General features: G+C 55.7%; 47 protein-coding genes and 1 other RNA gene (1 of these 48 cut by a window edge). 25 read left to right on the top strand and 23 right to left on the bottom strand.

From position 1 onward, the window contains the following. Window positions 1-63 precede the first annotated feature (63 nt). Both CLV58_RS17230 and ssrA read right to left on the bottom strand, forming a co-directional pair. Window positions 64-795, bottom strand: a complete 732-nt coding sequence (locus CLV58_RS17230; RefSeq protein WP_106139065.1) for an SMEK domain-containing protein — start codon at window positions 793-795, stop codon at window positions 64-66. 100 nt (window positions 796-895) lie between these two features. Continuing rightward, window positions 896-1,269: a transfer-messenger RNA gene (gene ssrA, locus CLV58_RS17225) on the bottom strand. Window positions 1,270-1,489: 220 nt separating this feature from the next. On the opposite strand from ssrA, the gene CLV58_RS17220 reads away from it, so the two are divergent. After that, on the top strand, window positions 1,490-2,131 hold the full coding sequence (locus tag CLV58_RS17220) for a hypothetical protein (RefSeq protein ID WP_106139064.1): 642 nt from the start codon (window positions 1,490-1,492) through the stop codon (window positions 2,129-2,131). Window positions 2,132-2,675: 544 nt separating this feature from the next. Here CLV58_RS17220 and CLV58_RS17215 read toward each other — a convergent pair. The 5 genes from CLV58_RS17215 to CLV58_RS28065 all read right to left on the bottom strand — a co-directional run bounded on the left by CLV58_RS17215 (window position 2,676) and on the right by CLV58_RS28065 (window position 11,957). Further along, entirely contained in the window at window positions 2,676-3,647 is a 972-nt protein-coding gene (locus CLV58_RS17215; protein WP_106139063.1) for an alpha/beta hydrolase, read from the bottom strand. A 166-nt stretch (window positions 3,648-3,813) separates the two neighbouring features. Further along, window positions 3,814-6,006, bottom strand: coding sequence for a TonB-dependent receptor family protein (locus CLV58_RS17210; protein WP_106139062.1), 2,193 nt, complete (start codon window positions 6,004-6,006; stop codon window positions 3,814-3,816). 188 nt (window positions 6,007-6,194) lie between these two features. Then, window positions 6,195-6,749, bottom strand: a complete 555-nt coding sequence (locus CLV58_RS17205) for a hypothetical protein (RefSeq protein WP_106139061.1) — start codon at window positions 6,747-6,749, stop codon at window positions 6,195-6,197. 55 nt (window positions 6,750-6,804) lie between these two features. Next, window positions 6,805-10,863: a glycosyl hydrolase gene (locus CLV58_RS17200; RefSeq protein WP_106139060.1), complete on the bottom strand. Its 4,059-nt coding sequence runs from the start codon at window positions 10,861-10,863 to the stop codon at window positions 6,805-6,807. A gap of 272 nt (window positions 10,864-11,135) precedes the next feature. Then, on the bottom strand, window positions 11,136-11,957 hold the full coding sequence (locus CLV58_RS28065) for a hypothetical protein (protein WP_146141459.1): 822 nt from the start codon (window positions 11,955-11,957) through the stop codon (window positions 11,136-11,138). Between the two features lie 164 nt (window positions 11,958-12,121). Here CLV58_RS28065 and CLV58_RS17190 point away from each other — a divergent pair, with 164 nt between their 5' ends. After that, window positions 12,122-12,694 (top strand): hypothetical protein, encoded by a 573-nt coding sequence (locus tag CLV58_RS17190; protein ID WP_106139058.1) that lies wholly within the window; start codon window positions 12,122-12,124, stop codon window positions 12,692-12,694. A 49-nt stretch (window positions 12,695-12,743) separates the two neighbouring features. Here the strand turns inward: CLV58_RS17190 and CLV58_RS17185 are convergent, their stop codons facing one another. Then, window positions 12,744-13,055, bottom strand: coding sequence for a hypothetical protein (locus CLV58_RS17185; RefSeq protein WP_106139057.1), 312 nt, complete (start codon window positions 13,053-13,055; stop codon window positions 12,744-12,746). A gap of 175 nt (window positions 13,056-13,230) precedes the next feature. Between CLV58_RS17185 and CLV58_RS17180 the strand changes: the two genes are divergently transcribed. Beyond that, window positions 13,231-14,025, top strand: a complete 795-nt coding sequence (locus tag CLV58_RS17180) for a hypothetical protein (RefSeq protein WP_146141458.1) — start codon at window positions 13,231-13,233, stop codon at window positions 14,023-14,025. Between the two features lie 91 nt (window positions 14,026-14,116). Here CLV58_RS17180 and CLV58_RS17175 read toward each other — a convergent pair whose 3' ends face one another. The 5 genes from CLV58_RS17175 to CLV58_RS17155 form a co-directional block, all read right to left on the bottom strand. Next, window positions 14,117-14,554: a hypothetical protein gene (locus tag CLV58_RS17175; RefSeq protein WP_106139055.1), complete on the bottom strand. Its 438-nt coding sequence runs from the start codon at window positions 14,552-14,554 to the stop codon at window positions 14,117-14,119. 142 nt (window positions 14,555-14,696) lie between these two features. Further along, window positions 14,697-15,176, bottom strand: coding sequence for an OsmC family protein (locus tag CLV58_RS17170; RefSeq protein ID WP_106139054.1), 480 nt, complete (start codon window positions 15,174-15,176; stop codon window positions 14,697-14,699). Between the two features lie 32 nt (window positions 15,177-15,208). Continuing rightward, a complete protein-coding gene (locus CLV58_RS17165) occupies window positions 15,209-15,535 on the bottom strand; it encodes a cupin domain-containing protein (RefSeq protein WP_106139053.1) in 327 nt (108 codons plus the stop codon). Continuing rightward, window positions 15,513-15,971: a GNAT family N-acetyltransferase gene (locus CLV58_RS17160; protein WP_170108727.1), complete on the bottom strand. Its 459-nt coding sequence runs from the start codon at window positions 15,969-15,971 to the stop codon at window positions 15,513-15,515. Before CLV58_RS17160 ends, CLV58_RS17165 begins: the two co-directional genes overlap by 23 nt. Window positions 15,972-16,101: 130 nt before the next feature. Continuing rightward, window positions 16,102-16,725 (bottom strand): pyridoxamine 5'-phosphate oxidase family protein, encoded by a 624-nt coding sequence (locus tag CLV58_RS17155; protein WP_106139051.1) that lies wholly within the window; start codon window positions 16,723-16,725, stop codon window positions 16,102-16,104. Between the two features lie 86 nt (window positions 16,726-16,811). Here CLV58_RS17155 and CLV58_RS17150 point away from each other — a divergent pair, with 86 nt between their 5' ends. Beyond that, complete coding sequence (locus CLV58_RS17150) at window positions 16,812-18,314, top strand: aminotransferase-like domain-containing protein (RefSeq protein ID WP_106139050.1); 1,503 nt, start codon at window positions 16,812-16,814, stop codon at window positions 18,312-18,314. Here the strand turns inward: CLV58_RS17150 and CLV58_RS17145 are convergent. Then, entirely contained in the window at window positions 18,299-20,446 is a 2,148-nt protein-coding gene (locus tag CLV58_RS17145) for an ATP-binding protein (protein ID WP_106139049.1), read from the bottom strand. The two genes, CLV58_RS17150 and CLV58_RS17145, sit on opposite strands and share 16 nt — an antisense overlap. Window positions 20,447-21,127: 681 nt before the next feature. Between CLV58_RS17145 and CLV58_RS17140 the strand changes: the two genes are divergently transcribed. Next, window positions 21,128-21,433, top strand: coding sequence for a hypothetical protein (locus CLV58_RS17140; protein WP_106139048.1), 306 nt, complete (start codon window positions 21,128-21,130; stop codon window positions 21,431-21,433). A gap of 57 nt (window positions 21,434-21,490) precedes the next feature. Here CLV58_RS17140 and CLV58_RS17135 read toward each other — a convergent pair whose 3' ends face one another. Then, a complete protein-coding gene (locus CLV58_RS17135) occupies window positions 21,491-24,112 on the bottom strand; it encodes a M1 family aminopeptidase (RefSeq protein WP_106139047.1) in 2,622 nt (873 codons plus the stop codon). A 150-nt stretch (window positions 24,113-24,262) separates the two neighbouring features. Between CLV58_RS17135 and CLV58_RS17130 the strand changes: the two genes are divergently transcribed. Further along, window positions 24,263-24,640, top strand: a complete 378-nt coding sequence (locus tag CLV58_RS17130; protein ID WP_245882365.1) for a hypothetical protein — start codon at window positions 24,263-24,265, stop codon at window positions 24,638-24,640. A gap of 162 nt (window positions 24,641-24,802) precedes the next feature. Then, entirely contained in the window at window positions 24,803-27,169 is a 2,367-nt protein-coding gene (locus tag CLV58_RS17125) for a TonB-dependent receptor (protein WP_106139046.1), read from the top strand. A gap of 524 nt (window positions 27,170-27,693) precedes the next feature. On the opposite strand, the gene CLV58_RS17120 is transcribed toward CLV58_RS17125, so the two are convergent. The 4 genes from CLV58_RS17120 to ispG all read right to left on the bottom strand — a co-directional run bounded on the left by CLV58_RS17120 (window position 27,694) and on the right by ispG (window position 31,035). Continuing rightward, window positions 27,694-28,248 carry a tetratricopeptide repeat protein gene (locus CLV58_RS17120; protein WP_106139045.1) on the bottom strand — a complete coding sequence of 185 codons (555 nt, stop codon included), beginning with the start codon at window positions 28,246-28,248 and terminating at the stop codon, window positions 27,694-27,696. Between the two features lie 74 nt (window positions 28,249-28,322). Further along, window positions 28,323-28,679 (bottom strand): MmcQ/YjbR family DNA-binding protein, encoded by a 357-nt coding sequence (locus CLV58_RS17115; protein ID WP_106139044.1) that lies wholly within the window; start codon window positions 28,677-28,679, stop codon window positions 28,323-28,325. After that, entirely contained in the window at window positions 28,676-28,864 is a 189-nt protein-coding gene (locus tag CLV58_RS17110; protein ID WP_211300872.1) for a DUF6728 family protein, read from the bottom strand. The genes CLV58_RS17115 and CLV58_RS17110 overlap by 4 nt, the downstream gene beginning before the upstream one ends. Before the next feature lie 155 nt (window positions 28,865-29,019). Further along, entirely contained in the window at window positions 29,020-31,035 is a 2,016-nt protein-coding gene (gene ispG, locus CLV58_RS17105; protein ID WP_106139043.1) for a (E)-4-hydroxy-3-methylbut-2-enyl-diphosphate synthase, read from the bottom strand. A gap of 212 nt (window positions 31,036-31,247) precedes the next feature. On the opposite strand from ispG, the gene CLV58_RS17100 reads away from it, so the two are divergent. Next, window positions 31,248-31,616, top strand: a complete 369-nt coding sequence (locus tag CLV58_RS17100; protein WP_106139042.1) for a hypothetical protein — start codon at window positions 31,248-31,250, stop codon at window positions 31,614-31,616. A 196-nt stretch (window positions 31,617-31,812) separates the two neighbouring features. Here CLV58_RS17100 and CLV58_RS17095 read toward each other — a convergent pair whose 3' ends face one another. Next, entirely contained in the window at window positions 31,813-32,685 is an 873-nt protein-coding gene (locus tag CLV58_RS17095; protein ID WP_106139041.1) for a lysophospholipid acyltransferase family protein, read from the bottom strand. A 130-nt stretch (window positions 32,686-32,815) separates the two neighbouring features. Here CLV58_RS17095 and CLV58_RS17090 point away from each other — a divergent pair, with 130 nt between their 5' ends. From CLV58_RS17090 to CLV58_RS17070, 5 genes are all read left to right on the top strand, one after another. Beyond that, complete coding sequence (locus CLV58_RS17090; protein WP_245882364.1) at window positions 32,816-33,484, top strand: WbqC family protein; 669 nt, start codon at window positions 32,816-32,818, stop codon at window positions 33,482-33,484. A 128-nt stretch (window positions 33,485-33,612) separates the two neighbouring features. Continuing rightward, window positions 33,613-36,147: an ATP-dependent Clp protease ATP-binding subunit gene (locus CLV58_RS17085; protein ID WP_106139039.1), complete on the top strand. Its 2,535-nt coding sequence runs from the start codon at window positions 33,613-33,615 to the stop codon at window positions 36,145-36,147. A 184-nt stretch (window positions 36,148-36,331) separates the two neighbouring features. After that, complete coding sequence (locus tag CLV58_RS17080; RefSeq protein WP_106139038.1) at window positions 36,332-39,532, top strand: TonB-dependent receptor; 3,201 nt, start codon at window positions 36,332-36,334, stop codon at window positions 39,530-39,532. Window positions 39,533-39,625: 93 nt separating this feature from the next. Then, window positions 39,626-40,489, top strand: coding sequence for a glycerophosphodiester phosphodiesterase family protein (locus CLV58_RS17075; protein ID WP_106139078.1), 864 nt, complete (start codon window positions 39,626-39,628; stop codon window positions 40,487-40,489). Between the two features lie 205 nt (window positions 40,490-40,694). Continuing rightward, window positions 40,695-41,816 carry an L-dopachrome tautomerase-related protein gene (locus tag CLV58_RS17070; protein ID WP_170108726.1) on the top strand — a complete coding sequence of 374 codons (1,122 nt, stop codon included), beginning with the start codon at window positions 40,695-40,697 and terminating at the stop codon, window positions 41,814-41,816. A 169-nt stretch (window positions 41,817-41,985) separates the two neighbouring features. Here CLV58_RS17070 and CLV58_RS17065 read toward each other — a convergent pair whose 3' ends face one another. Continuing rightward, complete coding sequence (locus tag CLV58_RS17065) at window positions 41,986-42,549, bottom strand: type 1 glutamine amidotransferase domain-containing protein (RefSeq protein ID WP_106139077.1); 564 nt, start codon at window positions 42,547-42,549, stop codon at window positions 41,986-41,988. Window positions 42,550-42,700: 151 nt separating this feature from the next. On the opposite strand from CLV58_RS17065, the gene CLV58_RS17060 reads away from it, so the two are divergent. Continuing rightward, window positions 42,701-43,537 (top strand): CvfB family protein, encoded by an 837-nt coding sequence (locus CLV58_RS17060; protein ID WP_106139036.1) that lies wholly within the window; start codon window positions 42,701-42,703, stop codon window positions 43,535-43,537. Window positions 43,538-43,569: 32 nt separating this feature from the next. Further along, window positions 43,570-44,643, top strand: coding sequence for an endonuclease/exonuclease/phosphatase family protein (locus CLV58_RS17055; protein ID WP_106139035.1), 1,074 nt, complete (start codon window positions 43,570-43,572; stop codon window positions 44,641-44,643). A 123-nt stretch (window positions 44,644-44,766) separates the two neighbouring features. On the opposite strand, the gene CLV58_RS17050 is transcribed toward CLV58_RS17055, so the two are convergent. Together CLV58_RS17050 and rpiB are read right to left on the bottom strand one after the other, a co-directional pair. After that, window positions 44,767-46,905, bottom strand: coding sequence for an FUSC family protein (locus CLV58_RS17050; RefSeq protein ID WP_106139034.1), 2,139 nt, complete (start codon window positions 46,903-46,905; stop codon window positions 44,767-44,769). 47 nt (window positions 46,906-46,952) lie between these two features. Further along, the gene (rpiB, locus tag CLV58_RS17045; protein WP_106139033.1) at window positions 46,953-47,384 is read right to left on the bottom strand and encodes a ribose 5-phosphate isomerase B; all 432 of its coding nucleotides are present in this window, start codon (window positions 47,382-47,384) and stop codon (window positions 46,953-46,955) included. 116 nt (window positions 47,385-47,500) lie between these two features. Here rpiB and zwf point away from each other — a divergent pair, with 116 nt between their 5' ends. The 10 genes from zwf to CLV58_RS17000 form a co-directional block, all read left to right on the top strand. Further along, window positions 47,501-48,982: a glucose-6-phosphate dehydrogenase gene (gene zwf / locus CLV58_RS17040; protein ID WP_106139032.1), complete on the top strand. Its 1,482-nt coding sequence runs from the start codon at window positions 47,501-47,503 to the stop codon at window positions 48,980-48,982. A gap of 326 nt (window positions 48,983-49,308) precedes the next feature. Continuing rightward, window positions 49,309-49,809: a molybdopterin-dependent oxidoreductase gene (locus CLV58_RS17035; RefSeq protein ID WP_106139031.1), complete on the top strand. Its 501-nt coding sequence runs from the start codon at window positions 49,309-49,311 to the stop codon at window positions 49,807-49,809. A 124-nt stretch (window positions 49,810-49,933) separates the two neighbouring features. Continuing rightward, window positions 49,934-51,637, top strand: coding sequence for an FAD-dependent oxidoreductase (locus CLV58_RS17030; RefSeq protein ID WP_106139030.1), 1,704 nt, complete (start codon window positions 49,934-49,936; stop codon window positions 51,635-51,637). Between the two features lie 152 nt (window positions 51,638-51,789). Further along, on the top strand, window positions 51,790-52,215 hold the full coding sequence (locus tag CLV58_RS17025; protein WP_106139029.1) for an acyl-CoA thioesterase: 426 nt from the start codon (window positions 51,790-51,792) through the stop codon (window positions 52,213-52,215). Between the two features lie 79 nt (window positions 52,216-52,294). Then, window positions 52,295-52,948, top strand: coding sequence for a peptide-methionine (S)-S-oxide reductase MsrA (msrA, locus tag CLV58_RS17020; protein ID WP_106139076.1), 654 nt, complete (start codon window positions 52,295-52,297; stop codon window positions 52,946-52,948). 178 nt (window positions 52,949-53,126) lie between these two features. Beyond that, the gene (locus CLV58_RS17015) at window positions 53,127-53,420 is read left to right on the top strand and encodes a DUF6922 domain-containing protein (RefSeq protein WP_106139028.1); all 294 of its coding nucleotides are present in this window, start codon (window positions 53,127-53,129) and stop codon (window positions 53,418-53,420) included. A gap of 8 nt (window positions 53,421-53,428) precedes the next feature. Further along, on the top strand, window positions 53,429-53,989 hold the full coding sequence (locus CLV58_RS17010) for a nucleotidyl transferase AbiEii/AbiGii toxin family protein (protein ID WP_106139027.1): 561 nt from the start codon (window positions 53,429-53,431) through the stop codon (window positions 53,987-53,989). Between the two features lie 15 nt (window positions 53,990-54,004). Beyond that, window positions 54,005-54,163: a hypothetical protein gene (locus CLV58_RS28410; protein WP_170108725.1), complete on the top strand. Its 159-nt coding sequence runs from the start codon at window positions 54,005-54,007 to the stop codon at window positions 54,161-54,163. Between the two features lie 58 nt (window positions 54,164-54,221). Further along, on the top strand, window positions 54,222-54,413 hold the full coding sequence (locus CLV58_RS17005) for a hypothetical protein (protein WP_106139026.1): 192 nt from the start codon (window positions 54,222-54,224) through the stop codon (window positions 54,411-54,413). A 105-nt stretch (window positions 54,414-54,518) separates the two neighbouring features. Beyond that, on the top strand, window positions 54,519-54,669 hold the 5' portion of the coding sequence (locus CLV58_RS17000; RefSeq protein WP_106139025.1) for a hypothetical protein. 71 nt of this gene lie beyond the right edge of the window; the window shows 151 of its 222 coding nt (coding positions 1-151); the start codon lies at window positions 54,519-54,521; its stop codon lies off the right edge, out of view.

Genomic DNA, 54,669 nt, shown 5'->3' with positions numbered 1-54,669 from the left:
CAGTCAGTGGTTGCCACTGAGAGGTCATGTTTTTGTTGCTTGGTCGCTACAAAGTTGACCTGACTACCAGCTTTTTAGATTCCCCAACACACTCTTAGCAATAGCTGTCTTTCCTATTCCACTTATTCCGTGAAGTAAAACAATATTTGAACGTTGAAATTTTGCATTTATTTCTTCAATGAGTGAAGTTCTTTCAATGAAATCGTTTCCTGTATTTGAAGAAAATAAGTTTAAATCTTGTGGTAATTCTATCTTACTGTCTTTTACTGCTTTAAATTCGTTTTCAAGAAATTTATGTATACTTCCTATTTGCTTAATATTTATAAATCCGTTAATTATAGCGCCCAATCCTTTATTGTCTATAACATTGGTCTTGAAGTCGAAACTGATTTTTCCATCAAGTATTTTTTGGATTTTCTCTACTGTACTTTTATAGATCGAATCTTGCTTGTCTGTGAGTATATATATAATTAACTGGTTATAAGTATTGTATAGTTTATTTTCCATAAACTTTTCTAGTGTATAGATAAACTTATCTGTACCACTAGTAGCTGTAACTTGGATTACAACTCCGTTGTGTGCATCAACTAGATCAACTGCGGGAAAATTATTTTGGAGAATATTGTTAGCGTTTTCTAGCTTATATCCGTATATCAAGTTAAGGAGTCCAACGGCCCTATTCTCTGCTAACTTGTTTATATCATATTTACCTGCTGCATTTTGTTGCTTAATATGACCGGTAAATTCAACTAAATAGTTATCTATCTCTGATAGCATTAATTGCCTTCTATCCATTTTGATTATTTATAAATCAATGATAACTCTTACTACTTCGGGGTTACACTGCTACCTAAAAAAAACCCGAAATTGAGTCAATTTCGGGTTTTTGGTTTTTTTGTGGAGACGGAGAGATTCGAACTCTCGTCCAGTCAAGGAAACCGACGTGCTTTCTACATGCTTAGGTCTACTTGGGATTGTCGGGAATCAGCCCGGTGCAGACCAGACCTAGCATCTTCCGTAGGTATTTTTGTCTCGCTCGTTGTCAACACCATTATCCGAGCCAGCGCTGCTTGTCGACGCCCCCTGATCCAGCCGGCAGCACGTAGGCTGGGGAGACGATGGCTATTGCTTAATCCTCCGGATTAGGCAGCCATGGCGTAGTTATACTCGCCAGTTATTGTTTTGACGATTTGTTCGGGTCGGGAAATTCCGTCAACTCCCGGCATGCTTACCCGCGACCTCTGCAAGCTGTCAATTCCGGTCGTCCCCAGAAACGACACCTGTCGGTGCGTGTAGAAGAGAAACGGCGACCTTGGGCGAAAAGTTCAACCCAGGGCCCGTAAACGTGCAAAAATCACTACGCCACGCTGAGTTAGGACAACTACTCCTGCATAACTTTCTATAAAAATAAGTCAATAAATTATAAACAAAGTTGTATATACGTCGTTATAGTCAAATCAACAAACAACGTACGCCTTAACCGACGCCCATGACGATCACACCCTTTGAAATAAGACTCTATGAACAGCTGACGCCGTTCTTCGCAAAACACGGCTACTCGTTCATTTCCGACCGGAAGCAGTACCGGCGTCGGGTCGATACGGGCTTCCAGAACGTACTACTGTCGACGACGTTTTACAAGGACGAAGTCATGCTGGAGGTGAATTTCGGTTGTCGGAACGAGCAGGTCGAACAGATTGCCCAGCAGTTTCTCAACAACGCGATCGAATACCGCGCTGATGCCAACACGGTCATTCTGTCGATCGGCAAGTTCAGTGGGTTTCACTATTTCCGCTACAAAATCCATTCGTCCGACGAGTTGACGCTGGTCTGCGAACAGATCGAGTCGTTCTTTAGTCAGGCCGGGTTCGATTTTCTGAGGTCCGCCTGTTCGCTCGCGTCCCTCGATCGGTTATTGAACGAGCAGCCGAATCAGCCCTGCCTGTATGTTTACAATCAGACGCACCGCTGCTACAAAGGACTGATTGCGGCCCGGCTGAACAACAACCCGCGCTTCGATGGGTTGGTCGACAGCTACCGGCACCTGCTGGACCGGCAGACGAAAAATCCGTACGAGCAACAGCATTTCGAACGACTAGTCGCCTACCTGCGGCACTACTCTGCCAACTGAGAACCTGCTCAATTGGGTGATTACACTACTCATTGCTTTGTTGTCCCAGCCCTGTCGTCGTCGTCAGGGCCATTAAGCGCTGGCACACTGACCCCCCAGCCCCCTGAAGGGGGAGCATTTCGCAAATGAAGTTCCCCCCCTTTAGGGGGCTGGGCTGTTAAGTTCTTGATTGATACTACCAGAAGCCAAGTTTACTTCGGTCGAACCACCCCCCAGCCCCCTGAAGGCGAATCTTGTAGGGGTTTCACGTCCTGTACTTAACTGGCTTTATGGACAGGCTTTTTTACCCCTAAATCCCCTGAAGGGGACTTTTTCTAAGTGCGAGTAAAGTCCCCTTCAGGGGATTTAGGGGTAAAAAAGCTCCTTTGCGAAGTGCTCGGTTTTGAAAGCTCAAAACCCCTACAAGGTTAGCCCTGAAGGGGGAGTAGTTTCTTCGCGGAACGCTCCCCCTTTAGGGGGCTGGGGGGTAAACAGGCCAGAACTTAACAACCCTGCCCTTTAGGGGGCGGGAGGAAACGGACTAAAACTTAACCGCCCTTTGCGCTCATATGCCGACAAACTGAGCGATAACGGCCGGGAAGCCGGGTGTAACGGGTAGGCTGGGCTGGTTGTATGTCTGCCGGTTGCCGATCAGGCTGGTTCCCTCGTAGTTTTTCAACTGATGCGTCATCTGGTCGAACCGTTGAAACGATGCGTCGGGGCGGGCGGCCTGCAACTGCTGGGCGTCGACGGGCGCGAGCTGCGTATCGTTCCCCGCCTGCACAATCAACACGGGGCCGCCAAACGCTTTCAGTTCATCGACTGGCTCAAGTTGCATCCAGGCCCGGTAAGCCGCCTGAAACCGGGGGGCAAACTGTGCCTTCAGCTGAACACTCTGCGGGTGTACTGTTTGTCCCGCGCGTAGCGAGTCGAGCAGACCGAGCAACTCCTGACGTACGTCGGCGGGGCCGTTGGCTGGCATTAGTTGCTCTTTCAGTAAGTCAGCCAGGTTACGACCGGCCCCGGCTACGGAGACAAACTTGCTGGCATCGGTCAGTCGGGCGGCCCGCATGCCTACCAGGGAGCCTTCATCGTGCCCCATTACCACCACTTGTTTGAATCGGCGGTCGGCCTGCAACAGGCGGATAAAACCCACCGCGTCGCTGATGTAATCGTCGGGGAGGGGCGACTGGGGGAGTTTGGTCAGGGCATCGGCGCGGTTGGTGCCCGATAACCGTTTGTCGTAGCGCGCCACGGCCAGGCCTTGCATCACCAGACTGTCGGCCAGTAATTTGTAGGCGTTGCCCGTGAGTCCGTAGCTGCTGTTACCGTCGCGGTCGATAGGCCCGGTACCGCCGACGATCAGCACAACAGCCCGGTTTTTGGGCGACCCGGCGGGAATGGTCAGCGTGCCCGTTAGTGTCAGGTCGACGTTGGCGGGTTGTGTAATCCTGTACTGAATCGGTTCACTGGTTTGGGCATTGGCCCGACAGAGCACGAAGCTAACGAAGGTCAGAATCAGGGTGAAACGAAACATGGTCGACGGTAGTGGATGAGTTGCGAAGTAAACGTGGCCGACTAGGTGGCGCAATAAATTTGGCGCAAAAATAAGACCAGCCACCAATGTTGACGCGTCCGTTTCGTAGACGGTAGTCAGCATTGGCGGCTGGTCAGACGGCCACTGGGACAGTAGTCGTGATTAGTTACAGCCGCAGGCCGACGGTGATGGTGCCGTTACGCCCGTCCGACGGCCATACGCCGGGGCCGGGGTACATGGTCGGGCGCTTCGTGAAATACTGCGTGTTGGTCGCATTGCTCAGGCTTCCCCGAACCGTCAGGTGCCGACCGATCGACCAGGTCGCGTTGATGTCGAGCAGGCCATAGCCCGGCACCGGACCCCGTGCCCCGTTGGCGGTGGGCGTCGGCGTGTTCAGCGCGTCGGAGAAGCTACTGCTGACGTAGCTGTACTGGGTCGTCAGGCTGACGGTGCGGTAGCGAATGGTCAAGCCGTTGCGCGTTGTCCAGGTCGGGGCCGACTCGACTTTGTTCCCCACGACACTCGCGTTTTCCGATCCGTTGGCCACGCGACCGTTGATGTAGCGGGCGTCGAGGTAAGCCGTCGACGTAAAGGCGCTCAGCCGAACCCGGCCGGTTCGTAACAGGTCGGCTTCGAGCAGGGCTTCGACACCCCGGCTGCGGCTGTCGCCGATGTTGGTGCGCAGGGCGTAGGCCGTCCCGTCGGCGTCGGCTCCGACGATCATGCCCAGCCGATTCCGGTACAGCAGCTCATACACACTGACGTTCGCGTGCAGCCCCGACCAGTAGCCGTTAATGCCGGCTTCGAGGTTGTAGCCGTGCGCGTCGAGCAGGTTGTTGGCTACTCGTTCGTAAGTCGACGACGGTACGATGTCCTTGAACACCACGGGTCGGTACGCCTGCGACCAGCCACCGTACACATGCACCGTGGGCGACAGTCGATATTGCCCGGTGATACCCAGCAGGGCGAAGCGGTGGGCAATGTCGCGGGGCAGGTTGGCGGGGTCGTAATAAGCAATGGTACCGCGCATATCGGTCTGCCCGTTTTCGACGCGGATACCCGGTGATACGGTGAAGCGGGGTGTCAGGTGAAACTGACTTTCGGCAAAACCGGCGATGTTGCGGGTGTAGTAGTGCAGGTCGCGCACGAAGGGACGAACCAGTGTCATGTCGTAGTCGGTGCCGGTCGTACCCACGCCCAGCTGTTGCCGGTGCAGGTCGTTGTTCATACCCTGCACGCCCACGGCCATCGTTGCCGGAATGCCCAGCACCGTGTACTGATGCAGCAGCCGCACTTCAGCCGTGTAGCTGTTGAACTGATCCTGATCGACCTGCCGGTTGCGGTACTGTCCCGTCTGCCGGTTGACGGTATCGAGCACCGTGGCGAAGGCATCGATCAGCACACTGTTGCGCGTGCCCAGCACGGCCGAAACAGTAGCCGACAGTTTGGTCCGGTCCGACAGTTGCCAGTTCAGCCGCAGCGACGGCACGTAGATGTCGGGGCTGAAGTAGTTGCGCGCCCGCGTCGACTGCCGTGGGTCCTGCGCAAACTGCGCGTCGGTCAGTGGACCGGGTACCTGCGCCCGGTACGTCGACCGTCCCAGTTCGGCCGTCAGCTTGAGTCGGGGTGTCGCCTGGTAATCGAGGCTGACAAACTGGGCTTCCGAATCGCTGCGGTTGTTCTGCCGGTAGCCGTTCTGCCCGCGTCGGTAGTAGTAAGCGTAGTACGTCAGCTTGCCCATGCGCCCACCGATCGCATTGTAGGTGCTCAGCAGGCCAAATGAACCGGCTGCGTTGATACTTTCGAAGCCAAACCGTCGGGTGGTATCGGCCCGCTTGGTCGTGTAGTTGATCATGCCGCCAAACTGAGCGCCGTATTGCAGTGAGGCTGTACCGCGTACCAGTTCAATCCGTTCGATGCTTTCCATCGGCGGGGAGTAGTGGCTGGCGGGATAGCCGTACATATCGGAGTTGGTGATAACGCCATTCTGCCGGATGTTCAGCTCCCACGACCGGTGCGAATCCAGGCCGCGCGTGGAAATATTCAGTTGATTGCCCGTGCCGTCCATGTCGTAGACGAACAGACCGGGAATACGGGCCAGCACCTGCCGGGCTGATTTCTGCGCGATGTTCGCGTCGAGGTTGGTCACGGCGATGATCTCGCTACGCTTCCCGGCCAGCAGGTAGGTGCCTTTCACGTCGGGCAGCGATTCGGTAATGGGCATGCGCCGACCTTCGACCGATACGGCGTCGAGGGTTTGCGTACGCAAGGTGTCGGGAGTGGCTTTTCGATTGGCTGGCGACTGGGCATATGCCGTCAGCGACAGTGCCAGACCGGCACTGAGGAAGAAGTATTTCATGAATAAACATTCGTTTTGAGAAGGGAAAACAGACCCTCACGGTTAGCCTAGCTGTACAGAGTAGCCTGGACCTCCAGGTCCGGGTGGCCGTCAGGCCAACTCTCGCAGGCGGTAGCCTTTTTGGTCGCTCCGCGCCCACCCGGACCTGGTGGTCCAGGCTACATCACCAGGCTAATCGTGAGGTCAACTTACAAAACGAATGATTCTGGCGGGGGGGAATGGACGATGAGCGCCGTTGTTGCGTAGCACATAACGGGCTCCGGGATGCGGATTGCCACCAGCCGACCCAGACCCGGCGCTGGGATTGTCAGCCGGGTGCTGGGGGAGTACTCTTTCAGGAGTAGTTTCAGCAGCGAATTCGCTTTGTGCGCGCCGTTGTCGGACGCCGTGCTGATGTGTTTGTCCAGAAACGTCAGCAGATCGGCGGGCCAGAACGACTTACGACTGGCTTCAAGGCCGGCGATGAACAGCGTGTCGTTGCGGATGTCCAGACTGACAACGCCGTACTCACGACCCCGGTAGCGAAAGCCATCTTCGGTTGTACGGGCCAGCGTGCGGCCGTCGGTCGGCGTTTTCAGCACAATCTGAAATTCCAGCAAACTATCCGTCGACCGGTAGACTGTCAGCCGTTCGGACAGATCGTGTTCCGCCTGCCACCAGTCGACCACGCCGACGATGCACTGCGCCAGCGAATGGCACAGCAGCAGGGCAAACAGGCAGATGGCAATAAACCGGACGGACATTTTTTGACAAACAGCACGTCAAATCTACGAAATTAGCCGGAAAGTTACCCGGCGGCTACACGTTTAGTTGCTGCACCAGTTGCAGACGAACCGGCCCGATCAGCCCGGATTCAAGCAGGGGTGAGTCGCGGGTGTAATGCTTCCAGGTCGCAAACGTAATCCGGCCACCGGGGGGCTTTGGTTGCCCGTTTCTGTACCAGTCGGGCAGGGCTTCGATGGCACCACCGCTCAGGCTGGCAAAGCCGCTTCCCCCCGCGCCGGGCGTGTAGCGGGCTTCGTCGGGAAGCTGTTCGTCGCCGATCAGTCGATTCGGCCACAGATTCGTCACCCGCACGAGCAACTCGTTTGCGCCGGGCCGCAGGGCGTCGGTGATGTCGATGCGGTAGGGGCGACTCCAGAGCGTGCCCAGTTCATGGCCGTTGACGATCACTTCGGCGATCACCTCGCACTGCCCCAGGTCCAGCAGATACCGTTGTCCGCTGGTGTTCGCTACAGGTTGGGGAGTAAATGTGTGCTGGTAGGTGGCCGTCCCCGAAAAATGCCGGACACCGTTGTCGGCGTGCAGGTGTAGCGAGATGAGTCTGGGCAACGTAAGCTGAGCCGGTGCGCCCAGATCGGGCGGGAACGTCACCTGCCACGGTCCCGTCAGCGGAAGGGTTGGGGGCAGGGCAGCGGCTCGCAACGTAACCGCCTTCCCCGACGTGTCGACGGTGGTGTACGTACCGTTCTGACCAAGCAATAAGGCTGGTTTGCTATGCCCGGATGGAGCGATAAGCAAGTCAGTGGGTTGAGCCGGACGGGCTTGGGTCGCTAGCTGACTAACCTGCGCGTCGGTCAGCGCCGAGGGCGTGAGCAGGGGTATGGTCATGTCGCCGTTGTAGAACGACGCACCCTCGCGCAGGTAAGCCGGTCCAACGCCGGGATGCACGGCTTTACCCGCTTCCTTGCCGGTCTGTACCAGCCGGCCGTTGACATAGACTGCCGGAATACCCGCACGGTACACGACGGCCACGTGACTCCAGCCCGACAGAGCCGCCGGAGCCGCCAGCGTCAGCACGGGTTTGCCTGCGCCACGCTGCCAGATCGCCACGCCGTTTCGCCCGATGGTCAGCCCCGCCGTTTCGTGCCCGTCGCCGTACAGATCCCGACCTGACGGGGGATAGATCGCGTAATAGTCGGTCCAGGGGTCGGCAATATGGTCCATGAAGTTGCGGGTGCCCAGCATGATGTTCAGTTCAGGCTTGGCCCACAGGCTGATCGTAAAGTTGTTGACAACGGCTGGAAACAGGGTGCGGGGCTTTGCCGGAAACGGCGTCGTGCTGAGTATCGCCTGCCCGTTGTGGCGAACGGATGTAAGCGCCCGCCCGGCGGGTTGCCGAAAGACGATGAAAGCCGACCCCGCCGGATCGAGCCGCAGCGCGACGCGGGTGGTGTCCCCGGCGGTTTCGTAGACGGGGAGGGGGGACGTTTGCCCGGTGAGCGGGTTCCAGTGTTCGGGTTGCTGGTTGCGCACACGGAACGTGCAGACCAGGTCTTCGCTCGTCCGGCGCTGATTGGCCAAAAAATACACATCCGCATCGCCCACGCGCCGGTGTAGCCACGTAATCGGTGCGTCGCCCGATCGCGACGAAATCTGTATGTCTGGTGGAGTCGTCAGTTGCGCCAGTAGCGTAGCGAGCGGCATCGCCCGGACAACACGGCCATTGCCTACGGTGCGGTCGTTCGGTGCGCTGTCAGTGCTCCAGAGTTCGGCAACGAGGCTGGTAAATTCGGCTTCGTCGGCGGGCGGGCGGTTCAGGCCCGGCGTCCGGCGGGGTGGTTGCCCAACCAGACAAAGCCCCTGCCGGACCAGGTCGCGCAGCTTGCGGACCAGCGGTAGCGTCATTGCGTCGGGGTTTTGCAATACCAATAGTCGGTAGCTCATACCGTCGGGCAGCGTGAGCCGGTTTGCCCGGACGGTCGCTCTGGTCAGCAGCGTTTCGCCGTTGATAAGATCGTAGTCGTAGCCATCGGGTGGAGCTGGTGTTAGTTCGTCGGGGCTGACGCGCGTGTAAATGCCCGGATCATCACCCGCAAAGTAAGCCAGGTCCGCGACGAACAAGCCTTGTTGCAGTAGGTACTGGCAGCGGGCAATGTAGTCGAGCCACGCCCGACCCACCGGCCACCAGGTGTTGGTCCGGTCGAAGTGGATACCCCACGGCCCCATTGTCATGCCCGGCCGGGCGGTGGGGTGGGGCTGGTGCGCGTAGCGGTGGAAGACGATTCGGTTCAGGCCCTGCGCAAACATCTTGTCGCCGAGGGCTTTCATGCCGAACGGGTATTCCTGCCAGCGGGCCGATTCGGGTTCGCCCGTAAACGCTTCCGCCCCGACAATCGACTGCCCGTTGGTATGGGCGATGGAAGCCGCCAGTTTGGTGGTCCGGCGCATGGTCCAGTTGTTCTGAAAAATGGACGACAGCCCGTTCCAGAATTCACCCATGTTCGCACCGACCCGACTGCCGATCTGCATCTCCTCCATCGGTCCACGGTCGTACGGTTCGGCGTAAGCCACCATCCCGTGTTGCTGGCAGAACGTGCGAAACTGACCATAGTAGGCATCAGCCATGAGGTCGGCCTGCGCCCGGCGAAAATCCCAGAGGAACCGCTCCGTCGTATCGACGCTGTCGACGATGCGGCCCGTCAGGGCAGGCAGGTAGGTTGTCAGATCGTACCCGGCCCGCTGCCGGAATTCGTCGGCGAAGCGGGCGGTCCAGTTCTGCATCCCGACTTCGTAGCTGTCGATCAGCAGGCCCACCGTACCAGTCTTTGTCAACGGCCCCAGCGTAGGCAGCAACTGCTCCATCATCTTGTCCAGGTGAAACGCAATGGCGTCGGCGCTGTACTTGTCGCATTCCAGGCCGATACCGGTGTCCGACGCCGACCGGTTGAGCGTTCCGATGGGGGTGAAGCCAATCCGCAGCACGGTCCAGTTGCCCGCCGGTGCATTCCAACGGAGCGTGCCTTGCTTATCGACCCGGCCGGTCAGGTCAATGAGTTGATCGGGGCGGATCGTGTCCGTGACTGGTACGGCTTCGGCGGGTGGGGGTGGGGTGTTGTTGAACCGGTCGTTGGTTTTTTTACGCCAGTCGGTCAGGCGGGGGACGCTCGAAAAGCGGATTTGCGTGAGCTGCCGGGCGGCTGCCGATACCAGCCGGAAATACCGGTAACCCGTCGACGTAAATTCAAGCAGCTGCGGTTCGGGCTCCGGGGCGGTAGCAAATGCTCCCTTTGCGACGGGCTGGAACGTAACCCCGTCGACGGAGGCTTCCAGCGTGAACGGCGTACCGCCCCGGCCGAACGCCATGCTGCCTCCCGCTGCTGGTTCCGGGGCCGGTGCGCCGGCAATGGGCTGACTGATAAACGACAGCGACCGGGCGTTGTACGGTTGCTTGAAGACGATCAGGACAGAACTGGTACCCCCTTCACCCGGCTGCATCGACAGGCCGGTTGCCAGTTGATCGGGTGTTCCGTCGGCTGTACCCGTTTTGATTTTCTCGACCAGCGTAGTCAACGGTTCTTCGCCGGGTAGGGCCGGAAAGGCCAGCACCCGGATGTCCTGGTAATAAGCCAATCGTGTCAGCGGCTGGGGCAACGACGCTGTTACGACCTGAGCGCCGGTAAGGCTGGTTTCACTCCAGACCACCTGCTGCATGGCGCGGTCGGGTGTGATCCACGGCCCGCCACTCGACGACCAGCCGGGGCAGTTGTGCATCGTAAATTCCAGCCCCAGCCGCTGAGCTTCCCGAATGGTATGTTTTTTCAGCTCAAGCCACTCGGGGCTTAGGTACACCAGCGGTCCTTTGGGAATGCCCGTACCGGCGTCGAAATTCTGAAACCCGCCCAGACCGATGGCTTTCATCGCTTCCAGATCGCGGGTGATACCGTCTTTCGTCACGTTGCCGTTCATCCAGTGCCACCACGTATGGGCACGGGCCGACATGGGCGGTTGGGCAAAGGCGGTGGCTAATTCATCCGCAGAAGCAGTAGTCTGACTGGCCTGAAGAATGCCGGTAGGGGTGACCAGGGCTACCAGTCCGGTGGCCGCACTCTGTTTCAGAAACGTACGTCGTTGCATAGGGTAGAAGGCAATAGCGCAAGTAGAAGTAGAATTACTTACGCACCTACCTACAGTTGCCTATTGCTGACCCCTCTTTGTGAACCAGTGTCAAGGCTTATGCAAAAAAAATCGGCTGCGAGTCGGTGATAGTGACAGATGGACACGTGAAGGCAACTAAGCTCGCTACCGAGCATGCGATTTGTCTTGGTCGCTAGCAATCGCTACTCGTATTAGGAGTTAATTTACTGGCGTTACGTAGTTCGTGAAAGCGCCTGCTGTCCGGGATGATTTCAATAGGATTCGTAAAAATAAGTAGTACTAATTTTGCCGTTTGTATTTGTGGATTTTACGAGTAAATTATTTCTGTCATACGAATAAACTTCGTCGTTTACGAGTAGATTATTTTTGCTGAGATTGGCAATATAATCGTACGAGAAAAGGGGTACGCCTGTCAACTGATAAAACGGATTGATTTTGTTGTCGTAACGTAGTGCTCGGGTATAGGTGCTTGATTTGTAACCATTTGATCGCACTGGGTTAGCCGTTATGGCCATACTGGTAATGTTATCATTCTCGTAGGTAAATACGTAGTCTTCATAGCGATACGGGTCGAACTGGGAGCCATAGTTGAATTTCCAGGAAAGCGAAGCCGGTTTTTTGCCTTCATTGTAGGCGAGCTTATACTCCTCTTTTAAAAATCGATAACCCGTTGACTGAATGGTGTACACATTTATCGCAGTGATATTCCCCGGCTTGTCATATTCGTATGTAATTATCGTGCCTGGAGACGCATCCGGATAACTAGGGAACGTATCCTTGTCACGAAGTGATTTTACTTCGACTAATTGATTCAGGTCGTTGTAGCGAAAGGTCGATATATAGCTCGAAAGATGAACTGAGACAAAAGTATTCGTGGCGCTTATTAGTTTGCCTGCATCGTCATACTGATATGTGAATGTAGTGGTATCAAACCGGGCTGGGTCCAGATCAAGAAAATCGTATATGCGTTGCGTCTTTATAAGTCGAAACCGATTGGGTTGTGGTGGCGGGGAGTCCTGGCAGGCCCAAATGCCTATGACGAGGACAATTGATAGAGACAGGGATCGTAGCATCAGTTGCGTAGCGTTTAGTTTGTCAGTCATCGATCGGCGTTATGACCAATCAGAACGTCTATCGTTGCGCTAACGAAAAGGTAATTGATACTGCGCGAACACGCGTTCACTATGTATTCCAACGCTTCCCGTCTGATTCAGGTCTAGCCAGAAAAAACACACCGATGAAGACGAGCAACTGGTTTTCGATTCTATTGGTTGGGCTGGTAGGCTGCTCGACCCATACGCCTGATCCCCTGGTCGGCGAGGATGCAACGGCGACCCTGAACGGGCAGGCCTGGAGTGGTTTTTCGACTGCCTGGAAAAATACGAGCGATTCCTGTAGCCTGAATACCGTCAATCTGATGATTCAGAATAAGCTGGCTTATCCCAAAGCGCGCTTACTGGCACCGGCTTCTTGTGCTGGCTATTGCGGGGATCAGGTACTTACTTTCACCAGGCTGCCGCCGGCGGTTGGCGTATACACGCTGTCGATGAGTCAGCCCTGCGCCGTAAATCCCAGGCAAGCAGGGGTGAGCTTTGTGACCTTGATTGGGGGCGACGTACTCCGGGATCAGTATCAACCCGATGTAACACAGACGAGTACGATCAGGATCACCCGGTACGACGCACAAGGGGGCGATATCGAAGGCACTTTCGTGGTTACGCTGGTGCGCGACAATCGTCGGCAAGCTACGTCCGACGCGGCTGAAACCGTTTACTTCCAGAATGGCTCGTTCAAAACGAAAGTGCCCTGACTACTTATCTACGCTTTAGTGTACCTTTTCCCATAGTCTCGACCTGTCGTCAATGCCCCCCAATGCCAGCCCCGAGCACGACAAAACCAATCAGGGCAGCTCCGATAGCGATAGTCGAATAGGCTTTATTGAGTTCGCGTTGGGAGAAAGGTTGAAATGCTGACTGTACTTGCAGCAACCCGTAGGCCAGTAGGGCGACGCTCATCGTTGTTCCGACAACAATGCCTCCGAAGTCTTCGCGGCTTACCCATTTGTCGGCATTGGCCGAATGAATCACGATTCGAGTTGGCAAGTGCGGCCAAAGTGAGCCGAAGGCCAGCAGGGGCGTACTTAGGATAAACCAGCGTATAGATTGGCTCATGGTGGTAGGTCAATGAATCGTGCTGATCGCCCACGTAGGTAATCGGTAGACGCGAAAAAAAAACTTGCGGTCAGCCCGCAACGTATGGGTGTAATCAGTATCTATTGGTTAACGTATCTGTTCAACTTAATCCGTTTTCTGTATGCAGTTAGTCGCGTTTCGTGCTCTTCTCGTTTTGGTTACCGCATCCCTGCTGGTGGGCGCATGCAGCAAGGAACCCGCACTCAGTCCGCCCGATCCGCAGGACCTGGTGCTGGTAAAAAAAGTGACGGCTTCATACCTGGAAGCCGATGCAACGATGGTGCGTCCGGACCAGCCTATTTTCTACCAGGATGTCGCCTACTACTCCCAGGTACGGGGGCAGACGGTATACCGGTATGATGCCCAGCGTCGCCTGACGTACGTTGAAAACCGAAACCCAGACCGTCCCGACTATACCTACGAATGGGGCGATGTTTCGCTTGATTACGCAGACAATCAACTCATTTACACCAATCGACGTGTGTCACCCCTGTCGCCCGTCACCTACAAGCTAAATAGTCAGGGCTATACGACCACTTACAACACCTACGACCAGGATGGCTACATGACCTTCCGGCAGGATGGGCCCAATGCTACGGTGAAGCAAACAATCGTTGATGGCAATATCACGCAGCGGATCGAGCAGAATACCGTTGGTCGCAAGACGACGACCTACGCGTATGACCTGACGAAGATCGGCCTGCCCGACCCGGAAAAGGCGTTATGGGGACGACCCAGCCGAAACCTGATCGTGAACAAGACGGAGGTCGACGAGTCGTTTAGTGGCGTAGCGTCTGGCTGGCCCGACCGGCGTGTAACCACGTACAGCTACACCTTCGACGCGCTTGGCCGACCCGATAGCCAGACCGCGTTGACCGAGTCAAGTTTGTCGTCCAGTGCAATGCGTGTAGGACGCGAACTGCGCATCAGTGCATTTTCGTATCAATAAGAGCAGGTCGGGCGATACAGTGCCGCTGTTCCGGAAGTTGCCCGAGCCAGGTCATGCCTGGTAGAGTCTCCCGGAGCAGCGGCAACTGCAATTAGGCTGGTTTGGGAACGGGGACGATCAGTGTCCATTTGCGCTGATTCCAGAAGCGGTGCCAGACGCCGTCTTCATCCGCTTTGTAGAAGCCTGACATCCGCTCGGGTTTGCCCGGCTCGATCATCGTCCAGCAGTCCTGTTTCAGGAGTTTCGTCAGCTTGTGTATCGTACCCGCCTGTACATCGTGCGTCGTGCCCGGCAGGCGCTGTACCGTCGTTAAGGTGAACCGACCGTCATCCGTTGGCTGTGCGACGATTTCGACGTAACCGCCCGACAGGATGGTGCTCCGGAAGGGCCAGGGGTGGTCGTGAAACAAGGTGTCGTTGGCGGCCGTAAAATGATGAAGAACCCGGCCACCGCCCAGGTGGTATTTGGTAAAGTGCTGGTTCATTCGCTCGATACGGATGATGCTTTCCGGGGTAGTGTATGATTGCATAAAGTTTGTTTAGAGCAGGCTTTTGACCTGTAGCCGACGCGTAGTAGCCAGGACACGGAGATGCCCAACCGGTTACCCGCTGTTTTTACTACAAAATAATAGCGTCGGTAGTGCCGAATAAACCCACTAAGGCTTCGTCGACTCATTCGGTTGACGCAGATACACAGGTCGGCCGGTGATGCACCGGAAAATTGCAGGAATTCGCGATGAAGCACTTTTGATTCGCCGGCTCATGCAGGGCATTTGCTTTGTCGATCATACGGGCGTCGGCGACCGTAACGACTGGATGGAGCGTCACCTCCCGGAAGCGCCCCCCGCCGTCCGGGGTTTCGATCATCGTGCCCGTGGCCCGATCCACATAGTCCGTTACGATAACGCCCGCTTCGGCGCACAGGTGCAGATACCAGAGCATATGGCAGGTCGACAGGGAAGCTACGAGTAACTCTTCGGGATTATGGCGCGTGTGGTCGCCCCGAAACGAAGGGTCGGCCGAGCCGGCAATGTCGGGCTTGTTCGTCACCGAAATCGTGTGGCTTCGCTCGTAGCCTTTGTACGAGCAGGTGCCCTGTCCGGTGTTTCCCGTCCAGGTCGTGGTGACGGCATACTGATGTTCGTTGGCCATACTGGGTAGTGTCGTTACGATGCGAAAAGAAGTTACGTTTTTTCGCCACCCTCAGGCCCATAAAACAGCACCCAGGTGGCAAAATCGTCGGTAAATGGGCCGAAGCGGTGTTCGACGCCCGCCGGTACAAACAGCAGGTCGCCCGGTTTGACGGTCATCTGACGACCGGCCAGCGCAAACGTACCGGTGCCGCTGGTGATGACATACACTTCGTCGCGGGTGTGTGGTTGTTGCTTGTCGACCTGATCGGGTTTGTAGTATTCGACAACCAGGCTACCGTGTGTAAACAGGCTGATAAATTCGGCCGAGTGGGCTTGTAGGGTCCGGAGCCCGGCTTCAGGGGTGAGTGGTTGGTTCATTGGGTCGACTGACGAAATAAAGATCGAGACCGGGTGCCCAGAAGTCAGGTTGTGTGTACTGAAGCTGAAACCCGAATTTTTCGAAGAAACGATAAGCGACCTGCGAGGTACGACACTCGATCAGCTGAATGCCAGCGTGTTGGGCAATGAGCGACAGGTTATGGCGTAACAGTGCGCCACCGATACCTGATCCTGCGTGGTCGGGATCGCTCAATATCCAGCCGATGCGGGCGGTCGTCGTGTCGGTAATCAGGCAATGGCCGCAGCCGCCCACCACCTGCCCGGCCAGTTCGGCAATAAAATAGGGGTCGGTGTTGGTACGTAAGAAATCACTGAAATCGGCGGCTTCCTCCGGGGCGAAGGCGTGTGGTACGCTCTTGTGAAAGACAGTGAGCAACGGTTCGTAGTCGGTGGGTTGACAGGGGCGAATGGTCATTGGGAATGGCTGCGGTTCAATCAGTCGGTGGGCACGGATCGGCCTGACTGTTGCCAAAATAGGCACGAATCGGCAACGGAGCCACCAGCGACCCCGTTGCTGTCCTGAGTGCATTCGCTGAATACCGGTGCTAGGCGCTTAGATAAGCCGGTAGCGACGCTGTGTTATAGTCGGCGGGAATGGGCGGTAGCTGCACGGTCTTCAGCGGAATTACCCCCGCCCAGGTTGGCAGATCGCGGTCGGCCGCATCGTCGTTGGCGTTGCCGGTACGCACCTTGGCAGACGCTTCGGCCAGTGAAAACGCGAGCACGGTCGTTTTACGCAACTCGCTGTCTGTCGTCGGGCGAAGGTCGTCCCAGCGGTTAGGTACCATGTGGTCGGTGATCAGGGCCAGCGCCTGCATTTTCTCGGCCTCGTCAGTCACCTTCTCGGCCTGCGCAAACACCACCACCGATCGGTAGTTGACGGAATGTGAAAATGCCGATTTGGCCAGAATCAGTCCGTCGGCCAGCATGACCGTAATACAAACCGGCGCGCCGTGTTCGATGGCCCGGATAAAATGACTGCCTACCGAGCCGTGGATGTACAGCTTGTCGTTGTGGCGGGCGTGGGCGGTGGGCAGGGCAAACGGCTGCCCATCGATTACGGTACTGACGGTACAGAAGAGGGCTTCGTCCAGAATGGGATGGATCGTGTCGGCGTCGTAGTGAGCGCGTTTGGCCAGACGGCTGGGGGTCGTGCGAGCGGTTTGCATAGCGATGAATGGTTAAATCAGGACAAACCTCGATCTTTACCGGACTAGTCAGATCGTCCGCTTTTTGAAAACATACTGGTCCGGTTGTGCTACCCTACAAATCCCTGATTCACCTCGACAAGGCCCGGTCGGTGCCCGTATTCATCCAACTCGGCGATCAGTTGCTCCAGCTGATTCGGACCGGAACGCTACCGGCGGGGCAGCGGCTGCCGGGTACGCGACAACTGGCTACCCTGCTCGGCATCCATCGCCAGACCGTCGTGGCTGCCTACGACGAAGGGCTGGCACAGGGCTGGCTCGACAGTCGTCCGGGTAGTGGTACCTACGTGGCTGCGCATGTTCAGGAGGCTCGACCCCAGTCGCTGCCAGCCAGTGCGTCGGCAGAGAACGCCCTACCCGCAGCGCAGCCCGTCGGCAATCGGCAGACACCCGGCTATGCCTTTGCGACGGGGCCGCACCTGATACGACCCGTGATGACGTCGCTGACCGGACTTCGGCTCGACGATGGGTTTCCCGATATCCGGCTGGCACCGATGGATGAACTGAGCCGGTCGTACCGGTCGTATTTCCGCTGGGGTGATCCGCAACGGCACTTTGGGTATGGCGATACCAAAGGCCATCCGTTGCTGCGCGAACAGCTGACACAGCATCTCAACGAAACGCGTGGTCTGCAAATTACGCCCGACAACGTGCTGATTACGCGCGGCAGCATCATGGGGCTGCACCTGACAGCACAGGTGCTGCTACGGGCTGGCGATGTGTTCGTGATGGGCGAAAGTAGCTGGGCGGGGGCCGCTATGAATGCCCGGCAGGCGGGGGCTACCGTATACACCGTTCCTGTCGATGAGCAGGGGCTGGACGTTGACGCACTGGCCCGGCTATGCGCGGAACAGCCGGTGCGGATGGTGTACGTAACGCCCCATCACCACTACCCAACAACGGTTACGTTGCGGGCCGACCGGCGGATTCGGCTGCTGCAACTGGCCGAACGCTGGGGTTTTGCCATTGTGGAGGATGATTACGACTATGATTTTCACTACCTGAGTCGGCCCATCTTACCGCTGGCTAGCGCCGACCGGCAGGGGATGGTCGTTTACGTCGGATCGCTGACCAAGTCAATTGCCCCAGCCTTTCGGATCGGCTATGTCGTGGCTCCGACCGACCTGATCGATGAACTGGCCCGGCTCCGGCGCATCATCGACCGGCAGGGCGACCCCATGCTTGAATTTGCCATTGGGCAACTGCTGAAAAACGGCGACTTGAAGCGGCATTTCCGGAAAGCGTTACGAACGTACCACGCCCGGCGCGATCATGTCTGCGCGCTGCTAACCGATCAACTGGCCGACGAGGTCCGGTTTACCAAACCCGATGGGGGCCTGGCCGTGTGGGCTACGTTCCGGTCCGACATAGATCCGGTAGCGGTGGTCGAACGGGCGCACAAACACGGCCTGTCGCTGGCCGATGGGCTGAGTCATGACCTACCCGGTCGGCGGTTCAACAGCACCCGGCTGGGCTTTGCGTCGAGTACGGAGGCTGAACTGGACGCGTGCGTCGCCATCCTGCGAAAAGCGGTTCAGGCGGGCAGGTAGACGTAAAACGTAGCGCCCTCGCCCGGTCTGCTTTCGGCCGTGATGCCCCCACCATGATTTTCGACCACGCGCTGACAGATGGCCAGGCCGACGCCCGTACCCGGAAAGTCGTTCTTGCTGTGCAGGCGCTGGAAGACCTGAAAAATCCGGTCGAGGTATTTCTCGTCGAAGCCGATGCCCGCATCCTGAATGCAGATCTGATGAAAGAAGTGGGCGTCGCTGGTCGGCTTTACGTGGTCGGGTAATTCACGACGGGGTTTCACCATGCTGTGGATGGCAACCCGCGCCGACTGCCCCGCTGGGGTAAACTTGAGGGCATTCGACAGCAGGTTCTGGAACAACTGCCGCAACTGCATCTCGTCGCCATTGACGACGGGTAACGGCGTGACGTCGAGTTGCGCGTGGTGCTGGCTGACCGCCCAATCGAGCGTACTCAACACGTCTTTCACCACGCTATCTAGCGAAACGGACTGCAACGTTTGTTGTCGGATCGACAGACGGGAGAACGCCAGCAGGTCTTTGATAAGCGTCGACATGCGGGCGCTGGCATCGGTGATTCGCTCGATGTAGTGTCGGCCGGTGTCAGTGAGCTGATCGCTGATTTGCTGTTCCAGCAGCGAACAGAATGCCTGAATTTTGCGCAGCGGTTCCTGCAAATCGTGACTGGCTACGTAGGCAAACTGCTGAAGACTGTCGTTGGATCGCTCCAGATCCTGATTCGCCAGTTCCAGTTCCTGGGTTCGAGACCGTACCCGCTCCTCCAGTTCCTGCGACAAGGCCCGGTATTGTTCTTCGCGTTGCCGCAATGCGGCTTCGACCCGTGCCCGCTCGATCGCTTCCCAGGTTCGTTCCGCCGTTTCGTCCAGCAACGTCAGTTCATCCGGCGACCAGGCATGTGCGTCTTGGTGATGCACGAACATGACCGCCAGCAGGCGTCCGTCTTTCAGTAACGGCTTGTTCAGAGCGGCCCCTACCTGCAACGACCGATAAGCCTTTCGCTCAGTCTCACTGAGCGAAGTTGCCTGAGCGACATCAGGCTGAACGGCGGTACGGCCAGCCAGCAGATCGGCGGCCAGGGGTTGCCCAAAATCGGTGTATCGGAAGTAACCGGTTATCTGGGCTACTCCGTTTACATAATTGTTGGCCGCTATGAAGGCTATCCCGTCGCCCTGATCTTCGGCATACCCTACCCGGTTGGCCCCGACATAGTCGCCGAGCAGGCAGGCGGCCCGGTACTGCATCTGTGCCGGGTCGAGCAGTGGCCTTAGCTGATCGCTGAGCGTTAATAGAAAGGTCTGGCGTGCTTCGTTGGCGGCTAGCAGACGGCGGGCTGTTACCTGCTCGCTGATATCGACGGCCGTGTTGATGATGCCATAGATCTGGCCGTTATCATCGTACAGAGGATTATAGGAGAAGCTAAACCAGAATTCCTCCAGCTTTCCATCGACCACGATAGCCGCTTTACCTTCGGGATTGTGGTACGCTTCGCCGGTGTCGTATACGTGCTGTAGCAGTTCCAGAAAAGGCTGACCAATCAGTTCGGGCATTGCGCCGTGCAGCGATTTCCCCAACACAGCGTCGTCTTTACCCCAGATGGTTAGCATGGGTTCGTTGATCGCCTGAACAACCATGTCGCGCCCCATAAAAACAACCGTTGCCGTAGGGGAGTCGTAAACCAGGTTGCGAAAGCGCTGTTCACTGCGTTGCGTTTGTTGTCGGGCCAAAACCAGTTGTGTGATGTCCTGCGCAATGCCCGAGAAGCGATAGGGGATGCCCATCTCATCGAAAAACGCCTGCCCCCGGCAGTGGAGCCAGCGCAGTTGCCCATCTTCCGCACCAATCGTTCGAAACTGACAGTCGTAGTGTCCGGCGGACTGGGGGGTGAGTGCCCACTGAACAGCTTTGTCAAGGGTTGCTACGTCGTCGGCATGAACGTAGCGGAGCACCTGCTCATACGGTACGATGTCGTTCTGATAAAATCCGTACAGTTGCTTGCAATGGTCATCCCACCAGACCTGCTGATTTTTTATATCCAGATCCCAGGTGCCGATCGCGGCCGCCTGAAGGGCAACATGCATGCGAGCCAGTTGGTCAGGGCGTCCATCGTTGAGGAGCGTCTGTTCACCAGTCATACGTGAATTAGCAAAAGTAGGAACGGTTAAGTTACGGTATTCCCGGTATTCAACTTTCAATCGGTATACTGTTTCTATCGTATGACCCGCTTGTGCGCGTTTCAGATAAGCGTACCAGTTACGTCAGTTACGTTTGATTACCTAAAAACGACTAACCAGTAAAAAAAAACGCCGAACATAGGGCGATCGGCGTGGGTCGTACAAGTTACAGGATGGTGTTTACTGATCAAGTCAGGGGGGCAGATGCCGATCACTGACCGGCATTATCAACAGTCCGGTCGGGGCATAAACTCCTGCGCTGTCGTGCCGACTAAGCCAGCACTCGTACGCGTTGCAGGGCGTAATTTCTGCGTATATAAACGACTATAAAATGAGTGTGGCGTGTCGTCATAAAGGGGGTTGGTTGACTATGCCAAAGCTACGAGTAGGTAAACTATCGATCAAATTGATTTAATTTATAGATTGATAAATAATAGTAATATGAAAATTCGAAGATGCATTATTGTGTATACTAGTCTTCTGTAAATGAGGAATTTGTGGTTCTTTACCTCAAGTTCGATACGGCAGCTAATCGGCCGTTGTACCCGCTGGGGGAGGATATTATAGACAAAATTAAAAACCTTTATTTCCGACAGCGGTTAGGTAATGCAATCAACAAGTACGATTCAAACGAATTCGACAATGGATAAACTACAGAAGTTTGAGTTGATGAACAAAATCGTTCGTGAACTCGAAGATTTGCAGAATAGTCAGAATGCACTGATCGAAAAGATCGGTAAAATTGAGGTAGATAACATGAATGGGTTGAACGACTCGTTTCTGGAAAAAAACCTCGGCGAGATGCACGGCAAAGTAGCTGACAACGTAGACGCCGTTACAAACATATTTACGTACTTCGAGCAGAAGCGCGACGAATACGGCGATAAAAACCGGTCGGCTATCGAAGCACTGGAAGCACAGGCTGCTGCTGAAGCCGCAAACGAATAGTTTTATCAGAAGGAGTATTTTGCAAAACGCCGGACGGTATGTCCGGCGTTTTTGTGTTTATGGTCGACCCTGATACAGCAGTTTACTGGCCCGAAACGGTGTATCAGCTGCCTGGAGTAGTTTACTGCGCAGCCGGGTGTTATAGTGCGGTCGATCGGCAAGGAAACGACGAACCAATTGTGCGACATCGGGTGTCTGATAGCCCGACAGGGTCGACCGGAGCCAGGACTCCGGGAAAAAGATGTCGCCCGTCCGCTGAATCTCGTCCAGCAAATCCAGACTTTTCGGCAGATACGCTACCGACGTTGCCGTCCGCAGCGGGTGGTGTAGGTAGCCTAATGCCGCCGTTACCCAGGCTTCGTGTTCGCGGTTTTTCTCGTCGGCTAGTGAGGCAAAAAAACGGTTGCGTTCGGCAACGTCGCCCGACAGGACGGGCATCATGAACTGAAGCCGCTTTTGCCGGTCGGGGTTTTTGATACGAGCCAGCTGGCGCGTCAGAATGTCGGGGGCCGGGTAGTCGCGGACGGCCAGCGAGAGGGCCAGCGATGTGTAGTCGTCTTCGGTGAGTGTAACGCCGGTGGGGGCCTGCTGCTTGTCCCAGATCTGGTAGAGCCGCTGCTGTGCATCTGTCGACAGGGCCACACTCTGGTACAGCCGAAACAGCACCTTCTTTAGTCCCGGACTGGATGGTCCCGGGCTGGATTGTCCCGGACTGGATTGTCCCGGATTTATAGCCTGTTCCATCGCCTGCCAGCTTGCCTGTTCTACCTGCCCGGCCAGCGCCAGGCGGTCGGTGGGGCGGGTGAAATTCCAGACAATGTCCGATAGCTGACCCGTCAGCAAGCGCAGGTTCAGTTCGTCCGTTTCCGTCGCCAGCAGCGAGCGGTAGACGGTAGCCAGTCGGGCCGGGCGCACGGCCTGCCCCGCCAGCATGTTCTCGTACAGGTTGATATACGACGCAGCCCGGCTGACGGGATCGCTCAGTATGGGGAGTCGGTCCAGCATCGTCGTGTCGACTGAAAAGCGACCGTACCCGCGTCCGTCGCTGTTCAGGGCAACAAACAACGGTATGTCTTTACCAGTTGCTTCGGGTACGTTTACCTGCGCCGACGTGAGACTGACGGGCAGTGCCTCGATGCGATCAGGGTACACAAACGCCAGTTCGAACGACTGCGGCCAGACGCGCTTTGAGCCATCTTCTCCTACTTGCTTTACCGTTAGCGTACCGACGCGCCCGGCCTGTTGCGTAAGCTGAGACGACACCACCGGCCGGCCCGTCTGTTCGACCCACACTTTGTTCCAGGTAACCAGATCGGCGGGCGTCCGTTTGTCGAGAATCGTAATCAGGTCGTTCCAGGTGGCGTTGCCGAAGGCGTAGGTCCGAACGTATTCCCGCAGGCCGTCGCGCAGGTTGTCGGCACCGATGAGGGCTTCCAGCTGTCGCATCATAATCGGGGCTTTGTGGTAGATGATACCCCCGTACAGCGATCCGGCTTCCTGTAAATTTGCCAGCGGCTGACCAATCGGGTTGGCCCCCTCGGTGCGATCGACGGCGTAGGCAGCCGGCAGGTGATCGATGACGAATTTCAGGTCGTTGTTTACCTCCGGCATCGTGATCGCCGTGACTTTGTCGGCCATAAAATTGGCGAACACTTCCTTGAGCCACACATCGTTGAACCAGCGCATCGTCACCAGGTCGCCAAACCACATGTGCGCCGTTTCGTGGGCGATTACCGACGCCCGCGCCAGTTTCTGATCGCGCGTGGCTCCATTGTCGAGAAACAGCGCCGACGCTTTGTAGTCGATAGCACCGACATGCTCCATGCCGCCGTACTGAAAATCAGGAATGGCGGCAAAGTCGAACTTGGCGAAGGGGTAGGGGCGCTGGGTATAGTCTTCCAGAAAACGGAGCGCCCCCGCATGCAGCGAAAACAGCGAATCCTGACTGAGTTTTAGCTTGACCGGGTCGGTTTCGCGGTGAAGCAGCGTCATCGGCCGCTTGTCTGCGTTCTCCGTCACCACCGTAAATTTACCCGCGACAAACGAAAACAGGTAGGTCGGAATCACGTCGGACGGGGCAAAGCGGATCGTCTTGCGGGTACCCGCCGAGGTCGATGCCTGCGCCTGCGCGTTACCGATAGCGACCCAGTTTTCCGGGATCGTCAGCGTGAGGGCAAACGTGGCTTTCAGATCGGGTTGATCGAAGCAGGGAAATACGGTGCGAGCCCGATCCGGGACGAGCAGCGTGTACAGGTATTCGTCGTTACGATTGAGTGACAGATTCCCCGCCGTAAATTGAATCGTAAGCTGATTGCGTCCGGCCTTCAGCCGCGCCGGTTCGATTCGGATGTGTTCGTTCGCGAAGACAATCGCTGTGGTGTCGCCGTTGACCGTCAACTGGTGCAGGTGATCGCGCGACTCTTTGAAATCGATCAACAGCGGGTCGGTTGTGGGCTTCCAGTCGAACGAAATGGTTTCCGTGGCCGGGATGGGTTCGTTTTTCTGCGCCGGAATGTCGAACGATAGCTGGTAGGCGGGGGCGCTGATCGTTTGCCGCCGGGTCTGAGCCAGCGTCTGCGAAACGCCCGGTTCGACGGTATAGGACTGGACTGGCATGGAACGATGGCTGCAACTGGCCAGGAGGGCTAGTACACTAAACGAAATGGCAGAACGGTGCATATAAGCAGACTTGCTGGTAGAAGTTAGAAGAAAGAGAAAAGACGGCAGAAGAAAGAATGGCTCTTCGGTGTCTTTTCTCTTTCTTCTAACCTCTTTCTTCTTTTATTCAAACAGGCAAGTTAAGCTATTCCGGCTTACTTTTGCCCCCCAATGCGTTCCCTGCTTGTCTATCTGCTCCTGTTTGCGGTACTGCTGCCCGGCATCAGTCCGTGGGGAACCATTGCCTACTATAACCTCAACCGCGATTACATTGCGCGGGTACTTTGCGAAAACCGGGACCGCCCCGAACTGCACTGCGACGGCCAATGCTACTTGGCCAAAAAGCTGAAAGCCCAGCAGGACCGGCAGGACAAGGATACGAGTGAGCGCGTCCGGAATACGCCGGTAGTACAGCTGTTCTGCGAGGCAGGAACTAGCTTTTCGTTTGCACCCCTGACCGTGCTCACTGACGCAACGGGTCTCTTTACATACAAACGCTCAGTCGCTACCTATCTGGTCGACGAGTTGCTGCGCCCACCCCGCCGTTAATTACGCGCTCTCTTTCACGTCTTTCTTCCAGTGAACATCGACTCCAGAGGTCGGTCGTACCGGCGTGATCCATGCCGTACGGCTGCGTTGGATTGACTAGTCATTTCTTCTTGAACCTGACCTTTCGTGGCTGGTTCGTACTACCTTTTTACCATACAATCCATGTTTGTTAGACAGTTTTTACTACTGCTCTGCTTTGTTTCAATCAATCTTGTATCCATTGCGCAAGTGACGATTCGGGGGATCGTGACCGATGAAAAATCACCCAACGCCCCGTTGCCCGGTGCTACCGTTACCGTATCGGGGGCGACGGTGGGAACGACCACCGACAGTAGCGGGCGTTTCGAACTGCGCACCACCAGGTCAGTGTCGGCCGTGCAGGTTAGCTATGTCGGTTACCAGTCGCGTACGATATCGGTTGCTGACCCGACAACCGTGCTGACCATCGTACTGACACCCGACAACAGCCGGAGTCTGGACGAAGTACGGGTCAGCTCGCGCTACTTTCGGACGTATACGAGCAACAGCATTTCGAGTGCGCTGCGGCTAAAAACGACTCCGATCAACCTCTCGCAGAGTATCCAGACGATTACGCCCGAGATCATTGCCGATCAGGGAAGCTTTAACATGACCGAGAGCGTCAGCCGGAATGTGAGTGGCGTCATCCGGCAGGAAATATCGAATAACCTGGGTCCCTTCATGTTCATGCGTGGGGGGCTGATCTCCAGCCTGCGCAACGGTGTCGATCTGACGCCCATCTTTCGGGGGCCGTCGCCCGACGACGCGGCCATTATCGATCGGGTAGAATTTGTGAAGGGGCCGTCGCTGTTTATGAATAACATCGGCGATCCGGCGGGTAGCTTCAACATCCTGACCAAACAGCCGACGGGGGCACAGCGGTACGCCGTTACGGCCATGCTGGGTAGTTTCGACTTCTACCGGCTGGCGGTCGATTTGGACGGTAAGTTCGATAAGAAAGGCAAACTGCTGTACCGGCTCAATACGATGGGCATGACGACGAACTCATTCGTCAAGTTCGATTACAACCGGCGATTTCTGATCGCGCCCGTACTCAAATACCGGATCAGCGATCGTACCTATGTGTCGGCGGAGTACCAGTATCAGGCCAATAAATACGCGATGTACAGCCCCATCGTCATGACTCCGGCCGGATTCGGTACGTTACCCGTCGATTTCTCCATCAACGAACCCAGTGTTGGACCCATTCACGCGCAGGATCACAGCGGCTTCCTGACGGTTGCGCATCAGTTTAACGCAAACTGGCAACTGACCGTGCGGGGTTCATTCCTGCGGAACAATGCGGAGGGAATCTACCTGTGGGTAACGGGCGTCAACGCAGCTAACCCGAATGTGTTGTTGCGAAACCCGAAATACGACCTGAACCGAACGGAAGTTTATTCGCAGCAGGCATTCGTCAACGGAACTTTCACGACTGGACTGGTACAGCATCAGTTGCTGATGGGCGTCGACGTCAATCAGAAGCGATTCCTGGCCGATAGCTATGTGTCGTACAATACCTACAAAGATGCCAATGGTACGACGCAGCTAACGTACTATCCGCTCGACGTAACCAATCCAGACTACGGCGCGGAGATTCCGGGCTACCACACGCCGGGCGGTGTGGCGAACGGCAACACGAATCAGCGGGTGGCGTACGAGTCGGTTTATGCACTCGACGAGCTGAGTCTGTTTCGGAATAAATTGCGGCTGACGGTGGCGGGCCGCTTCACCACCGCCCGGACAGGCAATGACGTGTCGGGCGTACATACGGAATCGAGCGATCACGTCGTGACACCCCGCGTAGGGATCAGCTACAGCCTGCGCCCCGACCTGACGGTGTACGCGCTCTACGACCGGACGTTCGTACCACAGGCGGGGGTTACCGCTGGCGGAGACGCTATCCGGCCGTTGCAGGGCGTAAACCGGGAGATCGGTATCAAGAAAAACTGGTTCAACGGCCGCTGGAACTCGACGTTGTCGCTGTACCGTATCAACCGGTCGAACATCATCGCGACAGATCCCAACAATGCGCAGTACCGGATTCAGGTTGGTCAGACGATGTCGCAGGGTGTCGATGTCGATGTGGTGGGGCAGGTAGCGCGGGGGCTGAATGTGGTGGTCAACTACGCTTACTGCGACTCGAAGGTCGAGCAGGACGTTAACCCGCTGCTGATCGGTACGCCGACGCCCATGTATGTAAAGCATGTGCAGAATACCTGGCTCAACTACGCGCTGCCCATCGGTGCCGGCCTGACGGTATCGATGGGGTATCAGTATCAGGCTGGGCGGGGAGAGCGTTTTGCAACGGCGACGCAGCACACGACGCCCGATTATTTCCGGCTCGACGGGGGGCTGGGCTGGCAGCATCATGCGGTGCGGGTAAACCTGATCGTCAATAACCTGCTCAACCGGCAACTCATCGCCACGCCCTGGTACCGCAACGGTCTTTATTACTGGGTACCCCAGCCACCCATCAACGGCCGCCTGACCGTAAGTTACGTGTTCTAGCGAGCGTTTGTTAAGTTCTGATCTACCCGGCGGCAGCCGGCCGTCCCAGCCCCGAAGCGTCGGCCCGTCCTAAAGGGGGAGCCTTCCGTGAAGAACTACTTCCCCTTTAGGGCTAACCTCGTAGGGGTTTTGCCTAAGTGGGCCACGATGCTATTAGCAGGCCTTTTTTACCCCTAAATCCCCTGAAGGGCAGGGGTGTTAAGTTCTGTTCCGCCCTACCCCCCAGCCCCCTAAAGGGGGAGCATTCCACAAATGAAGTTCACCCCCTTTAGGCCGGGCCGACGTTTCGGGGCTGGGGGGTAGATGGACCGAAGGTAATTTGGCTACCGTCAGCGTTAATTTAAGAACTTAACAGCCTTGCCCTGAAGGGGACTTTCTCCGAGTACGAGCAAAGTCCCCTTCAGGGGATTTAGGGGTAAAAAAACTTACCTAGTAAGCCAGTTAACGAACGTCAATTGGAACCACTACAAGGCTAACCTTCTGGGTGCTAGGGGGGAGGTCAGCCGGCGGATAGAATAGCCGATTTACTTGCGGTGATACACCGGCCGGGTGAAGGGTGGTTGAAGCAGCAGGTGAAACGAGTTCTCATCGCCGAGCAGTACCGCCCGGCGCAGGTCGTTCTCGGCCTGGGGTAACTGCCGCACCTGAATCCGGGCCAGCGCGCGCCAGCGATACGCATCCGGCTTTTCGTCGCGAAAGTGCCAAACAGCCTTGTCGAACTCGCGGAAGGCTTCCGAAAAATTCTCCAGCTGATAGTAGGCAATACCCCGGTCGAGGTAACAGTCAGCCAGCGTATTATCGCGGCTGAGGGCCTGCGTCAGGTCGAAAATGGCGGAGTGATGGTTTTCCTGCGCGAGCTGGCACTTACCCCGATAGGCATAGGCAAGGGCCGATTTGGGATTCTGCCGGACGGCCTCGTCGAAGTAGGTGTGGGCGTTCAGGTAGTCGCGCTGTACCACCAGGTCGATGCCTTTCTGAAAGCGCTTCCGGTCTTTATCGGCGGGCGTGTCGTGATCGACCACGTAGTACCGAATGATCAGATACATCACGAACAGAAAACCAATCAACGCCACTTCCATAACCGATCTGTTTCGTTTGGCTTGAATGCGAATTTACAATAATGAGGGGTGCCGGCGCAAGCCGCAGCGACGAATTAGTTACTGCTCAGTTCGGTCCGAACGGCTTTCGGCAACGACTTGACAACCAGTTCGTAGGAGTGGTCGATCCAGTCGTGCAGGTCACTGCTGCGGAGCGTGCCGCCGAGGGTGACGGTGTTCCAGTGCCGCTTGTTCATGTGAAAACCCGGTACCACCGCAGCGTGTTCTTCCCGCAACTGAACAGCCCGTTCGGGGTCGCATTTCAGGTTTACTGTCGTCGGTCGGCTGTCGATGTCGAGCAGGGCGAAAATCTTCCCGCCGACTTTAAACACCAGTGTCGACTCATCGAACGGAAAGGATTCGGTTGCGCCCGGCTTGCTGATGCAGTAGGAGCGCAGGGTTTCGGTGTTCATCGAGCGCAGTGCCGAACCGTATAGACAATGACGGCGAAGAGAAACATGAGAATCGAGATGCGGTTGATGCCGTGCATCATGCGCAGGTTGACGCTGGTTGGCTTGCTTGGATCGGGCTTGCGGAATACGTTGATGAAGTACCGAAACACCGGGCCAATGCGAAAATAATCGATCAGTCTGTTCACAATATGAGTCGTTAAGGTTGCAGAAGCCAACGACAACGGGGCCACTGCCTTCCTGTACATCAACAGAAAATGGACGAATACAGGTCCCTAATTCGGCGTTAAATCCGATTGTTTTATCATTCTTTTCGTGGCTGAAAACGCCGGACTGCCGGTACTTACCCGACTGTCGTCAGTTCGGGTTCGATCCAGCGGTCGTCCTCCCGAATCAGTTCGATCAGTTCGTCGACAGCCCGGTCGGCGGGGACGGACTTCTTGATGACCTCCTGCCCCCGATACAGTGCGATCTTGTCGCGACCGATACCGACGTAGCCGTAATCGGCGTCGGCCATTTCACCCGGCCCGTTGACGATGCAGCCCATGATGCCAATCTTGACGCCTTTCAGGTGATCGGTGCGTTGCCGGATCGTAGCTGTCGTTTCCTGCAGGTCAAACAGCGTCCGGCCGCAGGACGGGCAGGAGATGTATTCGGTCTTCGTGATGCGGGTGCGGGCAGCCTGTAAAATGCCGAAGGCCAGTTCGTTAAGTCGTTTCTTGTCGGCATCCGTAGTCGTGGCTGTCGATAGCATGATGCCGTCGCCCAGACCGTCGATCAACAGACCACCGGCGTCGGTCGCAGCAAATAACGGCAGGTCGGCTTCAGGAACGTTGGCATAGCTGCGCCAGATCACCACGGGCGTATTGATACCCTGATTCATCAGTTCGACAACCAGCCGGCGGAGTTCGGCCATGGCGTGGGCATTGTCGGTCGATAACACAAGTGCAACCGTCTGATCGGTACGGAGTTGATCTAGCAGGTCGTCCGACAGATCATCCCACGTACACCGGACAAAATTCAGCCGGTCGTGCAGAGGTTCGCCCGACGTTTTTGCCGTCAGGTACTCGTTGGCCAGCAGCATCGGCAGCGTGTTGGCCAGATCGTCGACGTTCTGCCAGACGATGTAATCCAGCACTTCCTTCAGGCCATTCGGCAGCATAAATGATGCTGGCGTCAGACCCGTGTAGACATAATCGGCACCCAGGTCGTTCATCCGCCACTTATCGGGGACGGGCAGGTAGAAATGGCCGATAGGGTGCAGGTCGTTGTGGCTCGTAATGGGCGTCTGACTGTAGTCGGCAATGACGCGGGGCACGTTCGACCCGCCCAGATTGGCAACCTCCTGCGTCGCCCGGCGGGTGTACTGGTAAGGATTGATCGGATACTGGTCAACCGCCGGTATGGGCTGACTCTCGCTCCGCCGGTTCGTGTACCGATCGATGAGGGCCTGCGCCACCGGCGCTTCCCGCTCGGGTTCTTCCGTCAGCGACACCCGAACCGTATCGCCAATGCCATCTTCCAGCAGCGTACCGATACCAAGCGCCGATTTGATGCGCCCGTCTTCCGCTTCGCCGGCTTCCGTTACACCCAGGTGCAGCGGATACGGTTTCAAACCTTCCTGATCCAGCCGTTGTACCAGCAGACGGTAAGCCTGTACCATCACCTGCGGGTTGCTCGACTTCATCGACAGCACGATGTTGAAATAGTTTTCGGCTTCGCAGATGCGCAAGAATTCCAGCGCCGACTCGACCATCCCCATCGGCGTATCGCCGTAGCGACTCAGAATCCGGTCGGAAAGAGAGCCGTGGTTGGTACCGATACGCATGGCCGTTCCGTATTCCTTGCAGATGCGTACCAGGGGCAGAAATTTGGCCCGGATGCGCTCCAGCTCGGCGGCATAGGCGGCATCGGTATAGTCGATAAATTCGAATCGTTTCCGGTCGGCGTAGTTACCGGGATTGATTCGTACTTTTTCGACGATGCGTGCGGCCAGTTCGGCGGCATTGGGCGTAAAGTGAATATCGGCCACGAGTGGCGTTGTGTACCCACGCGCGCGCAGTCCGTTTCGAATGTTTTCCAGGTTCTGCGCTTCCTTCACACTGGGTGCCGTAATCCGGATGTATTCGCAGCCCGCTTCGATCATCCGAATCGACTGCTCGATCGACCCGGCCGTATCCATGGTATCGACAGTCGTCATCGACTGTACCCGGATGGGGTAATCGGAGCCCATAGGCACGTCGCCGATAACGACGGTGCTGGTTTTCCGACGAACATACTCGGTCAGCGAGGGCGTATATAAAACAGAAGTACCGACGGTCGCCGTCGGGCTGGGCAAAGCGATGGATGAATCAGACATACGTCGGTCGGGCAGAGCCGGATTAGTACGACAAAGGTACGAAAAGCCTACAGATGAACGGGGCCGGTCACGCACAGGAAAAAACGGAGTTCCCGATACGAAGGTTCGTTAGTAGACAAGGCCGTGACGCACAAACAATTCGTGAACGGACTAGTTAATTCTACTTAGGTGCCCGGCTGGAATGCCGGGCGTATGTAAACGAACAAGTTAGCATGAAGACGAAAGCAATCGCCATAGTGGCTGTCGTACTGGGTCTGAGTATCAGCGCTTATGCGCAGGATTCGACGGCTATTAAAAAAGAAATGCGCAAGCAGGAAAAAGCGGAGCGCAAGGCAAAACTGAAAGAGGACCTGAAAGAAACGGGAAGTGCCATCGGCGAAACGGCCAAGGAAGCCGGCCGGGGCGCAAAACGGAAAGCCAAAGTAGCGGCCGAAGCCGTTGCTACGGGCGTCGATAAAACCGGTGAAGTCATCGACAAAGGGGTCAACAAAGCAGGCTATGCCATTCAGGGTGAAGCCGATAAACTGAAAGCGAAACGGGATTCGTCGCGCGCCGAGAAAGCCCGTCGCGATTCGCTGTAAGGGGTTTATTGACAGGATTACATGATTTGCAGGATTTTTCTACTGTGTTTAGACGGGCTGTATTGTTGTCTTAAGTATCTGGCACCATGTAGCAATCGCCGAACTTGATCGACGAATCACAAATAAGAAAATCCTGCAAATCCTGTAATCCTGTCAAATAAAAAAGGGACGCTCGATGGCGTCCCTCTGTGTTTAATCAAGTCAGTTTCGGATCGAGGAAGGCGTATTTGCCGCGCCAGTGTTTCCAGCGTTTGTGCGACCATAGCCAGTCGGAAGGTTTGGCCCGGATGGTGGTTTCCAGTAGATCGCGGTAGCGGTCGATGATTGCGCCGGGGGGCAGGTCGGTGTGGGGTGGTCCGGCCAGGGGCTTGAAGGTCAGTTCGTAATAGCCCCGCTTCACCCGCCGGAGATCGGCATACACCACGGGCAGGTTCCGGCTTCGTGCCAACCGTTCCGAGCCGGGGTAGAAGGGCGTGTCGCGGTGCATGAAGTCCGTCCAGTACGCGTACTCCGGAATATCGGGTACCTGATCGGCGACCATGCCAATCAACCGTGGGTTGTTCTTTTCGCTGACCATTCGGCGGGGCAGTGTCTTCATCGACACGGGCACCGCACCAAACCGGCTGCGTATCAGCAGCATCATCTGCTCCGAAAACGAGCTGCTCAGCGTCTTGTACACACTATCGACCCGGAAACCATGCAGCACCATGGCTGGGGCCGTCCACTCCCAGTTGGCCGTATGCGACGTCATCACGATAACCGTTTTGCCCTGATTTATCCAGTCGAACAACAAGTCCGTGTTGAAGCACACCACGCGCTTCAGCAGTTCGTCGGCCTGCAAGCCCGGCAGTTTGATCGTTTCAACGAATAAGTCCGTCAGGTTCAGGTAGAAATCTTTCGTAATACGCTGAATCTCGTTCGCCGACTTTTCGGGAAAGGATTGCCGCAGATTCTCCTCCACGACTGACCGGCGGTAGCGGATCACCCGGTGGAGTAGTACCGACAGAAACGTCGACAGGCCGTAGAGAAAGGAGAGGGGCAGCCGGGCCAGCAGGCGGAAAAAGAGCATCGATAATGGGTACAGTCCGGCAGTGCGAAGGTGTCAGTAAAATGCACCATGACCGGAGATTAAAAATTAAGTAAGTACGATGGCCGTATCGTTTTTTTGCTTTATTTGTAAACAGATACCGTCATTTCTATTGGAAAAGTACCAATTGCCACATCAATCGTCTGAACTGCTTATCGAGTTGCAATACCTGCCCTGTCTGGATTACCTGACGGGGATAGCGCAGTTCGGGCGGGTCAGTATTGAAGCGGAGGAACATTACCAGAAGCAAAGTTATCGAAATCGGTGCTACGTTCGAACGGCGAATAAAATCGAAGCCCTTACCGTGCCGGTGGAGCGCGGCACGCATCACCAGCCCATCCGCGATTTGCGCATCGATGGAAATCAGCGGTGGCAGCAGCAACACTGGCGTACGCTGACGGCCGCGTATGGCCGATCGCCCTTTTTCGAGTATTACGCGCCTTACCTGGCACCGGTATACGAACGTAACTGGCCGTTTCTGTTCGATTTGAACTGGGAGTTGCTGACAATTTGTCTGAAATTATTCCAGATAAAGACCCCGGTCGTACTGACAGATTGGTACCAAACCGAAGCCGGACCCGGTCAGTTTGATGCCCGTTCGCGGCTAATTCCGCAAAACAGGGGACATACGCAGCTGTTTGGCCGCCCCGTACCCTACGAGCAGAACTTTGGTCCTGATTTTGTACCGAATCTGAGTGGCGTCGATCTCTTGTTTTGTCAGGGGCCGGCCGCCCGGGAGTACCTGGTAAGCCGGGAATCAGCCGCTGTCATTGCTACGTAGTGACCGGCATTTGTGGCTAGCAGACAGCGGATAAAGCCACGTGAAAGGCATCAGCCGAATGTGAACAAATCCTGGAAACTCTACGTTAAATTACTATTACCGCTTACCTTAGGAGACCCTACAATCGAATGGAAGCAAAATTCTCAAATCGCGTCAAGGAAGTCATCTCGCTGAGTCGGGAAGAGGCCTTGCGCTTAGGCCACGATTATATCGGCACGGAACACCTCCTGCTGGGTATGATTCGTGAAGGCGAAGGTGTCGCTGTGGGATTGCTCAAAAAACTTGGCATCTCGCTCGACGAACTCCGGGTAACCATTGAACAGGCTACGAAAGGAACGGCAACCAATAACGTCAAGAACTTAGCGAACATACCGCTGACCCGTCAGTCGGAGAAAACGCTGAAGATCACGTATCTGGAAGCCAAGATATTCAAAAGTCCACTGATCGGTACGGAACACCTCCTGCTGTCAATTCTGCGCGACGAAGATCACGTTGCTACGCAGATTCTGAATAAGTTTAATGTTAACTACGAAATCATCAAGGAGATGCTGGAATACCAATCTTCGGGAAGCCGTCCGGTAATGGGCCCCGAAACCGATGATGATGACAACGAGCGCAGCATGTTTAGCGGTGGCAGCGGCAGCAGCGGTTCAGGCAAAGACCCGAAGGGAACGGAGAAGTCGCGTACCCCCGTACTCGACAACTTCGGTCGCGACCTGACCAAGCTGGCGGAAGTCGGTAAACTTGACCCAATCGTTGGTCGTGAAAAAGAAATTGAGCGCGTTGCCCAGATCCTGAGCCGCCGTAAAAAGAACAACCCGATTCTGATTGGTGAACCGGGCGTCGGTAAAACGGCTATCGCCGAAGGGCTGGCGCTGCGGATCGTGCAGAAGAAAGTATCGCGGGTACTGTTCGGTAAGCGTGTCGTTACCCTCGACCTCGCGTCGCTGGTGGCCGGTACCAAATACCGGGGTCAGTTCGAAGAGCGCATGAAAGCCGTGATGAACGAGCTGGAAAAATCGCCCGAAGTGATTCTGTTCATCGACGAATTGCACACGATCGTGGGGGCCGGTGGTGCATCGGGCTCGCTTGATGCGTCGAACATGTTCAAGCCTGCACTAGCCCGTGGCGACATTCAATGCATTGGCGCGACGACGCTTGACGAGTACCGTCAGTACATCGAGAAAGATGGCGCGTTAGCCCGTCGTTTCCAGATGGTAATGGTCGATGCTACGTCGATCGACGAGACTATCGAGATCCTGAATAACATCAAGGATAAGTACGAAGAACACCACCACGTCAACTATACGGCGGAGGCTATCGAGGCTGCGGTGAAACTGTCGGAGCGTTACATCTCTGACCGGTTCCTGCCCGACAAAGCAATCGACGTAATGGACGAAGTGGGTGCCCGCGTACACATCTCGAACATCACGGTGCCTGAGGATATTCTCAAACTGGAAGAGCAGATCGAGAATATCAAGAAAGAGAAAAACCAGGTTGTCAAGAGCCAGAAGTACGAAGAGGCTGCACAACTCCGCGATAAGGAGAAGCGCCTGATTGATCAGCTCGAACGCGCGAAACAAGCGTGGGAAGAAGACACCAAGAAGCGTCGCTACACGGTCAACGAAGATAACGTCGCCGAAGTGATCGCGATGATGACGGGCATTCCCGTAACGAGCGTGTCGAACGACGAAGGGCGTAAGCTGGTGAGCATGGGCGAAGAGCTGAAAGGCCGGGTTATCGGTCAGCAGGCTGCCATCGACAAACTGGTGAAAGCCATCCAGCGGACACGCGTCGGCTTGAAAGATCCGAAGAAACCAATCGGCTCATTCATCTTCCTCGGACCAACGGGCGTCGGTAAGACGGAACTGGCGAAAGTGCTGGCGACGTACCTGTTCGACAAAGACGATGCGCTGGTTCGGATCGATATGTCGGAGTACATGGAGAAATTCAGCGTCAGCCGGCTGGTTGGTGCCCCTCCGGGCTATGTCGGTTACGAAGAAGGCGGTCAGCTGACAGAGAAGATCCGCCGGAAGCCGTACTCGGTCGTGCTGCTCGACGAGATCGAGAAGGCTCACCCGGACGTGTTCAACATCCTGTTGCAGGTGCTTGATGACGGTATCCTGACCGACGGTCTGGGTCGCCGGGTCGACTTCCGCAACACGATCATCATCATGACCTCAAACATCGGGGTGCGTGACCTGAAAGACTTCGGTGCAGGCATTGGTTTCTCGACCAAAAAGTCGGCTGAAGCGCAGGACGAGATGATGAAGAACACGATTCAGAGCGCGCTGCGGAAAGCATTCTCGCCGGAGTTCCTCAACCGTCTGGACGATGTGATTGTGTTCAACTCGCTGCAACGCGAAGACATTCACAAGATCATCGACCTGATGCTGGGCAAACTGCTGGGCCGCATCACGAGTCTGGGATATACAGTCGAACTGACGGAGAAAGCGAAAGACTTCCTGTCGGACAAGGGCTACGACCAGCAGTATGGGGCACGTCCGTTGAGCCGGGCCATCCAGCGGTACCTGGAAGATCCAATCGCTGAAGAGATCCTCAAAGGTGAACTGAAAGAAGGCGACGTAATCGAAGCGGACTACCCAGGTGAAGGTGAAAGCCTGGTTATCAAGGTACGGAAGCAGGAAACAGTCGCTGAATAATACAGCACAGCATAGTGAAGAGCCGGGCAGCAATGTCCGGCTTTTTTTGTGGCTTGCCGCGACCGCATCGGTTCGGTCGCGGCATTAATATTATTTTAATATTCACAAACCGATAACACTAGATTAACAGTAGGATAACATGGCTTTTGTCTCTTTGCAGTTGCATTGATTCGTAATTCAGCCAATGAAAAACAAGTACAGTCTCTTTTTTATCTTTTTGCTGTCATTCAGCCTGTTAGGCTACAGGGTACAGGCGCAAACAACACAGGCATCGATTTCGGGGGTTATTACCGAAGGGCAAAATTCTCCGCTGCCGGGAGCGACCATCCGCGTGCGGAACGAGTCAACGGGTTTCTCGACCGGAACCGTAACCAACGTGAAAGGGGAATACCGATTCAAGGAAATTCCGCTGGGTGGCCCGTATACCATAATGGTGACAGCCGTTGGGCTGGGCGAACAGCGCCGGACAGGGTACATGGTCAATCAGGGCGATGACATCAAGGTCGACCTGACCATGCAGGAAACCGGTCAGGATCTGGCGGTGGTGCAGGTGGTGGCGTCGGGCCTGAAAAACAAAACCGACATTCTCGGTGCGGCCACGGCGATCAACGCCAAAACGCTGGTGTCGCTGCCTGTCAATGGGCGGAACTTTACGCAGCTAATCAACCTGTCGCCCCTGACGAATAACAGCGGTAGCCTGTCGGGGCAACTGGGTTCGTCGACGAACTACACCATCGACGGGATGAACGCGAAGAACCCGACATCGGCCGGTTCGACAACGAGCCGTAGCGGTGCACCCTATTCGATTTCGATTGAAGCGGTTCGGGAATTTAAAGTTATCACCAACCAATATGACGTTGTGTATGGCCGGGCCGGTGGTGGTCTGGTAAGTGCGGTAACGAAAGCTGGTACCAACAAACTGACGGGTAGCGTATTCAACTACACGCGTGCCAACTGGCTGTCGAGTCAGTACGACATTCGGGGTAATCAGCGGAATGTACCGTTCTCGACCAATCAGTATGGATTCTCGCTGGGCGGACCGATCATCAAGGATAAGCTGCACTACTTCGTCGTCTGGGATCATCAGCAGGATTCGCGCCCGCTGATTGTCGCCGACATCCAGACACCCCTCGACGAGCGCCGTTTCAACGTAACGAACAATACGCTCAACCGTTTTGTCGACATCGCGCGCAGCAAATACGGTATGGCCAACACGCAGCAGTTCGGTACTTTTCCCAAAAAACGGGGTACCGACGCTGCCTTCGCCCGGATCGACTGGCAGATCAACGCCAACAACCTGCTGACGATTCGCGACAACTACACCAACGACCGGAACAAGCTGGGTCTGGCCGATAACACGTCGATCAACGCGTTCGAATCGTACGGTAACGACTACAACGTCGACAACAGTTTGCTGGCAACACTCCGCACGACCTTCACACCGAAGATCACGAATGAGCTGAAACTGCAACACCTGTACACGTACCAGAAAAGTAGCCCCGGCGATCAGCTGCCCGCTGCCAACATCCCCCGTAACATCGTTGAAAACGTCGTGTCGACCATCGAAGGGGCAACGCTATCAACGAACATTCAGATGGGTGGTCACCGGTTTGCGCAGGAAGGCTTCACGAACAACGTGCTGCAATTGGTCGATAATTTCTACGTCAATACCGACCGGGTTCAGTACACGTTCGGGGTCGATCTGATGTATACCCACGCTAAGTCGCTCTATGGTAGCGAAGTAAACGGTCGCTTTCATTATATCAACGACGCGACCGGATCGGCCCTCGATAACTTCAACAACCTGAAGCCGTACCGCTTCTACCGGGAGGTGCCGCTCGTGGCCGATCCGACGGTATATGGCAACATTTTTAATGCCGGTGCGTACGGACAGTTAAGTACAAGCCTGATGCCGGGTCTGGAGATGACGGCCGGTCTGCGACTGGATTACGCCATCTATCCGAAAGCCCAGTTCAACCAACTGGTGTTCGACGAACTGAAACTGCGTACCGACAATCAGATCAAAACGTTTATCCCGCAGCCGCGTATCCAGTTCAACTGGGACGTCAACAACCAACACCGCGACTTCGTCCGGTTTGGTGCCGGGGTATTCGCGTCGGACATTAATAACTACATGCTCATCAACAACCTGACCTTCGACGGCAAACATTTCGCGACTGTCGACGTGCGGGGTGCCAACGTACCGACGCCTGATTTTGCCGCGTACCGGAGCAACTACGCCAGCATTCCGACGCTGGCGCAGTTTCAGGTGCCTACCATCAACATGACCGGTCCGAATGCCAAAGTGCCGACGCTGTACAAAGCCAACGTGTCGTACTCGCGCTTCCTGACCGACCGCTTGAAAGTTGGTATCGCGGGTTATATGTCGCTGGGTCGTAACAACTACATGTACGTCGACCGGAACATGGTGGCCGATCCATTCTTCCGACTAGCCAACGAAGACAACCGGGGTGTGTACGTGCCCGCGTCAACGATCACGTCGAGCGGGGTTACCGACTGGCAGCAGGGGCGTATCAGCAATAAGCTGGGCCGGGTGCTGGAGCTGAACAGCGAAGGCCGTGTCAATCAGTTTGCGGCTGTAGTCGACGCTACCTGGCAGTACTTCCGTGATGGCGAAATCACGGCAAGCTATACCTGGAACAGCACGCGCGATAACGTGACCTACAACGGCAACGTGGCCAATACGGCAACGCTGGTACTGCCCGTAAAAGACGATCCGCGTAACCTGAGCAACATGACATATTCCGACAACCACTTCCGTAACAAAGTGGTGTTCTACGGTACGCTGCCTTCGTTCTATGGTATCACGCTGGGCGTTCGCTACACGGGTATCGGTGGTACGCGCTACTCGCTGCTGTCGGGTGGTAACACCAACGGCGACTTCGTATCGTCGTCGAATGACCTGGCATTTATTTTCGATCGCAACAACACCGAGGTGCCTGTCAACGTCCGCACGGGGCTGCAAACGCTGCTCGACAATCCGGATGCGAGCCAAAGCCTGAAAAACTACATCGAGTCTTACTCGGGCCGGATTGCGCAGCGGAACGGCGGTATCAACGGATTCTTCGGGGTAATCGACATTCGGGCGCTGAAACGGTTCCGTATCTATAAGAACCACGCGATCGAAGTATCGGCCGATGTGTTCAACTTCGCCAACCTGTTGAACCGGAACCGGGGTACCAACCGGTCGTTGAGTTCGCAGGCACTGTACGCGCTGGGCGTAGCGGCTAGTGGTGGTAATAACGCTATCCCTGGTTTTTCGCAGGACACACAACGCTTCAATTACCGGGTAAATAACTCGGGCGCTGTCATACCGTCGGGTGATCCGTTCCAGATTCAATTGGGTGCCCGGTATAGTTTCTAATTATTTGTTTAATGGTCAAGGTCTGGTGTTCAAGGTTTGCTGCTGCTGATCCTGAACATCAGACTTTACAATTGAGTCTTGATTAGGTTTATGATGAACAAATTAATTCTTTGCCTGCTTGTGCTTGGCGCACAACCGCTGCTTGCGCAGACGAAACTCAACCGACAGGGACACCGGGGTACGCGTGGACTGATGCCGGAGAATACGATTCAGGCCATGAAAAAGGCGCTGGACATCGGCGTCGAAACGCTGGAACTGGACGTTGTTATCTCAAAAGACAAGCAGGTTGTCGTGTCGCATGACCCCTACATGACGGCCGAGATCACTAACAAACCCGACGGGACGCCTGTAACGGCAGCGGAGCAGAAAGACATCAAACTGTACCAGCTGACCTACGATCAGATTAAGAAGTATGACGTTGGTAGCCGCAAGCATCCGCAGTTTCCGGAACAGCAGAACTTCCGGGCGTACAAGCCACTGCTGACGGAGTTGATCGATTCGGTTGAGGCTTATGTGAAGGCGAAAAAGCTACCGAAGCCCAGCTACAATATCGAAATCAAGATGAGTCCATTGCCGGATAGCGTGTACAATCCCGGTCCGGCGGAGTTTGTTCAACTGGTGATGCCGATCTGTCAGAAGAAGCTGCCGGTTGGTCGCTATAACATTCAATCGTTCGATGCCCGACCGCTGCAACTCATTCACAAACAATATCCGAAGGTGACGCTGGCGTACCTGACGGCCAATCAAAAAACGGTGGCGGACAACCTGACGACGCTGGGCTTTACACCAGCTATCTACAGTCCTTACTACAAAACGGTTACCGACGAAACGGTGAAGTTCTGCCACGAAAAAGGCATGAAGATCATCCCGTGGACGGTCAATACGAAGCCGGAAATCGAAACGCTCGTCAAGCTGGGTGTCGACGGTATCATTACCGACTATCCAAATTTGTTTTAACCGGCATTTACGTTCCGCAGCCTACACCAAACGTCCGGCAGTCCTCGACTGTCGGACGTTTTTGTTGCCCGATACCACTTTGGAGAATAAGCAACTGAATTCACAACCGGCAGGAGTGACAGGCAGTTACTATGGTCAGATGCTGTCTGACTTAACCGCAGTAAAGCAGTCGGCAGCGATTCAACGCAATTACTCTTATCACGTTATGATGTATTCTTTTCGCAAGCAGGCGGCTATCGCTGGTCTGCTGTTCGCGTCGGCGCTGACCGCATCGGCGCAAAACGCCAAACTTGAACCTGTCTTCAAAGACGATACCTACCAACTGACGGGCGTAGCTGTGTCGAAAACGGGGCGGATGTTTGTCAACTACCCGTACTGGACCGACACGTATAAGTACGCGTTGGTAGAGGTAATGAAAGATGGTTCGAAGAAACCGTATCCCGATGAAGGCTGGAATAGCTGGAAGATAGGTGGTGCCGCATCCGGACAGGACCTTGCCAACAAATGGGTATGCGTGCAGTCGGAGTACGTCGACGATAAGGATCGGTTGTGGGTAATCGATCCGGCCAGTCCGAAGCAGGCGGGTGTTTACCGGGATGCTCACAAGCTGGTTTGCTTCGATCTGGCGACTAATAAAGTCATTAAAAACTACTCGTTCAAAGGCATCGTCGGGCCACTGAGTTACCTCAATGACATACGGGTCGATACGAAGCGCGAAATCGTGTACATCACCGAATCGCAGCAGGGCGGTATTGCCATTGTCGACATCAAAAGTGGCAAAATCCGCATGGCGTTACAGGGCGACCCGTCGGTAAAAGCTGATCCAAATTTCAAGTTTGTCATCGACGGCCGGCTGCTGCGCGACGACAAAGGCCCCGTTGTCTTCAATTCCGACGGCCTGGCCCTGACCCCCGACGGCGACATGCTGTATTACAAACCCCTGTCGGACGATAAGCTGTACCGGATCGAAACGAAGTACCTGCTCGACGAGAAAATCGGCGATAAAGACCTGGCGGCTAAAGTCGATACGCTGGGCCGATACACGACTACCGATGGTATGGCGATGGACAGCAAAAGCCGGCTCTATCTGGGCGACATCCTGAATTACACGATGCTCCGGCTGGACGCAGGTGCCGGTACGAAAGCCCCGCTTAAACGTGAGACGCTGGTAACCGATAAAACCCTCTTGCAGTGGCCCGACAGCTACGCGATTTACAACGGCTATCTGTACATCACGACCTCACAGATCGACCACATGGCGAAGAACAACGGCGGCAAATCAACCCGCACCCGCCCGTACGAAGTGTTCCGCATGAAAATCGACTGATATGTAGAGACGCAATCCTTTGCGTCTCAGCACGCGTCAGCAATAACCACACGATGGTAACCATCCGGTGTCTGAGACGCGAAGGCCGGGTCGCCGGTGCGATCGCGTCTCTACAACGCAAACGGGCCAGTGTCTCAAAACACTGGCCCGTTTGCGTTGATCGGATTGGTTACGCGCTGGCTTTCACGCCATTGGCAAACAGTTCGATCATGCCTTTGTTGAAGGCTGGAATGTCGTCGGGGTTACGACTCGTGACGAGGTTACCGTCGTTCACAACCTGCTGATCGACCCAGTTGGCACCGGCGTTTTTCAGATCGGTTTTGATCGATGGGAACGAGGTCAGCGTACGACCGTCGACCACGTCGGCTTCGATCAGCATAATAGGCGCGTGACAGATAGCCGCTACGGGCTTTTGCTCGCTGAAAAAATGCTTCACAAATGAAATGGCTTTGTCGCTCTGCCGCAGATTGTCGGGGTTGATCACGCCACCGGGCAATAGTAGCGCGTCGTACTGCGCTGGGTCGGCAGCGTCGAGGGCCAGGTCTACGTCGTAAGTTTCGCCCCAGTCGTCCATGTCCCAGGCTTTGACATCGCCACCTTTCAGGCCGATGATATGGGCTGTTGCACCCGCGTCCTGTAGCGCCTGCCGGGGCTTGGTCATTTCCACTTCTTCGAAGCCTTCCGATAGCAGGATGGCTACCTTTTTGCCGCTCAAATTTTTCTCGGTGTTCATAACAGTTGATGGTTTGTTTTGACTCATGTAGTCCATCAAATAACTACCGGGCGGATTGATGGTTTATTAAAAGTAGTGACAGGCAATCGCCGGGAAAGACCGGTCCCGCGTTGGTTTATCGTTACTTTTGTCCAACAAGCCTATTGGATTTATGCTGGAAATTGGTCGAATCAATAAACTTATTGCCCTGCGTCAGACCAGCGTTGGGTTCTTTCTGGGTCATCCCGACGATGAGCGCGACGACGTGTTGCTGCCCAATAAATACGTACCTGCCGACCTGCGGGTAGAAGACGAAATCGACGTATTTATTTATACCGACTCGGAAGATCGGCCCATTGCGACGACGCTGACGCCCCACATCATGCGCGACGAATTTGCGCCCTTGCCGGTTGTCGCTGTGTCGAACGTTGGCGCGTTTCTGAACTGGGGGCTGGAAAAAGACTTGCTCGTGCCGTTTCGCGAACAAAGCAAACCCATGCGCGAAGGCGAGTGGTACGTAGTATTCCTGTACCTCGACGAAGACACGGGCCGACTGGTTGCGTCGAGCAAAGTCAGCCGCTTTCTTGACCCGGACGCGTCTGATCTCGTCGCGAACGACCCCGTCGATTTGCTGGCGTATGAAATCACCGATCTGGGTGTCAACGTGATTATCAACGATCGCTATCAGGGGCTACTGTATCACAACGAGTTGTTCCGCTCCGTGCAGGTAGGCGACCGGATGCCCGGCTTCGTCAAGCGCGTTCGCGACGACAACCGGGTCGACGTGAGTTTGCAACAGATGGGTTTTGAAAATGTCGAACCCAGCGCACAGCGGATTCTCGAAGTGCTGCAACAGCAGAAAGGCTTCCTGCCGCTGAACGACAGCAGCCCGCCGGAAGCGATTCACAAGGCGCTGGAGATGAGTAAAAAAACGTTTAAGAAGGCTATCGGTACGCTGTACAAGGATCGTCGGATCGAGATACGGGACGACGGTATCGCGTTGCTCTAAATCAAGGGTTAGTTTTAGCTTTTCACGCACACATGCCTACACCCGATGCCATACTGATTGGCTATACCCTACTCATCGTTACTGTTTCGTTTGTCAACCTTATTCCGCTCGATTACTGGTGGATTCGCATCTGGGATTTCCCCCATTTGCAACTAACCGTACTGGCGGCTCTGGGGCTGGTAGCCTGGGGCTGGTTTGGTAACCAGTATTTCAACGACTGGCTGGTCATGGTACCGATCGGGCTGTTAGCGACGCTGTGTTACCAGGCCTGGCTGATCTATCCGTTTACACCAATTCACAAGCGACAGGTTATCCGGCGGACGAATCCCGGACCATCCGACCGCGATAATACTGTTCGGCTGCTGATCTCGAATGTCTTCATGGACAATACCGAGTTTGGCAAAGTGCGGGAGCTGGTCGATCAGTACAAGCCCGACGTTGCCATGTTCCTGGAGACGAATCAGCGGTGGCAGGACGAACTCAAGTCGATCGAAGCGGACTACCCGTACCAGATACTCCACCCGCTGGAAAATACCTACGGGCTACTGTTGTATTCGAAGCTGCCGATGAAACACCACGAGTTGCGGCATCTGATTCAGGACGATATTCCCTCGGTATACGTGCAATTCGAACTACCGTCGGGCATACCGGTGCATTTTTACGGGGTCCATCCCATGCCACCCAGCCCGACTGAGCACTACCGCTCGACGGAGCGGGACGCTGAACTAGTACTGGTCGGTCGGGAAGCGCGCAAACAATCGGAACCCGTGATCGTGGCCGGTGACCTGAACGACGTGGCCTGGTCGCACACGACGCGTCTGTTTCAGCGCATCAGCGGACTGCTCGATCCGCGCATCGGTCGGGGACTGTTCAACACCTTCCACGCCAGCTACCCGCCCCTGCGGTGGCCCCTCGACCATGTGTTTGTTTCGTGCCACTTTCAATTGCAGGACATCGAACGACTCCCCAACGTTGGCTCCGACCACTTCCCGATGTTTATCGAACTGACCTACGTTCCCGACGCCGAGCGGCCGGTGATTGAAAAACCACAACCCGAAGGCAACGACCTCGACGAGGCTCAGGAAACGGTCGAAGAAGCGAAGTAAGATGTTCTGCATACGGTGTGGCTACGTAGCCTGGACCTCCAGGTCCGGGTGGGCGCGGAGCGCCCAATATGGCTGCCGCCGAAATCGATTGGCCTGCCGGCCACCCGGACGTGGACGTCCAGGCTACACACCCTTTATCCGCTCGACGATTTTGTTGATGTCGCTGCTGACCTGCTGAACGAAGCTGAGGTGTTCGCTGAGCTGCATGTCGTCGGAGGGGGGCGGGGCCTGCGCGATTTCCGTCACTGGTGCGTCGCTGCTGCCGCTGCGCGGTTCTCCCAGTCGATACAGGCTATCGGTCAGGCTAACGATAGCCCGCCGAACGGGGCGCTGCACAGGGGGCGGGTATGTCTTCGAGGGCTCGTTCAACAGGTCTGATGTTAGCGTGGCTACGTTGGCCGACAGGATGTGGTTGAGCACCACAAACTCGTAAATCAGCTTCTCGTTGCGCTGCTTCCGTTTCGGCTCCGACAGCATGCGGTCGAGCGCGGCCGAGAGGTTGGCCGACGAGACATATACCTCTTTCCGGGCCAGTTTATAATCGACCAGACTGGGCGTTCGGCTCGTCAGGCAGTCGAGTAGCACCTGCACATAGCGCAGATTGGCCCGGAGCGTGTCGCGCATGGGTTGCTGCAACTGATCGGATTCCCAGCGGGGAAAAAGTACGTACCCTGCTACCAGCGACAGCAGCCCACCCATGAGCGTGTCGAGGAAGCGCTCTTCCACCACGCCCAGGTAGTTGACACCCAAAAAGTTGAACAGAATCAGGATGTACGGTGTCAGGAAGAAGACCATGACAATGTAGTTGACCCTCTGGGCGCTGTAGGCCCCGATCATAAACAGAATCATGAAGCCAATCTGCACCGATCGGTTGTCGACAAACGTCAGAATCAGCGCCCCCACGATGCCCCCGGCCAGTGTACCGCCAATGCGTTCGAAGTTGCGCTGCCGGGTCAGGCTAAAGGCTGGTTTAAGAATCACCGAGATCGTCAACAACACCCAGTAGCTGTGGTGCCCATAGTCCAGCAGCCGGGTCAGTACGAAACCCGCCAGCAGGGCCAGCGACAGACGCAGCGCGTGGCGAAACACCGACGAGGTGAAGGTCAGGTTGTTGCGGATTGACTTAAAATCGATTTCCTGGTGCGAGACGAACCGGCCGAATTCCAGGTCATCGTTTTCTTTCGCCAGTACCGATGCCGGCGCTTTCATATTGCCACGAATGGTACTGATTCGCTGCCCCAGGTTCCGCAGGTTGATCAGGATTTTCTTCAGAACCAGCGTACTGCCTTCCCGGTCGCCCAGTTCGTCAATGGCCTGTTTGAGTGTTTCGAGCTGGGGTGTCAGGTCGAAATCTGGCCGGTCTGGTACAGCGACGGGCGATTGAACGGCCAGGCCAATGTGATCGAGTTCGTTGGCCAGCTGCCGAATCTGCCCCGCGATCATGGGCAATACCTGCGTGTGGCTAAAGCGATTGCGCAGGGCTTCGTAATCGTAATACATCGCCACCATCTGCTCGTACAGATCGACAATATCGACAAAGGTCAGCACCAGTAGGCGACCGGTCCGGGTCGTCTCCGCTACGAATCGGCGGCTTTTGAACAACACCTCCCGGACGGCGTCCTGCTTCTCGCTAACGGCAACCTGCTGACTGACAAGGTGTCGATAGTCCGTGTCAAGCTGCGTGCTCAAGGTGTAGAACTCCGCTTTAACCAGCAGGAACTTGGCGACTTCGTGAATACACTGTCCCAGTGTTTGTTGCGCCAGCCGATAGGGTTGCAGGCGCGACGCCAGTAGACTGATGCTGGTATACCAAAGGCCCCCCGCCAGAATAAGCCCGCTTTCCTTGACAACGCCGACCGCATCGAGCGGCCGTTCCATCATCAGAATCATAATCAGGATCGCCCCCGATCCGACCGACGTTGCGCGGGTGCCGTAGACGGCCAGCATGGAAAAGACGAAGCTGACAACCAGAATCTCAGCGGCCAGCGTGTAATCGTTCAGGCGGGCGAAACCGGTGAGCAGCGTGACCAGCACGGTCGACAGAACGGTGGCCAGCATCCCGTTTCGACGGTGCATGACCGGCCCCGGTGCATCACTGAGACTAACGCTCAGCGCGCCCAGCGACATGGCCATACCAGTTGTCAGGTGGTCGAACTGCGCCAGCACCAGTGATGGTAACAGAATGGCAAGCGTAGTGCGCAGCCCATCCGAGAAGTACTGACTGGATAAAAAATAGCCGACCTGACGGGTGGGTTTGTTCATAGCAGGGTGGGTGGGCGTGGTTCGTCGGGAATTGCTGAACCGGGCCCTTACTGATCCAGTTCCTGAATCCGGGCCAGGTGGCGACCGCCTTCAAACGGAGTGTCGAGCCAGATTCGTACCAGCTTCAGCGCCGTATCCTGATCCATCATCCGCTCGCCCAGCGAAATAACGTTGGCATCATTGTGCTGCCGCCCGAGCCGGGCCGATTCCTCATTCCAGCACAAGGCCGCCCGAACGCCTTTCACGCGGTTGGCTGTCATGGCTTCACCATTACCTGATCCCCCTAGTACAACCCCCCGTTCGACTTCGCCAGCCGCGACGGCTTCGGCTACGGGCCGGATAAACAGCGGATAATCAACGGATGGCGTTTCGGCGTAGGTACCCTTGTCGACAACGGTATGGCCGAGGTCGGTCAGCATAGCTTTTATAGCTTCCTTGTAACGAAAACCTGCGTGGTCGGAGCCGATGGCGATAGTCATGGAATGTAGGGTAGTGCGTTCAAACTACAAAACAAACACCGGGCTGGGTGTGAGTGTTTGTCGGAAAGGGCGGTAACTTGCGCCGACCTTGAGTTAGACAGACAACCTGCTAATCTATGATTCCTGCAACCAATCAGCGGCCCGGACCTACCGTCCTCTTTATTTTTGGCGGTAGCGGAGACCTGAATCTCCGTAAACTGACCCCCGCTCTCTATAATCTGTTCATCGAAAAATACCTGCCCGAGCAATTCGCTGTCGTCGGGCTGGGCCGCAGCGATTACTCCGACGATAGCTTTCGGGAGCGGCTGCTCGATGGGGTAAAAAAGTTCTCCCGTCGCAAAGATGGTCCCTGGAATGAGTTTGCGCCCTGCCTGTCGTACATGCAGATGGACGCCAGCGACGCGACTACCTACCACCTGCTATCCGACTTCGTCGATAAGAAAGAACAGGAGTGGGGCGAACGGCCAAGTGTATTGTTCTACCTGGCGGTAGCCCCCCAACTCGTGCCGGGTATCGCCGAAAATCTGGGTAAGCTCGACCTCTGCACCGACAAGGCGCACGTACGAATTGTGGTCGAAAAACCGTTCGGACACGACCTGAAAACGGCGCAGGAACTGAACGCACTGCTGGGTGGCCTGTTCGCTGAAGAGCAGATTTACCGCATCGACCACTACCTCGGCAAAGAAACGGTGCAGAACATTCTGGCCCTGCGCTTTGCCAACTCGCTCTTCGAACCCATCTGGAACCGGCAGTATATCGAGTCGGTACAGATCACGGCGGCCGAAACCGTCGGTCTGGAAGGGCGTGGTGGCTATTACGAAGAATCGGGTGCCCTGCGCGACATGATCCAGAACCACCTTCTACAGGTAATGTGCATGGTGGCTACGGAAGCGCCCATCTCGTTCGACGCCAACGAAGTGCGGAACAAGACCGTAGAAGTGCTGAACGCGATTCGCCCCATCGATCCGTCGAATGCGGTGCGCGGTCAGTACGGGCCCGGCGAAGTCGACGGGAAGCCGATTCCGGGTTACCGCGAGGAGAAAGGGGTTGATCCTGAATCGGCGACGGAAACGTTTGCCGCCGTGAAGCTGTACGTCAACAACTGGCGTTGGGAAAACGTACCGTTCTACCTGCGGACGGGCAAGGTACTTCCCGAGAAAGCGACGGTAATTGCCATTCAGTTCAAACCCGCTCCGCATTACGCCTTCCCCGAGGAAGCGTCGAAAGAGTGGCGGGCTAACCGGCTGATTATCGGTATTCAGCCGAACATGGACATCCGGTTGCAGTTCCAGGCCAAGCGTCCGGGGCAGACACTCGCCATCGACCCCGTTGAAATGGTGTTCAGCTACAAAACGGCGTATGAAGGGCAGGAGCCGGAAGCCTATGAAACGCTGCTGCTCGACGCCATGACCGGCGATGCCACACTGTTCATGCGGGCCGATCAGGTCGAAGCCGCCTGGAAGGTGGTCACGCCAATCATTGAAAACTGGGACAACACCAAACCCGCCGACTTCCCGAACTACACACCCGGTACCTGGGGACCGGAAGCGGCCATGAAACTGATCGAAAACGACGGTTTCCACTGGACGACGAAATAAGCTGAAGACCCGCTATTTGTAGAGACGCGATCCTTCGCGTCTCTTTTTTTTGCGCCAGCCGTGATTTGATTGGGTTTGTTTCATGGGTAAAGCCATCCGGCGGTGAGACGCGAAGGGTCGCGTCTCTACAAGCGTCAGCCCAGACCCAATAGGTTTTCGCAGCGGTGTTATCTGATGCTGTGAGGGCACCGGGCCGCACCACGGTGGCGACCACCGCGTGGCTGTCGTGGCGGTGCGATCGCCTTTCTACATAGTATCCGCAAAAACACCCAGCGGGAAACTATGAGAAAGGTCGTTATTTTTGTTAAACTATAACGACCTTTTGCATGACTGGCTTGTTACTTCGAAATCGACTCCTGCTTATCGCCGTTGCGCTACTGCTGACGACGGTATCGTCTGCTCAGACACTGACACTGATCGTATTGGGGGAGGTAACGAAGCCACTGGCGTTGCAACCAGTTGATTTTAAGGCCATGTTGCATACGGAAATTACCGCTGCCGACCGGGACGGCAAGGAGCACCGATACGCGGGTGTACCCTTGATTACATTGCTGAATCAGGCGGGGGCTAGTATGGGTGCCGCGCTGAAAGGGAAGAACCTGACCAAGTACGTCGTTGTGAAAGCCGCCGATGGTTACGAAGTCGTATTTGCTCTCGCCGAACTCGATCCTGACTTTTCAACCCGTACGATTTTGTTGGCCGACAGCGTCGATGGCGCTCCGCTAGCTGATGGGGTGGGGCCATACCGGGTGGTGGTGCCCGGCGAAAAGAAGCCTGCCCGCTGGATTCGTCAGGTGACGGCAATCGAGGTGAAGCTGGCAAAGTAACTTCTGACGGGGAAAGCAGGCGTACGCGTGGCTGGTGTCGATGCATGCGGTAAATTTTGTTAGTTTGCCCCCTTACTTTTCCGAGGTAGCATGGCGCGCTGCCAGTACGCTTCGGTCTCTTTGTATGAATCGACGTTCGTTTATCGGGCAACTGTCTGCGGTGAGCGGCACCGTCCTGACAACCGCCCTGCCTGCCTTTCCAGCGATTGATGCTGTATCCCAAGCCCTGACCACCGGATACACGGCAGATGTAGTTATCGCCGGTGGTGGTGTAGGTGGCTGCGCGGCTGCCCTGAGTGCCCTGCGTGCCGGAAAAACGGTGGTGATGACTGAAGAAACCGATTGGATCGGTGGGCAGCTCACCCAACAGGGCGTTCCACCGGATGAACACTTGTGGATCGAAACCCACGGGGCTACCCGCCTGTACCGACAGTATCGAAACGCCGTTCGCGACTACTACCGGCAGCATTACCCGCTGACAGAAGCGGCTCGTGCGCAGGTGTACCTGAATCCGGGCGACGGAGCCGTGTCGCGACTGAGTCACGAGCCACGGGTGTCGCTGGCCGTGTTGCATCAACTGCTAGCACCGTACCTGAGCGCGGGAAAGCTGACGCTGTTGCTCGACCACAGGGTCACCGGAGCCGACGTGCAGGGTGATCGGGTGCGGGCGCTGAACGCGACGCATCGACAGACCGGGCGCGTCCTGACGCTCACGGCCCCTTACTTTGTCGATGCTACCGAGCTTGGCGACCTGCTGCCGATGACCAACACTGAGTTTGTGACGGGCGCTGAATCGCGTGCGGACACCCGCGAACTCCACGCACCCGAACAGGCCGATCCGAACAATGTGCAGGCGTTCACGATGTGCTTCGCCATGGATTACGTCCCCGGCGAAAACCACGTTATCGACAAGCCGCGTGAATACGATTTCTGGCGCAGCTACACGCCCGCCCTGAAACCGGCCTGGTCGGGAAAACTGCTGTCGCTGGCGTATGCGAATCCGAAAACACTGACTCCGAAAACGCTGGGCTTTCAGCCGGAAGGCGCTAAAACGGGCGATGTGCTTAACCTCTGGAATTACCGGCGTATCATTAGCCGGGCGAACTTCGAGCCGGGATTTTATCGGGGCGACATCAGTAATGTCAACTGGCCGCAAAACGATTACGCGCTGGGGAATCTGATCGGTGCGTCGGCGAACGAATTTGCCCGGCACGTCGACCGGGCGAAGCAGTTGAGTCTGTCGCTGCTGTACTGGCTGCAGACCGACGTGCCACGGCCTGATGGTGGCCAGGGCTGGCCCGGTCTGCGACTCCGTCCCGACGTGATGGGTACCGCCGATGGGCTGGCCAAATACCCCTACATCCGGGAAGCCCGGCGTATCAAACCGGTCTTCCGCGTGCTGGAAGAACACGTCGGTGCCGACAATCGGGCACTGATCACAGGCCAGAAAACCGGGAACACGGCCGCGCCCTTCGCCGATAGTGTCGGTATCGGCTATTACCACATCGACCTGCACCCCAGTACCGGCGGTAACAATTACATCGACTTCGGTTCATTGCCGTTTCAGATACCATTAGGCGCTTTGCTGCCGCAACGAATGGAGAATCTGTTGCCCGCCTGTAAGAATATCGGTACGACGCACATCACGAACGGCTGTTATCGGCTGCACCCCGTCGAGTGGAGTATCGGTGAGGCTGTTGGGGCATTGATTTCGTTTTCACTTGACCGAAACGTGCCACCCCGTGCCGTCCGCGAAAAACAAACTCTGCTGACCGACTTCCAGCAACAGCTTCGTGCGCAGGGAATCGATACGCAGTGGCCGGTCTGACGTAGACTTCCGGATCAGCCAGCCCGGATGATAGTTGGAACCATCGATGGAAATGTTGGACCGTATTTATGGAAAGCGGGCGTGCGGGTGCCCGGTCTGTATATTGCCATAGTCTGCCGTACCCCCAAACCGTGTACAGCAATCCTGCATTCATGACCCAACTTACGTTTCCTACGGTAGCTGACCGTATAGCTGCGGCTGAAACCCGCGTGTTCAAAGCCGTCTTTCCGAGCACGACCAATCACTACGATACGCTGTTTGGTGGCACGGCGCTTCAATTAATGGACGAAGTCGCATTCATAGCAGCAACGCGCTTTTCGCGCAAACGCATGGTAACCGTTTCGTCGGACAAGATCAATTTCACCAAGTCGATTCCGGCCGGAACGATCATCGAACTGATCGGGCGGGTCGAACACGTCGGTAACACCAGTATCCGGGTAGCCGTCGAAATTTACGTGGAAGAGATGTATTCGATGGAGCGTCATTCGGCCATTCACGGCACGTTTACCTTCGTTGCGCTGGACGAACAAAAGAAACCCATCCGTATTCTGGAGCCTGCTGAACTTGCCCAGGTATAAACTACCTCCGGAGCCAGGATTTTAAAAATCGATGCTTCGGCAGGCGAATCTACCGGGCCGTTTCGGTGTTTACTACCCGATGAAACGGCCCGTGTTCTTGCTATTTAGTTACCTGCTCGCCAGTCTGACGATTGGTTGTTCGACCGGGCAGGCTCCCGACAATAAACCCGCGCCATTGCCGGTGCTGAAGCCCGGAGAAGCCGTCGCCACGTTTGCCGGTGGTTGCTTCTGGGCGACGGAAGAAGCGTTCGACCGGTTGAAAGGCGTCCGCGAAGTTATATCGGGCTATGCCGGTAGTGACTACCCTAACCCAACCTACGCCGATGTCAGCACCGATCAGACCGATCATGCCGAGTCGGTGCAGGTGTACTACGACCCGAAGCAGATCAGCTATGCGCAGCTGCTCACTGCCTTCTTCGCTGCCCACGACCCGACCACGCTCAACAAGCAGGGGCCGGATGTGGGCAAACACTACCGCTCGATGGCGTTCTACCGTACTGAAACCGAGCATCAGCAGCTGATCGGCGTAATTCAAAAAATGGACACGTCCGGTCAGTTTCAAAATCCAATCGTGACCGAAATTGTCCCATTTAAAACGTTTTACCCGGCAGAGGAATACCACCAGAATTACATCAGGCAACATCCGTGGCAGGTCTACATTCAGACCGTCTCCCTGCCTAAAATTCACCACATGGAAAAAGTCATGGCCGGGCAGTTGAAAGAAGATGATTGATGCGCTAACTATTGTGACTGGAAGGTGTAAGAGTAGATCAACTCATGGGCGGAGAATTGTTGCCAAATCATACGTACCAGATGTGCCACCCCAGAGCTTTAGTAAGTAAGGGAGGTAGTAAAGCGAATCTGTTCATCGAAGCAATACATAGATCAGTCAGTGAAAGCGCGAACGTATTATGAATAAGCCTATTCTTTCCCCGACCGCTTTCTGGGACGTAGATATGCAGTCGCTGGACTACGAAAACAACGCCCGGTTCATTATTGAGAAAGTGATGAATTACGGGTTATGGGCTGATATTCAGGAAGTGATGTGCTTCTACGGCCATGACCGCGTAAAGCAGGAAGTTATACAGACCGCTTTTCTGAAGAAAAAAACCTTGTCATTTTGCTGCGCCATTTTTGATCTGACGCCCGACCAGTTTCGATGCTATACCCGGCAACAGTTGCACCCGACACCCTGGAATTACTAAGACAGCTGATGCAGTTGCCAGCTTTAGACTCCTTCGCGCTGGCAGGCGGAACCAATCTGGCGCTACGCTACGGACACCGCCTGTCCATTGACCTTGATCTGTTTACGGATCAGTCTTTTTCAACAAGCGACGTCATAGATGAACTGGTTCGACTGTTTCCGGAAACGATCGTTACGGACGAGTCAAAGAACTCCGTTAGCTTGTTTATCCGGGGTGTTAAAGTCGACTTGCTGGCGCATCGCTACCCGCTGCTACAGCCTTTTGAGAATATGGAGCAAATTCGTTTCTGGTCTGTCGACGATGTGATTGCGATGAAGTTAAGCGCTGTTAGTGGACGGGGTGCTAAAAAAGATTTCTGGGACATTGCCGAGCTGCTAAATCAGTATACGCTGCCGCAGATGCTCCACTTTTTTACCCGAAAATACCCAAACAGTGATCCCGGGTACGTCATCCGCTCGTTAACTTATTTTGACGATGCCGAGCAACAGGTCGATCCCGTTGAGGTCAACACGATCACGTGGCCGGAGGTAAAACAACGAATTACACAGGCGGTCCGGCGACTGTTGTAAATGAGTCGATTGCTGATGAAACACAAATTTTCCAGTCGACGGGTAGCCATCCGCCCGATGGATTCAGCTATTTTTATCAACGCGAATCCAGCTAATCACCCGGAGCAACCGTCCTCTAAGAAATCAGAGCGTCAACTGTTGATTCCCATCAAAGAGCGTACTGGTGTCCACTGATAAATACAGTCAGCGCGTTTACCTCACGTTGATACGTCATCTACGCAAAAACTCGCATATGAAAGGCATAAACTATCTCATCAACGACGTGGGCGAACGCACGGCGGTAGTAATTGACCTGAAAACATACGGTACTGAACTTGAAGACTTTCTGGACGGTCTGGAAGCGCAAGCGCGTAAGGATGAGTCGAAGGAAGATTTCGACACGGTTGTGAACCGGCTGTTGAGCGAGAAGGGTTGTCATGCATAGATACACGATTGTTATCACGAAATCAGCAGGGAAAGAACTGGCTAAACTACCGGTTCAGACGCCCGCCGTCGCGGATTACCTAGACACTAACGTAACCAGATAGACATGACTACCGCCCAGATCATCTACGAGCAGTACAAAGTGTTGCCTAAGCGCATTCGTCAAGAACTTAAAGCACTCATTAACAGCGAGGACGAAGCTGGAACGACCTTTTCGCTACTAGAAGACATTGAGCAAGGGCTGAACGAAGTAAAGT

The organism is Spirosoma oryzae (assembly GCF_003002825.1).
Classification (GTDB): domain Bacteria; phylum Bacteroidota; class Bacteroidia; order Cytophagales; family Spirosomataceae; genus Spirosoma; species Spirosoma oryzae.
The sequence above is the reverse complement of the archived record's forward strand: the minus strand, read 5'-3'. Positions and strand labels throughout refer to the sequence as shown.

Bases quoted from the DNA above. Each gene is read 5' to 3' on its own strand.
- CLV58_RS17230 (WP_106139065.1), bottom strand. From the start codon at position 795: ATGGATAGAAGGCAATTAATGCTATCAGAGATAGATAACTATTTAGTT.
- CLV58_RS17220 (WP_106139064.1), top strand. From the start codon at position 1,490: ATGACGATCACACCCTTTGAAATAAGACTCTATGAACAGCTGACGCCG.
- CLV58_RS17215 (WP_106139063.1), bottom strand. From the start codon at position 3,647: ATGTTTCGTTTCACCCTGATTCTGACCTTCGTTAGCTTCGTGCTCTGT.
- CLV58_RS17210 (WP_106139062.1), bottom strand. From the start codon at position 6,006: ATGAAATACTTCTTCCTCAGTGCCGGTCTGGCACTGTCGCTGACGGCA.
- CLV58_RS17205 (WP_106139061.1), bottom strand. From the start codon at position 6,749: ATGTCCGTCCGGTTTATTGCCATCTGCCTGTTTGCCCTGCTGCTGTGC.
- CLV58_RS17200 (WP_106139060.1), bottom strand. From the start codon at position 10,863: ATGCAACGACGTACGTTTCTGAAACAGAGTGCGGCCACCGGACTGGTA.
- CLV58_RS28065 (WP_146141459.1), bottom strand. From the start codon at position 11,957: ATGCTACGATCCCTGTCTCTATCAATTGTCCTCGTCATAGGCATTTGG.
- CLV58_RS17190 (WP_106139058.1), top strand. From the start codon at position 12,122: ATGAAGACGAGCAACTGGTTTTCGATTCTATTGGTTGGGCTGGTAGGC.
- CLV58_RS17185 (WP_106139057.1), bottom strand. From the start codon at position 13,055: ATGAGCCAATCTATACGCTGGTTTATCCTAAGTACGCCCCTGCTGGCC.
- CLV58_RS17175 (WP_106139055.1), bottom strand. From the start codon at position 14,554: ATGCAATCATACACTACCCCGGAAAGCATCATCCGTATCGAGCGAATG.
- CLV58_RS17170 (WP_106139054.1), bottom strand. From the start codon at position 15,176: ATGGCCAACGAACATCAGTATGCCGTCACCACGACCTGGACGGGAAAC.
- CLV58_RS17165 (WP_106139053.1), bottom strand. From the start codon at position 15,535: ATGAACCAACCACTCACCCCTGAAGCCGGGCTCCGGACCCTACAAGCC.
- CLV58_RS17160 (WP_170108727.1), bottom strand. From the start codon at position 15,971: ATGACCATTCGCCCCTGTCAACCCACCGACTACGAACCGTTGCTCACT.
- CLV58_RS17155 (WP_106139051.1), bottom strand. From the start codon at position 16,725: ATGCAAACCGCTCGCACGACCCCCAGCCGTCTGGCCAAACGCGCTCAC.
- CLV58_RS17145 (WP_106139049.1), bottom strand. From the start codon at position 20,446: ATGACTGGTGAACAGACGCTCCTCAACGATGGACGCCCTGACCAACTG.
- CLV58_RS17140 (WP_106139048.1), top strand. From the start codon at position 21,128: ATGGATAAACTACAGAAGTTTGAGTTGATGAACAAAATCGTTCGTGAA.
- CLV58_RS17135 (WP_106139047.1), bottom strand. From the start codon at position 24,112: ATGCACCGTTCTGCCATTTCGTTTAGTGTACTAGCCCTCCTGGCCAGT.
- CLV58_RS17130 (WP_245882365.1), top strand. From the start codon at position 24,263: ATGCGTTCCCTGCTTGTCTATCTGCTCCTGTTTGCGGTACTGCTGCCC.
- CLV58_RS17125 (WP_106139046.1), top strand. From the start codon at position 24,803: ATGTTTGTTAGACAGTTTTTACTACTGCTCTGCTTTGTTTCAATCAAT.
- CLV58_RS17120 (WP_106139045.1), bottom strand. From the start codon at position 28,248: ATGGAAGTGGCGTTGATTGGTTTTCTGTTCGTGATGTATCTGATCATT.
- CLV58_RS17115 (WP_106139044.1), bottom strand. From the start codon at position 28,679: ATGAACACCGAAACCCTGCGCTCCTACTGCATCAGCAAGCCGGGCGCA.
- ispG (WP_106139043.1), bottom strand. From the start codon at position 31,035: ATGTCTGATTCATCCATCGCTTTGCCCAGCCCGACGGCGACCGTCGGT.
- CLV58_RS17100 (WP_106139042.1), top strand. From the start codon at position 31,248: ATGAAGACGAAAGCAATCGCCATAGTGGCTGTCGTACTGGGTCTGAGT.
- CLV58_RS17095 (WP_106139041.1), bottom strand. From the start codon at position 32,685: ATGCTCTTTTTCCGCCTGCTGGCCCGGCTGCCCCTCTCCTTTCTCTAC.
- CLV58_RS17085 (WP_106139039.1), top strand. From the start codon at position 33,613: ATGGAAGCAAAATTCTCAAATCGCGTCAAGGAAGTCATCTCGCTGAGT.
- CLV58_RS17080 (WP_106139038.1), top strand. From the start codon at position 36,332: ATGAAAAACAAGTACAGTCTCTTTTTTATCTTTTTGCTGTCATTCAGC.
- CLV58_RS17075 (WP_106139078.1), top strand. From the start codon at position 39,626: ATGAACAAATTAATTCTTTGCCTGCTTGTGCTTGGCGCACAACCGCTG.
- CLV58_RS17070 (WP_170108726.1), top strand. From the start codon at position 40,695: ATGATGTATTCTTTTCGCAAGCAGGCGGCTATCGCTGGTCTGCTGTTC.
- CLV58_RS17065 (WP_106139077.1), bottom strand. From the start codon at position 42,549: ATGAACACCGAGAAAAATTTGAGCGGCAAAAAGGTAGCCATCCTGCTA.
- CLV58_RS17060 (WP_106139036.1), top strand. From the start codon at position 42,701: ATGCTGGAAATTGGTCGAATCAATAAACTTATTGCCCTGCGTCAGACC.
- CLV58_RS17055 (WP_106139035.1), top strand. From the start codon at position 43,570: ATGCCTACACCCGATGCCATACTGATTGGCTATACCCTACTCATCGTT.
- CLV58_RS17050 (WP_106139034.1), bottom strand. From the start codon at position 46,905: ATGAACAAACCCACCCGTCAGGTCGGCTATTTTTTATCCAGTCAGTAC.
- rpiB (WP_106139033.1), bottom strand. From the start codon at position 47,384: ATGACTATCGCCATCGGCTCCGACCACGCAGGTTTTCGTTACAAGGAA.
- zwf (WP_106139032.1), top strand. From the start codon at position 47,501: ATGATTCCTGCAACCAATCAGCGGCCCGGACCTACCGTCCTCTTTATT.
- CLV58_RS17035 (WP_106139031.1), top strand. From the start codon at position 49,309: ATGACTGGCTTGTTACTTCGAAATCGACTCCTGCTTATCGCCGTTGCG.
- CLV58_RS17030 (WP_106139030.1), top strand. From the start codon at position 49,934: ATGAATCGACGTTCGTTTATCGGGCAACTGTCTGCGGTGAGCGGCACC.
- CLV58_RS17025 (WP_106139029.1), top strand. From the start codon at position 51,790: ATGACCCAACTTACGTTTCCTACGGTAGCTGACCGTATAGCTGCGGCT.
- msrA (WP_106139076.1), top strand. From the start codon at position 52,295: ATGAAACGGCCCGTGTTCTTGCTATTTAGTTACCTGCTCGCCAGTCTG.
- CLV58_RS17015 (WP_106139028.1), top strand. From the start codon at position 53,127: ATGAATAAGCCTATTCTTTCCCCGACCGCTTTCTGGGACGTAGATATG.
- CLV58_RS17010 (WP_106139027.1), top strand. From the start codon at position 53,429: ATGCAGTTGCCAGCTTTAGACTCCTTCGCGCTGGCAGGCGGAACCAAT.
- CLV58_RS28410 (WP_170108725.1), top strand. From the start codon at position 54,005: ATGAAACACAAATTTTCCAGTCGACGGGTAGCCATCCGCCCGATGGAT.
- CLV58_RS17005 (WP_106139026.1), top strand. From the start codon at position 54,222: ATGAAAGGCATAAACTATCTCATCAACGACGTGGGCGAACGCACGGCG.